Here is a 55,490-nt window from a genome sequence, read left to right as displayed (position 1 = left end):
GTCGCACCGATGTCGAGCCCGATCGGGGACCGCAGCCGGTCGGTGTCCGGCGTCCCGAGCGCCCGCAGCTCCGCCATCCGACGTGCGTTCGTCGTGCGGGAGCCCATCGCCCCGACGTACCCGGCACCCCGTCGGAGCGCCGAGTCGACCACGGCGGCGTCGAACCGGTCGTCGTGCGAGAGCACCACGACGGCGGTGGTCGCGTCCACCGGCAACGCCTCGACCACACGCGTCGGCCAGCCCACGATGCGTTCGTCGGCGGCCGGGAAGCGCTCGTCGGTCAGGAACACCGGCCGCGGGTCGACGACCGTCACGGCGTAGCCGAGCACCGCCGCCGTGTTCGTCAGGGCCACGGCGAACTCCACCGCGCCCACCACGATGCACCGCGGCCGCACGTCGGCCCGCTCCACGAAGAGCCGGCCGCCGCAGCCGTCGGGGACGTGCACGACCGCGCCGAGCGTCGCCGGGTCGAGCGAGAGGCCGAGCGACGTCGGCACCCCGGACGCCGCGCGCCGGAGCGCGTCCACGACGTCGACGTCGTCGGGACTGACGCGACGGACCAGGACCTCGACGCGACCGCCGCAGCGGAGCGCGGGTGCCCACATCGCGTCGACGTCGTCCGGGTCGTCGTCGAACCCGAAGCGTTCGAGCACCGCCTCGCCGGTCTCGAGGACCTGTTCCGCCGTGTCGAACAGCGCCCCCTCGACGCACCCGCCGGAGATGGTGCCGACGACCTGACCGCCGGGCAGGACGGCCATCGACGAGCCGACGCCGGTCGGCGCGCTGCCCGTCATCGCGACGGCTGTCGCGACGACCACGGGGTCCCCCGCGTCGAGGGCGGCCAGGAGGCGCGGTGCCAGTTCGAACATCACGCACCCCCGTCGTCGGTCGCGTCCTGGAGCATCGCCCAGACGCGGTCGCGCGTCATCGGCAGCCGGTGGGGGCGGACGCCGACGGCGTCGCGCACCGCGTTCGCGACGGCCGGCGCGACCGGGTTGTACGGCGCCTCGCTCATCGACTTCGCGCCGAGGGGGCCGAGCGGGTCGTGCGTGTCGGCGAAGCGCACCTCGGTGCGGGGCACGTCGGAGATCTTCGGCACCCGGTACGCCCGGAACGCGTCGGTCGTCACCCGACCGGTCTCGTCCAGCACGACCTCCTCGTACAGCGCCGAGCCGATCGCCTGCGCGGCGCCGCCCTCCACCTGGCCGCGGAGCTGTTCCGGGTTCAGGACGGTGCCAGCGTCCACCGCCTGCACGCTGTGCAGCACGCGGACCTCACCCGTCGGCCGGTGCACCGCCACCCGGGCGCCGTGCACGGTGAACGCGAGCGACCGTGGCGTGCCGTCGTGGCTGCCGTGCGCGACGAGCGGGCCGTCGGCGAGCAACTCGGCGTGCCCGACGAGCTCCTCCCCGACGCGGACGCCGTCCGGCCCGATCGAGACCGCCGGCCCGAGCGGACCCGACGCGGTCCGGGGCGTCCGGGCGGCGACGATCCCGAGGGCGCGCCCGGTCATGTCCTCCCGCAGTGCCTGCGCCGCGGCGTACAGCGCCTTGCCGGCGACCACGACCCCGGCGGACCCGAACGCCCCGGTGTCGTGCCGGGCAGCGTCGGTGTCCGACTGGTGCACGTCGACCCGGTCCGTGGTGGTGCCGAGGGCGGTGGCGACGAGCTGCGTGTGCACCGTCGTCGTCCCGTTGCCGAACTCGGCCGTGCCGACGCCGATGCGGTACCGGCCCTCCGCCGTGGCCTCGACCGACACGTGCGCGTGGTGCCCACGCGGCGGCATCGTGGCGATCGCCGCGAGGGCGACCCCGGTGCCGAACGCCCAGTCGCCCGAGTCGTCCAGCGGCGGACCGTCCATCCGGGGGGCCTCGGGCACCGGTGCGCGGAGGGCGTCCTCCACCAGGTCGATGCACTGGTCGAGTCCGTAGCTGCCCTCCCAGCGCAGGTCGTCCTGCTCGTCCGGGTCCGTGACCACCAGGGGGTCTCCGGGGACCACGACGTTCCGCCGCCGCAGGTCGAGCGGGTCGATGCCGAGCTCCCGGGCGAGCTCGTCCATGGCGGACTCGATCGCGAACACGACCTGGCCGAGCCCGTACCCGCGGAACGCCCCGGACGGCAGGTTGTTCGTGTACACGGACTCCGCGTCCACGCGCTTCGACGGGCACCGGTAGACGGCGACGGACTCGCTGACGGAGTGGAACATGACACCGATCCCGTGGTTGCCGTACGCGCCGGTGTCCATGGTCTGGTCGACGTGCAGTGCCGTCAGGTGCCCCTCGGCGTCGGCACCGAGCCGGACCCGCACGCGCATCGGGTGCCGGGTCGGGGCGATCGTGAACTCGTCTCGCCGACTGAACTCGTACTGCACCGCGCGACCGGTCCGCAGCACCGCGAGGGTGACCAGGTCCTCGGTCAGCAACTCCTGCTTCCCGCCGAACCCACCGCCGACGCGCTTCGCGATGACACGGACTCGGCTCGGGTCGAGGCCGAACACGTGCGCGATCTCGTCCCGCACCAGGAACGGGACCTGCGTCGCGGTCCGGAGCACGAGCCGCCCGTCCCGGTCGACGGACCCGCGGGTCGCGTGGGTCTCGAGCGCGGCGTGCGAGACTCGGCCCGTCGTCCAGGTGCCCTCGACGGTGGCCGCGGCCGTCGCCAGGGCTCCGTCGACGTCGCCCGTCTCGCCGTGCAGGGCGGCGACCACGTTGCGGCCCGGCTCGGCGATCCGGTGCTCCTGGGTCGTCTTGTCGCCGTGCAGGAGCGGAGCGCCGGCGGCACGGGCCGCGTCCGGGTCGTGCACGCTGGGCAGCACCTCGTAGCGCACCCGCACGAGGGCGCAGGCCTGCTCGGCGATCCGGACGCTGTCCGCGACCACTGCGGCCACGCGCTGCCCACGGAAACGGAGCACCCGGTCGAGCACCCGGGTGTCGTCCGGGTCGTCCAGGCGGGACTCGTGCCGACCGGTGGAGAACAGCACGCCGGGGTCGTCGTGGTGGGTGAGGACGGCGTGCACACCCGGGAGGGCTTCGGCCTCCGCCGTGTCGATCGACACGATGCGGGCGTGCGGGTGCGGGCTGCCGAGGACCGCGAGGTGCAGCAGCCCCTCGGTCCGCCGCACGTCGAGCGTGTACTCCTCGCGTCCGGTCACGATCGCCATCGCGGCCGGGGCGGCGACCGACGTGCCGATCGCCTGACCGGCCGCCGCGCACGCCGTGTTCGCGACCCCGTCCAGGGCGTCCTCGATCGCCCGGTACCCGGTGCACCGGCAGAGGTTGCCTTTCAACACGCGGTGCCGGTCAGCAAGCGCGTCCTCGTCGAGCGTGGAGGCCGTGACGACGTACCCGGCGGTGCAGAAGCCGCACTGGAAGCCCGGCGCCTCGGCGAACGCGCGCTGCACGGGGTGCGGGTCCCCCGGCGTGCCGAGCCCGGCCGCCGTGGTGACGGCACGCCCCGCCATCCGGTGCGCCGGCGTGATGCAGGAGTGGACCGGCACACCGTCGACGAGCACCGAGCACGCACCGCAGTCGCCCGCGTCGCAGCCCTTCTTCACGGACGTCACCCCGTGCTCGCGGAGCAGGGTGCGGAGGACCTGACCGGGCTGCGGTTCGGCGTCCACCGTCACGCCGTCGACCTCGAACCTCATGCCGCACCGCCCGTCGTCCCGAGCGCCTCGGCGACGAGCTCCGCCGCGAACCGCCGGCTCACCGCGCGCCGCCAGTCCGGGGATCCGTGCGGGTCGTCGTACCAGGCGTCGTGTGCCTCGAGCCGTGCGTCGACCTCCGCGGCGGTCGGGACCCCGGCGTGACGGAGCACGAGTGGCCGCGGGGTCGCCCCGGTCACGACGAGGACGAAGCCCGACGCCGACCACCGCGCCGTGACGAGTGCACCGGTCCGGCCGTGCGGGCTGAGGGACACCCGGCGGAACCCGGTGCGTGCCACGAGGGCCGCTCGTGGCACGTCGAACGCCCGGATGACCTCACCCGGCGCGAGGTCGGTCGTCCGCGGCCCGGTGACCAGGTCCGCCACCGGGACCCGGCGCTCCCCGCCGTCCGGCGTCCAGACCTCCGCGATCGCGTCGAGCGTCACGAGCAGCGCGGTGATCGCCCCAGCCGGCAGGGCGACCGCGACGTTGCCGCCGACCGTCGCCTGGTTCCACACCTTGAACGACGCCAGCAACGCGTTGGCACACCGGTCGACGAGCGGCCAGGCACGCCAGTCGTCCTCGGGCGCTACGCGCAGCAGCGACGCGATCGTGCACGTCGCGGCGATCCGGAGCCCTCCGGCGCTGCGCTCGGTGTCGCGCCACCCCAGTGCAGTGAGGTCGACGAGCCCGGTCAGGCCCGGCTGCTCCTCCGAGTACAGCCAGGTGCCACCGGCGAGGGGATGCTCACCGGGACCGAAGGAGAGGTCGTCGCGGTGCGACGGTGTCCGCACGGTGCGGACGGAGACGAGGTCCATTGCAGGGTCCGATCGGGATGGTGGGACGGGTGTCGGTGGCGCCGTCGGACCGTCGTCCGTGCGCGATCATCCCGCGGTTCCACGCCGAGGACCGCCGGGGTGCGGATGTGTGCGCCACGGGGCCCTCCTCGATCGGGTGCGTCGTGGCGGCAACGCTATGGAACGGGTGTTTCCGTGTGGTTACGGGCGTTCGACGGCTGCGTCACGACCGGGCCGTGGCCGCTGACGGAGCTCGTGACCTGTTCGACCCACCGCCGAAACACGCGGGTGTCATCGTCGCCTCCATGGAGATCACCGACGTCCAGCCAGTCCCCACCACCACGACCGTCCACCTCGGTGCGAACCAGTACGGCAAGGCCGAGGTCCGGCTCGTCCGGGTGACGCGCGACACCGACCGGCACGAGATCGAGGACCTGACCGTCACGACGCAGTTGCGCGGTACGGCGCTCGCCGACTCGTACACCGAGGGCGACAACGCCAAGGTCGTCGCCACGGACACGCAGAAGAACACGGTCTACGCCTTCGCGAAGGAGCACGGGGTGGGCACGCCGGAGGAGTTCCTCCTGCGACTCGGCCGGCACTTCAGCACCGCCTTCGACTGGTACGACGGCTCCACCCTGTCCGCCGAGCAGCACACGTGGGAGCGGATCGTCGTCGACGGCCGGGAGCACGACCACTCGTTCGTCCGGGCCGGCCGCGGAACCCGCACGGCCGTGGTGCAGGTCGACGGCGACGACGTGCACGTGCTCGCCGGGGTCACCGACCTGACGGTCCTGAAGTCGACGGGCAGCGAGTTCCACGGGTTCCCGCGCGACGGGTACACGACGCTCGCCGAGACCGACGACCGGATCCTCGCGACCTCGGTGACGGCCCGCTGGCGCTACACGCCCGAGGCGGTGGCGGCGGGCATCGACTACGACGCCGTGTACGCGGGCGTCCTCGACCGGATGCTCGCGACCTTCGCCGAGCTGCACTCCCTGGCGCTGCAGCAGACCCTGTTCGCGATGGGCCGCTCGGCGATCGAGGCGTTCCCGGAGATCGCCGAGGTGCGGTTCTCGATGCCGAACAAGCACCACTTCCTGGTCGACCTCGCACCGTTCGGCCTGGACAACCCCGGCGAGGTGTTCTTCGCCGCCGACCGGCCCTACGGCCTCATCTCCGGCACCGTCGTGCGCGACGGCGTCGCCGAGGCCCCAGCCGCGTGGACGTCGGTGCCGGCGTTCGTGTGACGGACGTGGTGGGCGTGCTGCTCGCCGCCGGTGCGGGGACGCGGATGGGGCGGCCGAAGGCGCTGGTCGCCGAGCCGGACGGCACCCCCTGGCTGCACCTCGGCGTCGACGCGCTCCTGGTCGGCGGCTGCGACCGGGTCGTCGTCGTCCTCGGCGCCGCCGCCGCCCGGGCGCGGGCGCTCGTGCCCGCCGTGGACGCGGTCACCGTCGTCGTCGCGGACGACTGGGCAGCGGGGCCGGGCGCCTCGCTCGCCGTCGGGCTCGCGGCCGTCACCGGTCCGGCGACGGCGTGCGTCTCCCTCGTCGACCTGCCCGGCCTCCCCGCGACGGCCGTCCGGCGGGTGATCGGCGACGGTGACCACCCGGCGGCGCTCCGCCGCGCGGTCCACCACGGCGTACCGGGACACCCGGTGGTCGTCGGCTCGGAGCACCGCGCCGCGCTGGTCGCCGCGCTGTCCCACGATCCCGCGCACGGCGCCGGGCCGTGGCTCGCGTCGTCGAGCGCGGAACCCGTCGAGTGCGGCGACCTGTGGGACGGTCACGACCAGGACCACCCCCGCTGCTAGCGGGGGTCGCGGTCGCCCATCGCGTCTCACTGGATCGACCGCGCACGGCGGTCGAGTTCGGTCAGCATCGCGTCCGTCCGGCGGACCGCTCGAGGGGCAACGATCAGGGAGGCGACCAGCATGACGAGGAAGAGGCCGACGAAGATCCAGTAGAGCGGTTGTCCGGACACTGCGAGCCAGACGGAGAGGCCGGTCATCGGAACGTACAGCAGCGGGGCCGCCCATCGCAGCGGGCGGTACTGGTTCCGGTGCTGCTGCACCGCACGTCGCCATCCCTCGATGTCGACGTCGGGCGGGACGACCCCGCGGCGGACTGCGCGACGGAAGCCCGCGTCCTGCAGGACGGTGCCGTACCCGCGCCGCAGCCGGATGAGGAAGATCGCCATGACGATGCCGTACGCGGAACCCGTGATGGCGGAGATCACGGCTCGCTCGACAACGTTGAGCTCCGGCATCACGACGATCGTCACCAGGAACCACAGGCCGCCGAACGCGACGGCGAGCGCCAGCGCAGCCAACCACCACGGCCACCGTCTCATCAACCCCACACGACCAGCTTTCCAGACACGGGCGCACCGCGACCGGCTGACGGACGGGAGGCGCGGTGCCGGTCCGCACCGCGCCTCCCGTCCGTCATGCAGCGCGTCAGCGCGGGATCACCGAGAACAGGAACCGCTTCCGCACCATGTACCAGGCCAGCAGGATGAGCAGGGTGTGGGTCGCGAAGCCGATCCAGCCGTTGCCCCAGTCGACACCCGGGATCGACGCGATCGCCAGCGCGAAGAACACCTGCCAGACGAACACGTAGAGACTCGCCTGCCCGATCGGGATCCACAGCCATCCGATGGCCTTCGCGATCGGCTTCCAGAACACGGTGAGGATCGCGTACGACACGATCGCGAAGAAGGCGATGTCGAGCAGGCGCCCCCACTGCAGGTCGACGCGCTGGTAGGCGGTGTTGTACAGCTGGTCGTACATCGTCGCCGGGAACGGCACGGGAGTGAACCCGAAGTGGTCGCCCGCCCAGACGTAGACCAGGAACATCGCGTACCCGCCGATGCCGACCCCGACGAGGACCTTGCCGAGGCGACCGGTCAGTGCGCCGATGATCTGCCGGCGGTAGTACCCGAGCACGAGTCCGTGGGTGAACACGACCTGCCAGGTGAGGAGCGGGAAGACGGCCTCGAACTGGGAGTTCAACGGCCGGAACTCCGGGTTGAGCGCCTGGTAGACGTAGAGCGCCCAGCTGACGATGAGCAGCGCCCACCAGAACCCGCGGCGGATCACCCACATGAACGCCGGGATGAACAGGCTCAGCACCACGAAGAGGCCCATGATGTTGAACGGCCACGGGCCCATCTCGAGCAGGAGGAACTGCCGGATCGCGTACCAGGGCGGCGGGTACGCCAGCAGCTGCATCGCGTTCGGGTAGAGGTCGTAGACGCGCCCCTCGGCGCCGACTCCCCCGGTGCCGGTCCCCCGGTCGGTGAAGGTGGTGATCGCGTCGGTGTTCAGGAACGGCACGAAGCTCAGCGCGAAGACGACGAGGATCACCCCGAGCGTGACGAGGTACTGCTTCCGCGCACGTTTCCACGCCCCGATGGCAGCCGCCCACTCGCCGAACTTCTTGATGGCGAACGGGTAGGTCATGCCGAGGACCATGCCGGACAGGAACACGAACATCTCCGCGCCGGTGATCGCGCCGACGGCGTGCAGCGTGATGTACGAGTACGGTCCGCCGATCTCGATGTGGGTGATCACCACGGCGAGGATGATGAACCCGCGGAACAGGTCGAGCCGCAGGTCGCGCCCGGGCTTGCCGTCGTCGGGGTAGCGCCAGCTCGGCAGCAGCCGACCGAACAGGCCGCTCAGCAGGAACACGACCGCGAGGCCGACGGCGCACCAGACGATCCAGGCCATCTGGTCGCCGCCGGTGTCGTACTGCTGGTCGGTCGCCGCGGCACCGTCCCGTGGCGTGACCTCGTCCGTCACGGGTCCGAACACGAAGTCGCCCGCGCGCTCGAGGTCGGTGCGGAACGAGCCGGCGATGCCGGGCACGGCGGTGTCGCGCCAGTCGGCCACGCGGTTGCCGGCCTCGGGTTCGCGGCGGTTCGTCTCGAGGAACGTCACGCCGCGGATCAACGGGCGGTCCTGCACGGCGGCGATCACCTGTCGCCACCAGCCCTGCTTCACCGGGAGTTCGTCGGCGCCCCGGAGCGAGTGGTCGTACAGCGCCCCGGTGTCGAGCAGCATCGGCCGGTCGTCGGCCACGGCGAAGCGCTCGTAGAAGCTCCCCTGCTGTCGCTGCTCGTAGCCCCAGGTCTCGTCGAAGCGAGCGGTGACCTCGCCGGCCTCGGGGACGTCGTTCCGGGTGAGCGGGACGTCCCGGCCGGCTGCCTCGGTCGCCTTGCCCTTGCCGAAGTACAGCATCGACAGCCCGACCCAGTCGACCGAGGGGTCCCCGGGCCAGTACGGCTCGTAGGGGTCGTCGGCCGCGGTGAGCTGTCCGTCGCCGTTCGTGTCGAGCTTCGAGACGTCGGTCGCGGAGAGGTCCTGCAGCCGGCCGGCGGACTCGCCGAAGGGGTAGCCCGCACCGTAGGACGGGGACCACACCATGAGCGCGTCCGAGCTGCCGCCGTGGACCGCGGTCGCGAGCGCCCGGAAGGCCGTGACGAACTGCGTCGGCTGCTGCCCCCACCGCACCCACGTGCCGTTCATCTGCGGGGCGAACCGGACGAGCACCTGGGTGTCGTACTGGCGGTGGACCTCTTCCAGCAGGGCGTTCGCCGCGCGGGCGTCGGCCGCGGTGAGGGACCGGAGCGACTGGTCGGGCTCGAGGCTCACCACGAGGACGGCGCCCTGCGTCGCCGCAGCACGGGTGGCCCGGAGGAACTCCTTGCGGGCGCTGCGGTCGAGCGGGTACTGGATCTCCACGCCGTACATCGACGGTGTCGCGCCGAGTCGTCCCGCGTACCCGGCCGGAGCGTCATCGCCCCAGTCGATGTCCGGTCCGAACCACGTCTTCCCGTCGGACGGCGCGATCGACGCACCGCTCGTCGCGGCCGCCTGCACCGCTGACGCCGGCAGCGCGCCACCCAGGGCGAACGTCGCGAGCACCACCAGGAACGCGACGAGCCGCGCAGCGGTCCGGCTCACCGTGCGCACACCAGGGTCCAGACGTTGTGACCGCCCTCGTGTCGGTGCTCGAGCCGGTCGAGCGCGGCGATCGCGAGCGCGAGGCCTCGACCGCTCTCCTCGACGGCGTCGACCATCGTCACGGCAGCGAGGTCGATGTCGACCGGCAGCCCGTTGTCGGTGAGCACGGCGACGAGCTCGTGGTCGGTCGCGTCGAGTTCCACGGTGTAGCGCCGGCCGGCTTCCTGGTCGGCGCGTCGGGTGTGCTCGACGATGTTCGCGGCGATCTCGGCGAGGGCGGTCTCGAGACCGAAGCGGAGCCGGACGTCGTCGATGCCGAGGGTGTCCCACCACGCGGCGAAGCGGTCCTGCACCTCGTCGAGGGACGCCGGCACCGCCGGGACGTCGAACTCGACCCGCGCCGGGCTCACAGGGGCCCCCCAGCCGTGCTCGACTCGTGCTCGGACTGCGCCGTGCCCGGTCCTCGGTAGAGCACGGCCCGGATGACGATGCTGAAGATGAACAGGTCGAACACGACCCACGCGGTGTTCACGAGCGGCGCGATGCCGGACGCCTGGCCGGTCAGGTAGCGGATGCCGATCAGGATCAGCGCCGCCACCAGGGCCCCCATCGCGATGAGCTGGGGCTTCACGAGGTCCCACCGCGGCTTCTGCTCGGACTCGTCACGGACCTTCGGGGTGACCCGGAAGCCCAGCGGCTTGCCCCGGAACACGTTCTCGAACGCACTCGTGACGGACTCGATCCAGACCGGGAACAACGCCAGCGAGTACTGCTGCCCGCGCCACGTCGGTCTGCCGGCCGCCACCACCCAGAAGAGCAGCTGGTTGAGGACGAGGAACGGGATGAGCCGGGCGAAGAAGTCGACGCTGTACGCCTGGACCGGCACCACACCGAAGGACAGGCAGAGCACCGGGGCCGCGATGTAGACGATCGCGGCGAAGCCGGACAGGTAGCTCCACATCGTCGAGAAGTACATGAGCCGCTGCCCCCACGACAAGCCCTTCTGCACGAGCGGGTTCTCGCGGAAGAAGACCTGCATGGTGCCCTGCGCCCAGCGGAGCCGCTGCACGAGCATGGTCGGCAGGTCCTCGGGTGCGAGGCCCTTCGCCAGGATCTCGTCGTGGTAGGCCGACTTCCAGCCGAGGCCGTGCAGGCGCATGGCGGTCGCCATGTCCTCGGTCACCGAGATCGTCGCCAGGGGCATGATCGGCTGGGCTTCGTCGTCACGGTTGACGTCGAGCGCCCGGGTGAGCACGGCGATGGACTCGATCGCGGCGACGGGTGAGGCATCGCGGCGGCCGAGGACGTCGAGCGCCGCGTCGTCGAGCCCCGCGAAGGTGTTCGCGTCGGTCGACATCGCCGCGAGCTCCTGCAGGTCGTTGCGGACCGATTCGAGGTCGGACGCGGCGAACCGGTAGGAGATCGTGTCGATGCCCCGTTGGAAGGCGTAGGTGACGTCGCCGAGCGGCTCGCCCCGCTGGACCTGGTCGCGGGCGCGGTCGACCACGGCCTCGGCCTCGTCGAGCGCCCCGAGCACCCGAGGGTCGGTCTCCGTCTCGCGTGCACGGGCGAGGAGCTTCCGGGAGGTCTTGATCGTCCGCGCGACCGACGCCTCGACCTCGCTCACATACCGGGTGACCCCGAGCTGCATGAGCGCCTCGCGCCGGAGGATCGCGTTCGACCCGCAGAAGAACGCGGCGTTCCACCCGTCCTTCGACTGCTGGATCGGCCCGTAGAACAGGGGCGCCTGGCTGCCGAGCAGGTCGGCTTCGGGGACGTTCTCGAACCACTGCGGCGTCTGGACCAGCGCCATCCGCGAGTCCTTGAAGTAGCCGAGCGTGCGGTCGAGGATCGACGGTTCCGGGACCTGGTCGGCGTCGAGGATGAGGAGGAACTCCCCCTGGGTCGCGAGCAGGGCGTTGTTGAGGTTCCCCGCCTTCGCGTGCCGCGGCCGGTCGATCCAGTCGGCGCCCCGGGTGATCACGCCGATCCCGAGCGACTCGGCGGCGGCGCGCATCTCCGGACGGTTGCCGTCGTCGAGGATCCACGTGGTGTGCGGGTGGGTGATCGCCTTCGCCGCCGTCGCGGTGCGGACGACGAGGTCGACGGGCTCGTTGTACGTCGTGATGAAGACGTCGACGGTCACGGGGTCCTGCGGCGGGGCCGGCGGTTCCCCGCGTTCACGGAGCCGCCAGGCCCCGAACGCGAAGAGCAGCGAGTCGATCACGCTGTACGTCTCGGCGAGGATCAGCGGGACGGCGATCCACCACGAGTGCCAGTTCACCGAGGCGGCCCAGCGCCAGACGATGTAGTTCACGCCGGCGATCGAGGCGAGCAGGGCGACGGTCCGGACGGCGACGAGGCGCTTCCGGGGTGTCCCGGTCGTGAGACGGCGGCGGTCCTGCCGGCTGACGTCGAGCGCGGTCACCGGGTGCCCCCGACGACGGCGTCGCCGAACGTGCTGCGTCGCAAGCGAGCCTCCCTGATCCGTCGGCCCCCGGCCGCGGCGCGCGCCCGAGGGTGGTGGTCCGTCCGGGGAGACTCCAGGTGTGCCGTCCCGAGCGTGGACTCGGTCGTCGGGTACGACCGGGGCCCACGACCTGTCTACCGCAGGAACGGGCCCTCTGTCAGACCGGCACCCCGCTCTGGGGACAACAGGACGCGGCCGACGGACGACGCGACCCGCGACCGACGGACGACGCAGCCCGCAGCGCGACCCCGTCAGTCGAACTCGGCGACGAACCCGAGTCCCTCGGCCAGCCGTGCGACGACCTCGTCGAAGTACGCCGCACCGTCCGACACCGAACCGACGAAGTGCCCGAACAACTCGAACGACACCGTGCCGAACACCGTCGTCCAGGCCATCAGCGTGCGGACGAGGACCTCCTCCGGCAGCTCGGTGCCGAACGCCCGCAGGGACGCCACCCCGTCCGCGACCGCCGCAGCCACGAGCCCCGGACCCGATCCGGCCGGGAGCGGTGCGCGGTACCCCGGGTCCGCCACCGCGTCCGCGACCACCCGCACGATCGTGAGCGTCGTCCGCGACGCCGGGTCCACGGTCGACCGCGGCGCGACGTACCCGGGCACCGGCGAGCCGAACAGGAGCGCGAAGTCCCCCGGGTGCGCGATCGACCACGTCCGGATCGCCCGGCACACCGCGACCCACCGAGCCCCGGGTTGCCGGTCCCGCTGCCGCCTCGGCTGCCTCGACCGCGCCGCCGAGCTCGTCGTAGTCGGCGATGAGGAGCGCCGTGAGCAGGTCGTCGCGGCTCGGGAAGTACCGGTAGACGGCAGACGACACCATCCCGACGTCACGGGCGACGGCGCGGAGGCTCAGTTGCGACGGCCCCTCCTCGGTGAGCCGGACACGGGCAGCGGCGAGGATGCCGGCCCGCACGGTCTCGCGTGCGAGGGATCGTGCGGTGGGCGCCTTGTCCGTCATGCCTCCACCATGACACGAGAGAGCACTGCACACAATCGAGAGCACTGCTCTTGCAATTCGGCGACGGCTCGTGCATGCTGAGAACCGAGAGCGGTGCTCTCGCAAACAGACGAAAGCAGGAAGCCATGTCGCAGCACCACGTCGTCATCGGTGCCGGTCCGGTGGGCCGTCACGTCGCCGCACTCCTCGCGGAACGGGGCGAGCGGGTCACCGTCGCCACCCGATCCGGCCGGGACACGGGTGTCTCCGGCGTCGAGCACCTCGCCCTGGACGCCTCGGACGCCGACGCGCTCACCCGGGCGACCGAGGGGGCCGCTGCCCTCTACAACTGCGCCAACCCCGGCAACTACACGCAGTGGGAGCAGACCTGGCCGCCGCTCGCGACCGCGCTGCTCACCGCCGCCGAGCGGACCGGCGCGGTGTACGCCATCACCGGGAACCTCTACCCCTACGGACCCGTCGACGGACCGATGCGCGAGACCCTGCCGGACGCCGCGACGGACCACAAGGGCATCCTGCGGGCACGGCTCTGGGCCGACGCACGCACGGCGCACGAAGCGGGCCGGGTGCGTGCCGTCGAGGTCCGCGCCTCGGACTACGTCGGCGCCGGCATCGGCGAGAACGGCCACATCACGCGCGTCCTGCCGGCAGCGCTGCAGGGGAAGGCGGTGTCGATGATCGGCCGGACCGACCTGCCGCACACCTTCACGGACGTGCTCGACGTCGCCCGGATGCTCGTCGCGGCCGCGGCGGACGAGACCGCCCACGGACGCACCTGGATGGTGCCGAGCAACGCCCCGCGGTCGCAGGTGCAGGCCCTCACCGAGGTGCTGGCCGCGGCGGGGAAGCCCCCTGTGACCGTCCGGCGTCTCCCCGCCGGCATGCTCCGCGCGATGGGCCTGTTCTCACCGATGATGCGCGAGATCGCCGAGATGAGCTACCAGTGGACGGCCCCGTACGTGGTCGACGACTCGGCGGCCCGAGCCCACTTCGGCATCGAGCCGACCCCGTGGGACGAGGTGTGCCGACGGACCGTCGAGGGCGTCGCCTGACCGGCTGCGCACTGCATGACGGGAGGCGCGGTGCGAGCCCGCACCGCGCCTCCCGTCAGTCACCTGGTCGGGTCCGACCTCAGATCACCAGCAACCGCGAGAACTGTCCGGCGGACAGCCGCTGCGCCACGCCGCCTGCGGCGTCCAGCCGCCAGAGGCCGGTCGTCGGGCCGGCGCTCACGTCGAAGAACAGGTCGCCCGCCTCGTCCGCCGCACCGATCCACACGCCACGGCCCTCGGCGGTCACGCCGCTCGTGGTCTGCTCGGTGGTCGTCCCGTCGGCCGTCCGCGAGGACAGCGAGGTGATCGTCTTGTCGGCGGTGCAGCCGCCGGGGCTACCCTCGCTCGGCGCGGCGCACCACCCGGCGGACTTGGCGGACACCAGCGCGCGGCCGTTCGTCGCCGCGTAGGTGAAGCCGATCCGGGACTCGGCCGACACGAGCTCGCTCGAGCCCTTCGCCAGCAGCACCCAGCCGCTCGCACCGGACGCGCCGGTCGAGAGGTAGTTGACGTAGAGGTTCCCGCCGCCGTCCGCGATGACCGCCGCGAAGATCCGGTAGCCGGTCTCGGGGATCGACCGGGTGGTCCGGACGCCCGTCGGGGACACGGAGACGACCTTCGTCGCGGCGCCCTGGGTCCCGAAGGTCACGGCCGAGACCGTGCCGTCGCGTCCGACCGCCCAGCCGGAGCCGGCCGAGGGGATGATCGCCGTCGGTGCTGCCCCGGACACCGGGAGCTTCGTGATCGCACCGGAGACCGAGTCGACCCAGTACAGGTTGCCGGCGACGTCCGAGCGGAGGTCCGCCGTGAGGTGCAGGCCGGTCGCCACGGTCCGGGCAGCGGCGCCGCCGGCCGGGTACATCACGATCGAGGTGCGGTCCGCCGACGGCACGAACACGTCGCCCACGTCGTCCGCCGTGAAGCCGGCGGCGTTCGGCGCGATCGTGGTCGGGGCGGACGTGCCGGAGGTCGGGAACCGCACGACCGAGCCCGCGCCGTCGAGGGCGAACAGGGACTGCACGGTCTGGACCGACCCGGGCGCGGTGTACCGCACCGAGACGGCCTTGCCCGTGCCCCGGGTCCCGACCGCACGGACCGAGAACGTGTACGCGGTGCTCGCGGTCAGGTTGCCGAACCGATCGGACCGCGCGCTGGCCGGGAGCCGGTCGACGCCGGCGTCAGGCTGCTGCTGCGCGGGCGAGACGGTGACGCGCCAGCTGGTGACCTTCGCGCCGGACTTCGGGAGTCCCCAGGTCACGGTCGCGCTGTCCGCGGCTCCGGTGACGCGGACGGAGGTCGGTGCGCCGGGCACCGACGAGGGTGCGGCCGTCGCCGGCGCGGCTCCCCCGATGACGAGCGCCACCGCGGCTGCGGCGGTCAGTACGGCTCTGAACACGTGCGTTCCCCTGTTCGTCCCGTGGTCCATGCGCCACGGCTACGGACATCAGAGCACCGGTCGGACGTCGCGGACCCGTCGGCGCCGGGATCGTGCGGGCCGTGCAGGCCCTCATGCGTCATCCCGCAACCCGGGAACGACGGGAGGCGCGGTGCCAGCTGGCACCGCGCCTCCCGGAAAAAATACGCGCGTCAGTGACGCGGCTTGCGCTCCGCACGGTCGTCGCGGTCGTACCGACGCGGCCCGCGGTCGTCGCGGTCCCGACCACCGGCACGCGGCCCACGGTCGTCGCGGTCGTACCGGCGCGCCCCGCCGCCGCCACCACGGCGGTCCGGCTTGATCTCGATGAGCTTCCCGCTGATCCGGGTGTCCGTCAGCCGGTCGAGCACCCCGGCGTCCATGTCGGCGGGCAGCTCGACGATCGAGAAGTCCGGGCGGATCTGGATCGCCCCGAAGTCGTCACGGCGCAGACCACCCTCGTTCGCGAGGGCCCCGACGATCTGTCGCGGCTCGACGCGGTGCCGACGCCCGACCTCGATGCGGTAGGCCGTCATCGGCTGCGAGCGGCGCGGGCCACGGTCGGCGCGGTCGCCACGGGCGCCGCGGTCGTCGTCACGGTCGCGGCGGTCGCTGCTCCGGCCGTCGCGGTCGACGCGGTTCCGCAGCTCGTCGGCCTTCGGGTCGAGCAGCAGCGGGTCCTCACCCTGCGCGACGACGGCCAGCGCGGCGGCGACGTCGTCGGCCGGGACGTCGTGGTGCTCGACGTAGTGGGCGATGATGTCGCGGAACGCGGTGATGCGGTCCTGCTGCTCGAGCGCCGCGGTGATCGCGTCGTCGAAGCGGGTGAGGCGCGTCTCGTTGACGTCCTCGATCGTCGGCAGCTGCATCTGCGTGAGCGGCTGCTTGGTGTGCCGCTCGATCGCGGACAGCAGGCGTCGCTCGCGCGGGGTGACGAAGCTGATCGAGTCACCCGAGCGGCCGGCGCGACCCGTGCGGCCGATGCGGTGCACGTAGGACTCGATGTCGACGGGGATGTCGTAGTTCACGACGTGCGTGATGCGGTCGACGTCGAGGCCGCGGGCGGCGACGTCGGTGGCGACGAGGATGTCGAGCTTGCCGGACTTCAGCTGGTTCACCGTGCGCTCGCGCTGGGCCTGGGCGACGTCACCGCTGATGGCCGCTGCGGCGTACCCGCGGGCGCGGAGCTTCTCGGCGAGGGTCTCGGTCTCGCTCTTCGTGCGGACGAAGATGATCATGCCCTCGAAGTCCTCGACCTCGAGGATGCGGGTGAGCGCGTCGACCTTCTGCGGGTACGACACCATCAGGTACCGCTGCGTGATGTTCGCCGCGGTCTTCGTCTTCGTCTTGACCGTGATCTCGGCCGGGTCGGTGAGGTACTGCTGCGAGATGCGGCGGATCTGGGCCGGCATCGTCGCGGAGAACAGCGCGACCTGCTTGTCGTCCGGGGTCTCGGCGAGGATCGTCTCGACGTCCTCGGCGAAGCCCATCTTGAGCATCTCGTCGGCCTCGTCGAGCACGAGGTACTTCAGCTCGGACAGGTCGAGCGTGCCCTTGGCGATGTGGTCCATGATGCGACCGGGCGTGCCGACGACGACGTCCACGCCGCGGCGCAGGGCGGACAGCTGCACGCCGTACGCCTGGCCGCCGTAGACGGGCAGGACGTGCACGTGCTTCATGTGGGAGGCGAACTGCTCGAACGCCTCGCACACCTGCAGGGCGAGCTCGCGGGTCGGCGACAGCACGAGCGCCTGCGGCACCTTGCTGCCCGCCTCCATGCGGGACAGGATCGGCAGCGCGAACGCCGCGGTCTTGCCGGTTCCGGTCTGCGCGAGGCCGACGACGTCGCGCCCCTCGAGCAGGGTCGGGATCGTGGCCTCCTGGATGGCGGAGGGGGTCTCGTAGCCGATGTCCTTGACGGCCTTGAGCACAGCATCGCTCAGGCCGAGGTCGGCGAAGGTCACCACTGGCCCGTCGTCGAGGGTCTCAGTGGTGGTGGCGGTGTCCGTGCTCATGCGGAAACGGTATCTCGAATACGGCGCGAGCAGTGACGGTCTGGAGGATCGGGGCGGGCCCGCACCGCGCCTCCCGTCCGCCTCCTGGTCGCGTCACGGGCGCGTGCCGCGTGGTCAGGACGCGTCGCGCCGGTCCGTGGCGCCGATCCCGAGGACCGCGTCGGCGCGGTCGTTGAGCCGGGCGAGGAGCCCGGCGAGGGTGTGCAGCTCTCCCGTGGCGAACGCCCCCGTGAGGTCGTCGAAGACCTCGGCACCGGCGACGTCGAGCGTGTCGAGCAGCGTCCGGCCGGCCGGGGCGATCGAGACGAGGCTGGCGCGTCCGTCGGCCGGGTCCGGCTCGGTGCCGAGGTACCCGGACTCGACGAGCGACGCCACGCGGCGGCTGATCACCGGGCGCGACAACCCCGTGGCGTCCGCGATCGCCATCGACCGGACGGCTCCGAAGTGGTCGACCGCCCGCAGGATCACGCGCGCCGTGGGGTCCAGTCCCCCGCGCGACTCGATGAGCGACGACCGCAGGGTCTGCCGGACCCACAGCCGGTCGAGCTGCGCGCGCAGCAGTCGCTCGGCGTCGTCCCGGTCCTCGGTCATGCCGGACAGCGTAGCGGCCACATTTAGTTGCTTGTCGGAAGCAATGGATGTATCGTTGCGCGGTCTGCAAACTTTCACAGCAGGAAACACAGCACGAAGCAAGGAGCTCGATGACCGCCACCGCACCCGTCCCGGTGCAGCACGGCCGACGCGCAGCCGGGGTCCCCACGGACTCCGCCGCACCCGGCCAGCAGCCGCTGATGACCCACCGCCAGATCCTCCTCGTGATCTACGGGCTGATGGCGGGCATGTTCCTGTCCTCGCTCGGCCAGACGGTGTTCGGCACGGCGATCCGGACGATCGGTGACGACCTGCACGGGCTCGACCAGCAGGCCTGGGTTACGACCGCGTACCTCATCACCTCGACCATCGCGACGCCGATCTACGGCAAGCTCTCCGACATCTTCGGGCGCCGGCCGCTCTACATCTTCGGCATCGTGGTGTTCATCCTCGGCGCCGTGCTCTCGTCGATGTCGACCTCGATGCTCATGCTCGCCGGCTTCCGCGCCGTGCAGGGCATCGGTGCCGGTGCGCTGATGTCGCTGCCGCTCGCGATCATGGGCGACATCCTCGCTCCGCGCGAACGTGCCAAGTACCAGGGCTACTTCCTCGCCGTGTTCGGCATCTCGTCCGTGATCGGCCCGCTCATCGGCGGCCTGCTCGCCGGTTCCTCCGAGATCCTGTGGATCACCGGCTGGCGCTGGGTGCTCCTCATCAACGTGCCGATCGGCATCGCGGCCCTCGTCATGGTGCTCGTCTTCCTGCACCTGCCGAAGGTGCACGGTGGCGACACCGCGAAGCCGAAGGTCGACTGGTGGGGCGCGACCGCCGTCATCGTCACGCTCGTCCCGCTCCTGCTCGTGGCCGAACAGGGCCGCACCTGGGGCTGGGGCTCGGCCGCCGCGATCGCCTGCTACGTCATCGGCGTCGTCGGCCTCGTCGCGCTGCTGCTCATCGAGTCGAAGATGGGCGACGCCGCGATCATCCCGCTGAAGCTCTTCCGCTCCGGCACGTTCTCGATGGCGACGGTCATCGGGTTCCTGGTCGGCTTCGCGATGTTCGGCGCCATGCTGACCATCCCCCTCTACCTGCAGATCGTCGTCGGCCTGACCCCGACCGAGTCCGGCTTCGCGACGCTCCCCCTCGTGGGCGGGCTCATGATCGCGTCGATCACGAGCGGCCAGATCGTCGCCCGGGTCGGCCGCTACCGGATCTTCCCGGTGATCGGCACGGCGCTGGTGTCCTCGGGCTACGTCGTCCTGACGTTCATGAGCATCGACAAGCCGCTCTGGTTCCTGATGATCGGCATGTTCCTCATCGGGCTCGGGCTCGGGTCGGTCATGCAGTCGCTCACCCTCGCGTCGCAGGGCTCGGTCGAGGCCCGGGACATGGGCGTCGCCACGTCGTCCGCCACGTTCTTCCGCCAGATCGGTGGCACGCTCGGCACGGCCGTGCTGCTGTCGATCCTGTTCTCGGTGATGCCGTCGAACATCCTGCACGCGACCGCGAACCAGAAGGACCTCGGCGCAGCGCTCGACGCGGCGACGAACCCGACAGTGGCGACCGCGCCCGCGAACCGGGGCGTCATGGACGAGATCTGGACGCCGATCGTCACCCCGATCGAGCAGAACGTGCAGGCCTCGCTCGACGACGTCACCGCCCAGGTGCAGCAGTCGACCGCGAGCGCCCCGGCCGCCGTGCAGGCCCAGGCCCTCGCCGCGGCAGCCGACCAGGCCCACGCCTCGGTGCAGGACGGCAAGCTCGTCGTCGACTGGTCGGACGCGGCGCAGCGGTCCTACTGGGTGGGCGAGCTCACCCCGGCCGTGGCGAAGCAGGTCTCCGACGGCAGCGGCTCCGGGTCGAGCACCATGAGCACGAACGACACCTCGTTCCTGACCGGTGCGGACAGCCGGCTCACCCGGCCGTTCATGGCGGGCTTCAACGCCTCGTCCGTGACGATCTACTGGGTCGGTCTCGGTGTGATCCTGCTCGCCTTCGTCCTCACCTGGTTCTTCCGGGTGCCGCCGCTCCGTCAGCGTTCGGCGCTGCAGGAGCGTGCGGACGCCGCGGGTGCGCAGCGCGCCGACGACGACGGGCTCTCGGCGGAGGACGAGCTCGAGACGGCCGCCGGCCTGGCCGCCGCCGAGGCGGGCTCCTTCACCGGCCCGATGACCGGATCCACCCCGACGCAGCCCGCGCAGCGCCGGTGACCGACCGGGGCGCCCGTCCGCTGTCCCCCTTCGTGGACGGGCGCCCCACCCCACCAGCACCAGGAGCCACCGTGACCACCACCCCCGCGACGACGACGGCGACGGAGCCGTGCTCGCTGCGTGAACGGAAGAAGCAGCAGACCCGCTCGGCGCTGCACGACGCCGCACTGACGCTCGTCTCGGCGCACGGCCTCGACGGGGTGACCGTGGAGCAGATCTGCGCCGACGCCGACGTCTCCCCCCGGACCTTCTTCAACTACTTCTCCTCGAAGGCGCACGCCGCGCTCGGGCTCGACACGGTCGAGGTCCCGCCGGCCGCCGCGACCTGGTTCGCCACCGCCGAGGGGCGCTTCATCGACGACCTGTGCGGCCTCGTCGCCGCCACCGTGCCCCTCTCGCAGGACCGGCGCCGGATGAAGGAGCTGCTCGTGCTCCGCCCGGAGATGGCCCCGATGGTCATGCAGTGGATGGCCGAGTCCAGGCAGTCCCTGCTCGCCACGGTCGGCACACGGACCGACGAGCAGACCGCCCGCACCGCGGTGGCCCTCGTCATGTCCGCGCTGTCCGAGGTGGCGCACCGCGAGACCGTCGGCGGCCCGGACGAGCTCGCGGTCCGACTGCGCGCCGTGGTCGGCGAGATGGGTGCGCTCGCGTCCGCCTGACCGGACGTCTGCCTGCGTGGACCCGCAGGCCGTTTTCGGCATCCCGCAGGAGTCCTCCCACCAGGCGCGAAGGCTGCCTACGCTCCTCGCACCGGCCGCACCCGACGGCCGGCCACTCGCCCCGCGGCGCGCAACGGCGCGTGTCGCGGGGCGACCACGCAGGGTGTGTTCTTGTGCTCACCGACAGGGCACGCGCCCACCGGCCCGTGGACTGTCGCCCAGCGCGTGGAGACGGTACCGCTTGTCGGACGGGAGGGACGGCGCAGGCTCGCACCGCGCCTCCCGTCCGTCAGGTGGTCGCGTCTCAGGCGCGTGCCAGCGGGTCCAGCTGCTCCGGCGTCGCGTCGGCCGCCTGCGTCGACCGGCTGAGCGCCTCGTGCCGCTCGTCCTCGGCCAGGAGCGCGCGGCCGGCGGCCGTCCCGTGCTCGAACGCGTCCGGGCCGACGAGCAGGCGGAGCGGCGGCTCGTCCATCGCCACGACCTGCAGGACGAGCTCGGCGACCAGGTCCGGGTCGCTCGCACCGATGCTCGTGCCCCCGTGCATCCGTGCGGACGCCCCGACGGTCGCCTCGTACTCCGGCCGGACCGGCGCGACCGTCATGGACGACCCCGCCCAGTCGGTGCGCATGCCGCCCGGCTCGAGGACGGTGACGCGGATGCCGAGGGGCCCGACCTCCTTCGCGAGCACCGAGGAGAACCCGCCGACGGCCCACTTCGCGGTCTGGTACGCGCCGAGCCCCGGCGTCGACATGCGCCCGCCGACGGACGAGACCTGCACGACGTGCCCGGAGCCCTGCTCACGCATGACGTGCACGGCCTCCTGGCTGAGCGTCACCACGCCGAACAGGTTGGTCTCCACCTGGGCGCGGAAGTCGGCGGGGTCGACGTCCTCGATGCTGGCGAGGTTCGCGTACCCGGCGTTGTTCACGAGCACGTCGAGCCGGCCGAAGCGCTCGACCGCGGTGCGGACGGCTGCACGGGCGGCGTCGGGGTCGGTGACGTCGAGCGCGACGGGGACGAGCTCCGCGCTGGTGAGGTCGTCGAGGGCGTGGAGGTCCCGGACCCCGGCGACCACCTGGTGACCGGCGGCGAGGGCTGCGGTGACGATCGAGCGGCCGAGGCCTCGCGAGGCACCGGTGACGAGGATGACGGACATGGTGTTCCTAACTGACTGGTTGGTTGATAGACCCCATGGAACACCTCCGTCGCTCGCTTGTCAACCGCCCGGTTGATAACGTGGGCGGATGCCGATGCCCCGCGACGCCGACGCCACCCGCGCCCGACTCCTCGTCGCCGCCCGCGACGAGTTCGCCGCGGTCGGGATCGCCGGCGCGCGCGTGGACCGGATCGCCGCCGCCGCCGCGAGCAACAAGGCGCAGATCTACCACTACTTCGGCAGTAAGGACGGCCTGTTCGACGCGGTCTTCGACGCGATGGTCGCCGAGACGCTCGACGAGGTCACGATCGACGCCGACGACCTGCCCGAGTACGCCGGACGCCTGCACGACTCCTACGCACACCGACCCTGGGTGCAGCGCCTGGCGACCTGGTACCGGCTCGAGCGGGGCGACACCTCGCACCCGATCGACGCCGTTGTGCAGAGCAACGCCGCCAAGCTCCGGGCGATCGAGGACGCGCAGCGGGACGGACGGCTGCCGACGACGTTCTCGGCGGCGGAGCTGCTCGGGATCGTCATCCACACCGCTGCGCTGTGGAGCGGTGCGACGCCGGAGTACGCCCGACTGACCGACGCGGTGGCGGCGGCGCGGCGGCGGGAGGTCGTCGTGGCGACGGTGGCGGCGGTCGTGCGGGGCTGAGCGGGCCCTTCGGCGCTCAGCCGCCCGTCGCGGCGAACACGCCGAGCACGATGCCGACGCAGAGCATGGCGATGCCCAGGGCCCGGAAGAGTGCCGTGGGCAACTGGGCGTGACGATCAGCTGCCTTCTTGCCCTGGACGATGCGCATCTGCCGCTGCAGGAAGTCGTGCATCGCCTCCGGCGACACCGCGGTCGCGCAGCCGAGGAGCACGAAGGCGCCGCCGAGGACCCAGAGCGCCAGCGAGTCAGTCAACGACGTTCACCGGAGGAGCAGCGCGCCGGCGACGAGCATGACGAGTGCGATCACGACTGCGATCAGCCGTCCACGGTCGGAGGGCGGGTGGTTGCGGTTCCGCTGCACCACCCATGGGATGCACGCCAATCCGCCGACCACCAGCACGAGCCCGAGGACGAGTGGGAGTGCGTTCAATGCGGCTCCGTTCTCATTGACGCGAACGCCGTCACTTGTTCCTGGCTCGCCACGAGACCACGACCCCGCACAACACGTACACGCCGAACATGCCCGCGAGCGCGCCCCAGATGGCGACGCCGGCGTCGGCGCGACCGGGAGAGAGGAGCGTGACCACACCGAGTGCGATCGCGACCAAGGCGATGATCGTCGGCAGCAGGAGGTTTCCCTTCATCCTGAACATCGGAAGCCCCTCTCCGGGCGAGATGCCCTGCCCCCGGACTGCATCAGATCACCACGGTGAGGACGAAGAACACTCCGACCATCGCGACGAGGATCCCGAAGGTCCGCACCACCCGGACTGAGGAGATCTCGGCGGCGTTCTGCCCGAGCAGCGGACGAAGGGATTCCTTCATCGTGCGCGAGATCGGTCGCGGGATGAGCGCGCACAGCAGCCCACCCGAAGCGGCGAGCAGACCGACGATGAGGATGGACAAGGGCATGTGTTCCCAGGGATGTTCGTGGTGCCTCCTGAACGCTGCATGCCGAGCCACGAGCACAGTGAGGAGACGGCCCTGTGCGCGCATCGTGCACGCTACCGAGCTTCCCTCGCTCATGCTCGCCCCGTGCTGGGGAGGAACGACGGCGCCAGCGCCCCTGTGGTCACGGCTGCGCGTCGACGGCGACCCTCGAGCGCGCCGGCCGGTGCCAGACGAGCGCCGACCGTGCAGCATCCCGCGCGACCCGGAGAACACGGAGCACCACGATGTCGTGGTCGCCCGCACGGTGGACACCCTCGACCGAGCACTCGAACCACGAGTGGGCACCGTCGAGGAAAACCGCACCGGACCCGGCGGTGGCGTACTCGATGCCGTGCAGGCGCCGCGCACGGTCCCGGGACGCCAACTGCGCCGTGTGCGGCCCGTGTCCGTCGCCGAGCACCGAGATGCCGAGCGTCGGCGCTGCTGCGAGGTCGGGCCACGTGGTGGACGAGTGCTGTACGGCGATCGTCGCCAACGGCGGGTCGTAGGAGACACCGACGGTGAAGGACGTCGCCACCATGACCACGGGGGAACCGTCGACGCACGCGGCGATCGCGGCCACGACGGAGGGCACCTCGGCGATGGCCTCACGGATGTCAAGCGGGTCCTCGATGAAGTGGTCGTGCACGGGGTCCTCCTCAGGGAACGAGCGGTCGGGGACGAGCGGTCAGGGACGAACGGTCAGGAGCGGGCGAGCACCGCACGGGCTCGACGCTCGTCGGACCGCATCGCGGCGACGAGCGCGTCCGGCCCGCGGAACGTGCGCTGGCGTCGGATGCGCCGTCCGACGGTGAGCTCGACGACCGAGCCGTACAGGTCGCCGTCGAAGTCGAGCACGTGGATCTCGACCGTGCGCGGTCGGTCGGGGAAGGTGCTGTTGCTGCCGATCGACACGAGGGCCTGCCGTGGCGGAGCGCCGACGGGAGCCGCGAGCCATCCGACGTAGACCCCGTCGACGGGGACGGGAGCAGCAGACTCGTCCTCGGGCCGCAGGTTCGCGGTGGGGAACCCCAGGTCGCGCCCGACCCCCGCACCGTGGACGATCACGCCGGTCAGGACGACCGGGGCACCCGGACGGCCGGACAGCGCACGCGCGGCGACCACGGCGCCGCAAGCCACGAACGCGAGCGCACCGAGCGCGACCGCGTCACCCGCGGTGGCGAGCAGCACGGCCGTCGCGGTGCTGCCGAGCACGGCGCCGAGCTGCTTCACGGTGTTGAAGACGCTCGATGCCGCCCCGACCGTCGCGGGACCCGCACCGAGGACCGCGGCGAGGGAGAACGGCGACCAGACGAACGCGTTCGCGATCCCGAACCCGGTGAAGGCCGCGGCGATCGTCCAGAGGGGCGCCGCGGCACCGACGAGCACCGCGGTCAGTGCCACCGACACGACGAGCAGGACGGCTCCGACCGTCGCGCTTGCCCGGGGCCCGGCGGTGTTCGTCATGCGGCCGACGAACGGCGCTGAGGCGAGGCACGCGACCCCCATCGGCACGAGCACGAGGGCCGCCGATCCCGCACTCAGCCCGCGGGTCTGCTGCAGTTCGAGCATGAGCGGGATCGGGGCGGACCCGACGCAGAACGACGCGGCCGTGGCGCCCCACGACCCGGTGACGAAACCGCGGTCGCGGAAGAGGGCGAGCGGCACGAGGGCGCGGTCGCCGGCTCGCCGCTGCCGGACGAGGACGGCCGCCACCACCGCGGCGCCGAGCAGGACCGCACCGCCACGGGCGACCGGGTCGGCGAGCAGCCCGGTGTCCGTGCCCTGCACGCCGACGACCACGCCGAGGACCCCCACGGTCACGCCGACGACGGCGAACAGGGGCAGCGGGACCGCGATGCGCCGGGAGACGGGCACGAAGCGGAGGACCGCGATCGCCGTGACGATCCCGACGGGCACGTTCACGAGGAACACCGACGGCCACCCCCACGCCTCGACGAGCAGCCCGCCGACGATCGGCCCGGCGACCGTCGCCGCCCCGCCGCCGGCGCTCCAGACGGCGAGCGCGACGGCGAGCCTCGGCGGTTCGAACAGCGACCGGATCACGGTCAGGCACTGCGGGGTGAGCAGCGCAGCGCCGAGGCCCTGGACCGCACGCCAGGCGACGAGGGCGCCGATCCCGGGCGCGGCCACGCACCCGACCGAGGCGATCGTGAAGACCGCGAGCCCGACCAGGTACACGCGCCGGTGTCCGAACCGGTCGCCGAGCCGGCCCGCCACGAGCAGCGGGACGGCGAACGCGAAGAGGTAGGCGCTGTTCACCCACACCGACGTCGACGCGTCGGCGCCGAGGTCACGCCCGAGGTCGGGCAGGGCGACCGACACGATCGTGCTGTCGAGCAGCAGCATGAAGAAGCCGAGGCAGAGCCCGCCGAGCGCGAGCCACCGACGGGCCGGGGTCACCTCACACCGCCAGGTTCTCCCGGAGCGTGGCCCCCGGGTACCGCGGCGCGAGGGCCCCGCGGCAGCGGAGCTCCGGCACGAGCAGCTCGCTGAGGTCGGCGAACCCGGACGGCATCCCGAGCGGACTGGACAGCATGTAGCCGCCCCGCCCACCGGTCGCGGCGAAGTTCTCCTGGAGCGCGTCGGCCACCCCCGCGGCGTCGCCGACGAGCATGTGGTCGAGGCCGGTCGCCGCGCGCCACCCGTGCTCGAAGAAGTCGTCGCGGTCCATCGTGTGGTCCTCCCCGAACTCGGCGACCAGGCTGCCGACGAGTCCGGCCGGGCTCGCCTGGGCGGCGACGATCTCGTCGCGCAGGTCCCCGAGCCGGAAGGAGGCCGGCAGCGTCGAGAAGTCGTACCCGGCGTTGTGCGAGATGAAGGTCCCGACGGCCTCACGGTTCCAGAACGACAGGAGCGAGTCCCGTCGGGCCTGGGCTTCGGCGAGCGTCGCGCCGACGATCACCTGGGTCGCCCAGAGGATCCCGACCGCGGCGGGGTCCCGTCCGGCGTCCGTGAGTGCCGCGTCCAGTGCGTTCCGGTGTCGGAGCTGCCCGGCGACGCTCGCCCCGAACCCGAACACGAGGTCGGCGAACGACGCGCTCGCGGCGATGCCCCGCGGCGAGTTGCCCGCCTGCACGACGACCGGGTGGCGCTGCGGACTCGGGACGCTGGCGAGCGGCCCCCGCACCTTGAAGAACCGGCCGTCGTGGTCGATGGGGTGCACACGGGAGGGGTCGGCGAAGCGCCCGGTCGCCCGGTCGCGGACGATCGCGTCGGGGGCGACGGAGTCCCAGAGCGCACGGCAGACGCCGATGAACTCCTCCATCCGTTCGTACCGGAGGTCGTGGTCGACCAGGTGGTCGGAGCCGTAGTTCGCGGCGTCCGCACCCCGCGAGGACGCGACGACGTTGAACGCCATCCGGCCGCCCGTGACGTGGTCGAGCGAGTTGAGCAGCCGTGCGGTGGAGAACGGGTGCGTGAAGGTCGACGAGTAGGTGAGTCCGAACCCGATGTGCTCGGTCACCGTCGACATCGCCGCGATGACCGGCGACATGTCCTGCCGGGGCCACTGGATCCCCCACTCGACCGCCGGGTCGATGCTGCCGCGCCACGTGCTCGGGACGCCGGAGCCGTCGCCGAAGAACAGCATGTCGACGCCGGCGCGCTCGGCCGTCCGGGCCACCTCCATGTACATGCGGACGTCGGGGAAGTCCTGGCCGACCCAGCTGCCGGGTGCCGCCCAGCGCCCCTCGGTGTGGGTGAAGGACAGGTCGTAGGCGATGTGCATGCCGCTCACGAGGCAGCCACCGGCGACGCCGCCCACGCCTGCCACAGCGCGGTGGTCTCGGCAGCGTCCGTGACGACACCGACGTTGAGCTCGATCATCGTGAGTGCGGCGTCGTGCACGTCGATGTCGTAGGCGGCGGTGGCGTCCGACGGCACCACGACGGGCCAGCCGAGCTGCATCGCGTCCTGCGCCGTCGCGAAGACGCAGCACTCGGACGTGAGTCCCACGACGGTCAGCCAGCCGATCCCGGCGGTGGTGAGCCGCGCCTCCAGGTCCGTGCCGAGGAACCCGCTGTAGCCGCGCTTGACGACGCGGGTCTCACCGGGCGCCGGCGCCGTGCGGTACCACTCGGCGCCGGCGGTGCCGATGCGGCAGGGCTCGTCCTCCGGCATCGGCCCGTCGAGCGCACCGCCGCGCAGCCACGTGCTGCTGTGCCACGGGGCGGACGGGTCGCTGCCGAGCTCGACCCAGACGACGGGGACGCCGGTGGCTCGCGCCTCGTCGACGAGGGCGCCGATCCGGACGATCGCGGCGTCCACGGCAGCGAACGCACGGTCGTCGAGCCCGTAGCCGGCGATGCGCGCGGGTTCACCGAAGTCGCGCTGCACGTCGACGACGACGAGCGCCGGCGTGCGGCCACCAGCGTCCAGCAACCGGGCGAGTCGCGGGTCGAGCCCGCCGCTCCCGCCGGTCACCGGACGACCGCCGCGTCGTGCTGGCGGAGTGCCGGCAGGACGGTCTCGCCGAAGCGCACCATGTCCTGGTCGTACTCGGGGAAGATCAGCATGAGGCCGTCGAGCTCGCCCCGGTCGACGATGTACTCGATGTGCTCCGTGACGGTCTCGGCGGAACCGGCGACGTACGCGGTCTGGAACGCGTCCTCACCCGCGGCACCGTCCGCCCACGCACGGGCCTGCTCGGCGGGGACGCCCCACGACGCCCGCATCGAGGCCAGTGCCTCGCGGTCGACGCCGGCACCCCACTCGCGCACCTTCCGCTGCGCGGCCTCGTCGGTCTCGTCCTGCACGACGGTGAGCATCGAGTAGGTCCGGCACACCCGACCCTCGTCGGCCGCGCGGTCGTGGACGTCGCGGGACAGGTCGCGCATCTCGTCGAGGCTGTCCGCCGCGAGGAACGCACCGTCGGCGTACTTCGCCTGGAACGCGCGAGCGGCCTCGGACTTGCCGGCGCTGATGATCGTCGGCCTGCTGGCCGGGTGCGGGCGGGACTCGCAGGCGTCGAGGTCGAAGTACGGCGTGTGCATCGTGACGCTGTCCTCGGTCCAGAGGCGGGTGGACCGCTTCGGTCCAGAGCTCGGTCATCCGGTAGCGGTCGGCGTGGCTGAGGCCGGCGTCCCAGATCCCGAACTGCTCGAACTCGGCCGCGTAGGCCCCGTTGACGATGTTCATGCCCGCCCGACCCCCGGAGAGGTCCTGCAGCGTGGTGTACATCTTCGCCGCGACCGCCGGGTTGTGGACGTTCGCGTGCATGGTCGCCCAGATCTTCACGCGCTCGGTCGCCTCAGCGATCCCGGCCATCATCGTCATCGACTCGAGGGAGCGCCCCCAGTGGTCGGTGCTCCCGCCGAAGCCGCGCCACTTCGCCATCGACATCACGAAGTCGAGGCCGATCGCTTCGGCGTGCAGGGCTGCGCGCTTGTTCCAGGCGTAGGTCGCCTCGGGGTGGGGGGCGGTGTCGGACAGCATCCATCCGCCGTTGCCGATCGGGAGGAAGATCCCGTACTCCTTCGCGGGCATGGTGCGCCGCCTCTCTGGTCGTTGCTCGGTGCGTGTCACGTCGTGCCGGGTGGGTCGCGCGTCCGCGCGACCCACCGTGGTCACGGCGCGGGCCAGACGGTCTCGCCGTCCTTCGTGATCGCGTCGATGTACTCGTTCGTGAACCAGCTCTTCGCGTCGTCCGCGGTCACCGAGCTCTTCACGATGTCGAACTGGTGCAGCATGTCGACGAGCTTCGACACGTTCTCGGGGTCGATGCCCCCGAGCGGCTGGCCCGGCGTCGGGTTGTCCGCGATGACCTTCGTCTCGGTCGTCCAGATCTTCGCGTTCTGCGCCTCGTCGTAGGTCGCGCCGGAGAGCTTCGCGGCGTACCCGACGCACTGCTTCGTCTTCGCGGCGCTCGACGAGCAGAAGTCGTAGGCGTGCAGGGCGGCGCGCAGGACGTCCTCGACGGCGGTCGGGTGGGCCTTCGCGAACGCGGGGTTCACGGCCATCGCGCCGATCGACGAGGGGATCCCGTAGTCGACGGGCTGCCACACGGTGACGTCGTCGCCGGCGGCCTCGAGCAGGTTCGGCTCGTTCGACACGAAGCCGGTGAGGGCCTCGAGACCGTTCTGCTTGCGCGGCAGGACCGAGGGGTCGTAGCCCTCCTTCACGAGGGTGAGCGAGTCCCAGTCCACACCGGCCTTCTCCATCATCGCCCGGACGGAGGCGGGGACGTAGCCCTTGTGGCCGACGACCTTCCCGTCGAGCTGCGGGAGCTTCGTGATGTCCTTGTTCGTCATCAGGATGTCGAGCCCGGCGTTCGAGTACGACGAGATGCCGGTGATGTCGATGCCGTTCGCCCGGGCCTGGATGAGGTCCTGCTCCGCGACGGCCGACACGGTCGCCTGGCCGCTCGCGAGGAGCTTGGTGTTCTGCGCGGTGTCGCCCGACCCGGGCTTGAGGGTGACGTCGAGGCAGAGGTCCTTGAAGTAGCCCAGTTCGTCGGCCGCGATGTACTCGAGGATCGACGCCGAGGACTGGTACTGGTAGCCGGACAGGTAGGTGATGGGGCCGGCGGCCTTGTTCTCCTTGCACCGTTCGGCGGAGATGGCACTGCCCTCGGACGAGCCGGTGCCCGCGCTCGAGCCGGTGCTGCAGCCGGTGAGGGCGAGGGCCACGGCGGCGGTGGCGGCGAGGGCCGCGAGCGCGGCCGTGGTGCGGTGCGGGCGGGTGCGGTGCGGGTGGGTGCGGTGCTGCATGGTCACTCCTGTGGGAAGGGATGGGTGGTGCAGGGCGGGGGCGGGGCGGGGTGTGGGTCGGGTGGTCGGGGTGGTCGCCGGGTGTCGGCCTGGAGGCGCGGCTGGCGTCGCGCGGGCAGGCTCGCGCCGACGGGTGGTGCTGCTGGGCCGCGGGGCGGCGTGCGGTGGCCGGGCGGTGCGGCGGGTGGCGGGGCGGCGGGGCGGCGGGCGTCGGTCGCCGTCAGTCGTTCGCGGTGCGGTGCCAGCGGAGGACCCGCCGCTCGACGAGCGAGATGAGTCCGAGCAGGACCACGCCCATCACCGCGAGGATCGCGATCGCGGCGTACACCACGGCGAGCTGGTTCATCGACGACGCCGTGCTGATCACCGTGCCGAGCCCGCCCGTCGACCCGGAGGCGGAGAGTTCCGCCACGACCGCGCCGATGATCGACAGCGGGAACACGATGCGGAGCGCCGCGAAGACGAACGGCAGGGCGTTCGGGATCCGCAGGTGCACGAGCATCTCGAGGCGGGACGCGTCGATCGTCCGGTACACCTGCAGCACGGGCTGCGGGACGGAGCGGAGCCCGGCCGCGGTGTTGATGAGGATCGGGAAGAAGCAGATGAGCGCCGTGATCACGAGCTTCGGCAGCGGGCCGAACCCGAACGCCACCACCAGGGCCGGGGCGATCGCGACGAGCGGCGTCACGTTGAGGACGATCGCGATCGGCATCACCGCGCGGCGGACGATCGGCAGCTCGCTCGTCAGCACGGCGAGGACGAACGCGGCCACGAACCCGATGCCGAGGCCGACGAGCGACTCGACGAGGGTGATCCCGGCGTTCTGCAGGTAGTAGGGCAGCTGCGTGGCGAGGGTCTCCCCCACCGCGGGCAACGGCGGCAGCAGGTACGGCATCGTCGTCGCGCCGATCTGCCAGAGCACGGCGAGGACGGCGAGCATCACGACGAGGGGCGCCCAGACCGTCGGGCGGATCCACCCGGGGAGCGGCCGACGGGTCGCTGCGGCCTCGGACTCGGCGGTGGTGGTCGTGGCGGAGGCGGTGGAGGTCGTGCTGGTGGTGGTCATCGTGTCGTCTCCCTCAGGCCGCGTCCGTCGCACGCCACGCGCTGTGCAACCGCGTGCGGACGAGGTCCTCGTACTCGTGGAAGCGCCGTTCCTCGAACAGTCGCTGGTTCCGCGGTCGCGGCAGGTCGATGTCGATGACGTCGACGATGCGCCCGGGACGCGGTGCCATCACGACCACGGTGTCCGACATCCGGACCGCCTCGGACACCGAGTGCGTGACGAAGAGCACCGTCGTCCGCAGCTCGTCCCAGAGGTCGAGCAGCTGGTCCTGCAGGGCCTCGCGGGTGAACTCGTCGAGGGCCGAGAACGGCTCGTCCATGAGCAGCACGTCGGGGCGCAGGCCGAACGCCCGGACGATCGCCGCACGCTGCTGCATGCCACCGGAGAGCTGGGCGGGCAGCTTGTCCTCCGCCTCGCCGAGCCCGGCCATCCGGAGCAGCTGTCGCATGTCCGGGCCACTGTCCGCACCCCGCTCCGCGAGGTCCTCGATCGCGGCGCGCCGACGCCCGGCACCGGGGTTGACCCGTCCGGCGAGGGAGACGTTCTGCAGCACGGTGAGCCAGGGCAGCAGCGCCGGCGTCTGGGGCACGAGGCCGATGAGCTTCGCCGCGCACGCCTGCGCCGGGGTGACGCCGTGGACCTGCACGTCGCCGCGGTCGGCGGGCTCGAGGCCGGCGACGAGCCGCAGCAGCGTCGACTTCCCGCAGCCGCTCGGGCCGATGAGCGACACGAACTTCCCGGGCTCGATCGTCAGCTCGACGTCGTCGAGGGCCACCATGGCGCTCGGACCGCTGCCGTACACCTTGCGCACCGCGTCCACCCGGACCGCTGCTGTGGTCATCCGTTCCTCCATACCGTCGGCGAGCACGCAGGCTCGGTCTCGTATGGCGGAGAGCGTGCGTCGCGAGCTCGGGTTCGTCTGCGACGCGGAAATCCGCTGCTGGTGATGAGGTTAGGACGCTCGTGTTACGGAGTCTGGCCACATGTGTTGCGAACGTGTGAACGACTGCACGGGGTCAGCGCTGCGAGGGCGCCGCCGTCCGCCCGTCCCAGACGAGCACCTCGATCCCGAGGTCCTCGGCGGCCACCGAGACCCACCCGGCGAGCGCCCGCGCAGCCGGTTCGGCGACGACGAGGACGGCCCGCTCGGCCCCGGGGACGGACTGCCGCAGCCACAGCAGCTTGAACAGGTCGGCCATCACCTTGTTGCGCCAGGCCGGCTTGTAGGCGCCCTGGTTCGCCACGAGCTGCACCACCACGCGGTCGTCGGCGTCGATGCCCTCGACCTCGACCCGGGCACGGTCGAGCACGACGGTGCGGGGACGGAGGACGAGCCCGAGTGCGGTCCCGGTGTCGTCGAGCATCCGCCGCTCGACGGAGTCGGGGGCGAACCGGCCCCAGTCGGAGCGGGCGTCGGGGACCTCGGTCATGTCGGCAGTGTAGGCGGCCGCTCAGTCCGAGCGCGCCGCCGACTCCAGTGCCTCCGCCGCCGCCCCCGCGCGCACGATGTCCGTGTCACTCACGGACTTCGCGTTGTACTCGGCCTTGTTCTTCACGGCGAGGAGTACCTCGAGGTGCTTCACGACCGCCTGCCCGGCCGCGGCTCGGAGCACCGGAACGGCCTCGTCGTGGGCACCGGTCCGCGAGTACCTGCCGGTCCTCGCGACGCAGATCGCGTCCGCCGCAGCGATCCCGCTCAGCACGCACTGCACGACGAAGGCGTTCGCGAACGGCGACGTCGAGGTGAGCACCCCCGACTCTCCCCCGAGCTCGCGCAGCGTGTCGGCAGCGTCGAGGAGCTCGGTGGCCTTCGCGAGTCGGCCCCGGCGGAACGACTCGTCGCCCTGCGCGGTGGTGCCGGTACGCGGTGTCACCCGGCCAGCGTACGGAGCTTCCGGGACAGCCAACGACCATCACCTGCGATGGGAACACCGTCCCTGGCGACGGACGCGAGGAGCGGATCCGCAGCGTCGATCTCGCTCTCGTCGAAGACCACGGGACGCACGACGTTCCCGGTCCACCCCTGCGCGCGTTCGCACAGCGCGTGGACGGCGTCCTCCGCCTCGGGACGACGCCCGGCGATGACGACGAAGCAGAGGTCGAGGTCACTGTCCGGCCGCATCTCACCCCGGGCACCGGAGCCGAACACGGCCGCGTACCGGAGTGGGAGGCCGTCGCACCCGACGGTGAGCCGCTCGAGGAGCTCGCGCCGCATGTCCGCCAGCGCTCGGACCGCACCAGCGGCGAGGTGGTCGGGGTTCAGCGCGAACGCCTTCGTCCGTCCGGTCCGGAACCCGTTGACGATGCCCTGCTCCGTCAGCCGGTCGGCGCTGTTCCGCACACCGGCGTACGAGCGATCGGGCACGAGCCGACTGATGTCCGCGATCGTCATCGGTCCGGCCGCTCGGGAGAGCACCATCAGCACGTCGCCGTCGACCGCAGTGGTCACGGAGGCGAACGGGCGCTGGAGCTGCATAGTGGTAGAAAACTACCGCAATCGGTAGTTTTCTACCACTCCCCCGCGTGTTGGTAGATCACCTGAGCATCCGTCGTTCGCGGAGTCGAGATCGAACCGGCCCAATCCGGAGCCAACGTCGGGGACCTCGGTCATGTCGGCAATGTAGGCGGCGTCGCCCGCGCCGATACACTGTTATGAAAGAGCAGTTTCATAACAATCGATCGAGGATTGATGCAGCCGAGTCCGTACACGCCCGGAGAAGTCGCACGGATCGTGCCCGGTCGCGCCCGGCAGCTCGCCGAGGTCGACGAACGCCTCTCGACGCTCATCGACCTCGGGCGGCTCGTCGGACGGATCCGCGTCGACCACGCCGCCCGAGGATTCGGGAAGACGTCGCTGCTCCGCGAGTACCAGCGACGCGCGTCGGCCCGCGGCGCGGCGACGGTGTGGGTGACCGCGGGCGAGGAGCAAGGACTCATCGCGCAGATCGCAGCGAGTGTCCACACCATCACGGACGGCTTGGCCGAGCACGTCAGGACCGGGCTGCGGGAACGGATCGAGACACTGCAGCTCTCGGTCGGGGTCCCCGGCATCGCGACCGCGACCAGCACGTTCCGACCACCGACCGACGGTGACCGTCCGGACCAGTCCGGAGCGCGCGCTCTCGAGGCAGTGATCCGGGCGGCCGTCGCGGAACGACCACTGGTGATCCTGATCGACGAGATCCAGTCCGCAGATCCCTCGGGACTCCGGACACTGGTGTACGCCTGGCAGCATCTCCAAGCCGAAGGCGCGGACGTCCCGGCAGCCGTGTTCGCTGCAGGGCTCCCGAACGCACCCGAGACCATCGCCGGGATCGTCATGTTCAGCGAACGGCTTGCGTACCGCCCGCTCGGGCCGCTCCACCGCGAGGCCGAGGAGATCGCACTCATCGGACCCGCTCGCGCACTCGGGGTCCACTGGACGCAGCCCGCGGTCGACCGTGCGCTCGCGATCGCGCAGGGATACCCCTACTTCGTGCAACTCATCGCGGACGCGGCCTGGACGGCTGCCGGACGGCCCGATCCGGGAAGCGCCATCGAGCTCAGCGCGGTCGAGCACGGACGCGACGCGATGCAGGCGGACCTCGATGCCTTGTTCCGAGCACGATGGTCTGCGTGCTCTCCGTCGGAACGACGCATGCTCGCAGCCATCGCTGAACACGGGGACGGGCCGGTGTCGCGCGCTGCGATCGCGGCGTCGCTGAACACGGGCAGCAACCAGCTCTCCACGCCCCGTGCACGATTGATCGACAAGGGACTCATCCAGCCCGCCGACCGCGGCACGCTCGAGTTCACGATCCCGGGCTTCGCAGCGTTCGTCCGCGACAGCGAGACGTAGCCACCGCCCTCGACGCCGACCGCGCCGCTCAGACCACCGACCACCCGCCGTCGCTCGGCAGCACCGCGCCGTTCACGTTGGCCGAGTCGTCGCTGAGCAACCACGTGATCGCCGCCGCGAGCTGCTCGGGCTGCGCCACCGGCGGGATCGTCGTCTGCATGATCGGCCCCACCCGCCCGGCCGCGTACTCGCTGCGCATCGGCGCCTCGATGTTCGTCGCCACCGCACCGGGCGCGACGGCGTTGGCGCGGATGCCCTGCGGCCCGTGGAAGAACGCGACGCTCTTCGTGAACCCGGCGATCGCGTGCTTCGACGCGGTGTACGCAGCACCCGCGGCCGACGCCCGGAGCGCCGCCTCGGACGCCACGTTCACGACCGCACCGCGTCCGGCGGCGATCATCAACGGCAGGACCGCTCGGGTGAGCCGCATCGGCCCGGTGACGTTCACGCTGAAGACGCGGTCCCAGGTGGCGTCGTCGACCTCGCTCGGCGGGAGGAACGCGTCCATGATGCCGGCGACGTTCGCGAGCCCGTCGACCCGGTCGCCCACGGCGGCGAGGAGCGTATCGATCGTCTCCGGCGCGGCGACGTCACCGATGACGGTCTCGACGTCGAGGCCGGCGGCGCCGACGAGTTCGGCGCGCAGCACATCGAGCCGTTCGGCGACGACGTCGGTGGCGATCACCCGCCCGCCCTCGTTCGCGATGCGCGTCGCCGTGGCGCGTCCGATGCCGGAACCCGCTCCGGTGACGATGATGGTCCTGCCGGTGAACCGTCCGGCGGTGGTGTCGGTCATGTCGTCTCCTCACTGAGAGGCGCTCGCTGCGCCACCACAGTTGTAGCACTCAGTGCCGAAAGGAATCCATGAGCTCGACGAGCGACCGGCCGACCGGACGCCCGCGGACGATCGACCCTGCCGCGGTGTCGCTCGTGGCCCTGCGGCTCTTCGACGACCAGGGCTTCGACGCCGTCTCGATGGACGACGTCGCGACGGCCGCCGGGGTCAGCCGCCGCTCGTTGTTCCGGCTCTTCCCGAGCAAGGCCTCGCTCGTGTGGGGCGGCCTCGACGAGTTCGCGGTGCGCTTCACCGACGAGCTCCGCCTCCGGCCGGCGTCCGAGTCCGCGTGGGTCGCGCTCCGCGCCGCGTACCGGGTCGGTGCCACGTTCCCGGACGACACGATCGAGATCACCCGCCACCGCCTGCGGGTCATCCGCGCGAACCCCTCCCTCGAGCGCGGTGGGGAGGCCGCGTCCACGGCCCTGACCGGGGTGATCGAGCGGTTCGTGGCCGAGCGGGACGGCGGCTCGGTCGACGACCTCGCGACGCGGGTCCGCTCACACGCCCTCGCAGCTGCGGCGAGCACGGCGCTCACGTGGTGGGCGACGCACGGCGAGGGCCGCCCCGAGGACGTCGTCGACGAAGCACTCGCGCTGTTCGGCTGACGGACGGGAGGCGCGATGCGGGCCCGCACCGCGCCTCCCGTCCGTCACCGGTCGCGCCCACTGCCCACCGACGCCCGTCAGACCCGGCTCTCGATGCGCTTGCCGCGCACGTCGCGCGAGAGCGCGTCGATGCGCGTCAGGTCGTCGGCCGTGAGGACGACACCGGCCGCCGCGACGTTCTGCGCGACCCGGTCGGGGTTCTTCGATCCCGGGATCGGGACGACGTCGTCCCGCTGCGCCAAGATCCACGCGAGGGACAGCTGCGAGAGCGAGACGCCGTGCTCGTCGGCGATCGCGGTCAGCGCCCGGACGACCGCGACGTTCTGGTCGAAGTGCTCCGGCGCCCACCACTCGAGCATGTGCCGGATGTCGTCCTCGGGGTAGGCGGACCGCGGCTGGACGGCCCCGCCCAGGAACCCGCGTGCGAGCGGTGAGTAGGCCACGAGCCCGATGCCGAGCTCGTCGACGAGCGGGAAGAGTTCCTCGGACTCCCGGGCGAACACGGAGTACTCGGTCTGGAACGCCGAGATCGGGTGCACGGCGTGGGCCCGACGGAGCTGGTCGCCGTCGGTGTTCGAGAGCCCGAGGTACTTGACCTTGCCGGCCTGCACGTACTCCGCCATCACGCCGACGACGTCCTCGATCGGCACCGCCGGGTCGTGGACGTGCTGGTAGAGGAGGTCGATCGAGTCGGTGCCGAGGTTCCGCAGGCTCTGGTCGACGACCTCGCGGATGTGCTCGGGGCGAGAGTCGGGCGCCCAGTCGTCCGCGGTGAAGCCGAACTTGGTGGCGATGGTGACCTCGTCGCGGACGGGTGCCAGGGCCGCACCGAGGAGTCGTTCCCCGGCACCCCACCCGTACATCTCGGCGGTGTCGAAGTGGGTGACGCCGAGGTCGTGCGCGCGACGGATCGCCGCGATGGACTCGGTGTCGTCGGCGGGCCCGTACGCGAAGACCGTCCCCATCGCGCCGTAGCCGATGGATCCGACCGTGAGGCCCTGGGTCCCGAGAGTGCGTTGCTGCATGTGCCGTCCTTCCGTCGTGTCTGGCGATGCAGATGACACTGTACGCCCACTCTGTCAGTCTCTGACAACTTGGTCAAGTTCCGCCTCCCTCGGTACGATGCCGTCGTGGGTGAGACGAGCGCGCGGACCGGACTGCGGGACATCACGCGTGAAGCCGTGCGCGCGCGGATCGCAGCGGTCGCCGTCGCCCGGTTCGACCGCGACGGGTTCGACGCCGTCACCGTCGAGCAGATCGCGGCCGAGGTCGGCATCTCGGCGCGGAGCTTCCACCGGTACTTCCCGGCGAAGGAGGACGCCGTCATCGGCGATCCACTACGACACCGGGGTGCGCTCGCGGAGGCGCTCCGGGAGCGTCCGGACGACGAACCGGCGTGGACAGCGCTGCGCGAGGCGTTCGTCGGCATGATGGTCCGCGCCGGCGAGGACCCCGAGTCCGGTCGGCGGTCGGTCCGCGTCATGATGTCGACTCCGTCGCTCCGCGCCCGCAACCTCGAGAAGCACCTCGCCTGGGCGGACGTCCTGACGCCGATCCTGACCGAGCGGCTGCGCGCCGGGGACCCCGACGGCGCCGAGCTCGGTGCGGCCGTCCTCGTGCAGGCCGCGCTCGGGTGCTTCGACGTCGCGATCGCCACCTGGTCCGTCACCGACGAGGACGCTCCGGCCCTGCTGCGCCGGACGTTCGACACGCTCGCCGCGGCGGTCTGAGCGGTAGGGTCCGGGCATGAACGTGAACGGGCCCTCGCCCTACTTCCAGTTCGACGGCACCGCGCTCCAGGCACTCGGGCGCTGGCAGGACGTCTTCGGCGGCGAGCTCAGCATCGCCACCTTCGCGGACTTCTCGCGCACCGACGGCCCCGCCGACGCGGTCGCGCACGGGCAGCTCACCGGCGGCGGCATCACGCTGTTCGCCGCCGACGCCCCGACCGGCGAGACCTCGTTCTCGGCGACCGGGCTGCTCTTCTCCCTGCTCGGCGCCGCCGAACCCGACGTGCTCCGCGGCTGGTTCGACGACCTCGCCTCGGACGGCACCGTCGTGGACCCACTGCAGGAACGTCCGTGGGGCGACTCGGACGGCACCGTGCGGGACGTCTTCGGCGTCACCTGGCTGATCGGCTTCGAGGCGGCGGCACTCGCGTGACCGACCGCCCCACCGTGCTCTTCGTGTGCGTGCACAACGCCGGCCGGTCCCAGATGGCCGCCGGCTACCTGCAGCACCTCGCGGGCGACCGCGTCCGGGTGTTCTCGGCCGGCAGCGAACCGGCCGACCGCGTCAACGCCGTCGCGGTCGAGGCCATGGCGGAGGAGGGCATCGACATCGCGACTGCCGTCCCCGCCGTGCTCGACACCGACACCGTGCGGGAGTCCGACGTCGTCATCACGATGGGCTGCGGCGACGCGTGCCCGGTGTTCCCCGGGAAGCGCTACGAGGACTGGGAGCTCGACGACCCGGCCGGGCAGCCGATCGACCGCGTCCGCCCCGTCCGGGACGCCGTCCGCGCGCGGGTCGAGCAGCTGATCGCGACCCTCTGAGCAGGGACCCCGACGCTACCGCTCGTCGAGCGCCAGCAGCGGTGCCCAGTACGCATCGGGCCCGTCGGCGACCACGGCGTCCGGTTCGAAGCGGAAGCCGTAGCCGCGGACGAAGTCGAGGGCCGCTGCCTGCTCCCCCGCCGCGTCGTCGTCCGCCTCGTCGAAGAGGTACTCGCCGTGTCCCATGCGGACGCCCGAGTCGCTGATCACCGTGAGGTCCCAGCGGCCCTCCTCGGCTCGTTCGATCCGCACGACGGCGGCCTGCTCAGCGGTGAAGTCAGCCATGCGGCGAGCATACGGACGTCACGCGTCAGGCGCTCAGCTTCGCGAACGACGACCGGTGCCAGACCAGCGGGCTGTGCGCGAAGTCGGACATCAGGCCGTTCACGCGGAGCACGACGATGTCGTGGTCGCCCGCCGGGTACGTGTGCTCCACCGAGCACTCCATCCAGATCGGTGCCCCCTCGAGGAACACCGCGCCCGTGTCGGACACCGTCGTGTCCACGCCGACGAAGCGCACGGACTTGTCGCGTGAGGCGAGCTGCCGCGTGACGTTCTCGTGCCGTTCGCCGAGCACCGAGACGCCGATCGACTCCGCTCCGGCCAGCGCCGGCCACGTGGACGACGAGTGCTGCACGGCGAACATCACGAGCGGTGGGTCCTGCGAGACGCCGACGGTGAAGGACGACGCGACGAGCACGGTGGGGGCGTCGTCGACGATCGCGGAGAGTGCGGCGACGCCGCAGGGGAACCCGGAGAACGCCTGCCGGAGGAGCGTCGGGTCCGCGGACTCGGCGGTGTAGGGCTTGATCATGCGCTGGTGCCTTCCTTGGTCGGTGCGGATGCGGCGGCGAGGACGACGTCCCGCCAGCGGGCGAGCCAGCCCTCGGTCGACGACTCGTCGGTGTAGTGCTTGTCGTTCAGGTACAGGCCCTGCACGGGCACGGTGGCGCCGAGCTCGACGAGCACGGGCTTGAGGAACACCTCGGGGGCCATGTGGTGCGCGGGACCGGCGCCGAGCATGAGCGGGACGGCGGTCACCCCGGCGAGCCCGTCGGCCGTCGCGAACTGGTCGAGGAACAGCTTCAGGACGCCCGTGTAGGTGGCCTTGAACGTGGGCGAGGCGACCACGACGAGGTCGGACGCGGCGACGGTCGCGACCGCGGCCTGCACGCCGGGGTCGCCCCAGCCGAGGATCCCCGGGCCGAGGGCGATGACGTCGACGACGTGGTCGGGCGCGGACCCGGTGAGTCGTTCGGCGACGATCGTCGCGGCCTCGAGCGTGTGCGAGCCGGGCTTGGGGTTGCCGGCGACGACGGTGGTGATCATGGCGACCGTTCCTCTCTCTCGGATCTCATCCAACGCCGTGGCGGTTACCCCGTCGTGAAGGTGCCGTTACCGTTCATTGCGCGAGCCGCCCTGGTGGCGACCACACGGAAACCGCAGGTCAGGGGCGGAGTCGAGCCGCGCCTCCCGGTAACTCGCGTGTCAGAACGCGAGCAGGTTCTCGCGGAACGTCTCGTGCTCGTAGCCGTCCCTGACCAGACCGCGGCGCCGGAGCACCGGCGCGAGTCCGTCGCAGACCTCCGTGAGGTTCTTCCGGGTCACCGGGAGCCCGACCAGGAAGCCGTCGGCGCCCGAGGCGGCGATCGCCTCCTCCATCTGGTCGGCGACCGTCTCGGGGCTGCCGACGAGCCGGACCGATCCCGTGGTGTCGCGCTGCGCGGGGAGGGCCTCGCGGAGCGTCTTGCCGTCGGCCTTCGCCAGGAACGCCTCGATGACGCTCTGGTGCCCGTTGCTCTTGCCCTTGAGGTCCGCCGGCAGCGGTTCGTCGAGGTCGAACTGCGCGAAGTCGAACCCGGACGTGTACGACAGGTTCGCCAGCTGCGCGTCGATGTTCTCCCGGGTGGCGGCGAGCTGTCGGGCCTGTTTCGCCTCGGCCTCGTCGTCGGTGTCGGCGAGCACGGGCTCAACGAGGAACAGGATCTTCGCGTCCGTCTCCTCGCGGCCGAACCCGACCATCCGTCGGTGCATGTCGTCGACGTACTCGCGCATGGCGTCGACGCCCGGTGCCGAGGCGATGAGCGTGTCGGCGTTGCGCGCGCCGAGGTCGCGACCCGCCGGGGAGCCGCCGGCCTGGCAGACCACGGGGTGTCCCTGGGGGCTGGCGACCGTGTTGAGCGGCCCACGGGTGCGGTAGTACTTCCCCGCGAAGTCGGCGTACCGCACCTTCGTGTGGTCGGCGAAGACGCCGGTCGCCTCGTCGAGCACGAGGGCGTCGGCGTCCCACGTGTCCCAGAGCGCCCGGACCGCGTCGATCCACTCGTCGGCCATCGCGTACCGCTCGTCGTGCTCGAAGTGCTGGTCGTAGCCGTAGTTCTGCGCGGCCGCGTGGGGTGAGGCCGTGACGAGGTTGATGCCGACGCGGCCGTGCGTCAGGTGGTCGAGCGTGGACATCAGCCGGGCCGCGAGGAACGGCGGGTAGAAGGGCGTCGCGGCGGTCGCGATGATGCCGAGGTGCTTCGTCGCGGCGGCGAGCAGCGGGACCAGCGGCATGGGGTCGTGCCGCACGATCGCGGAGCGCAGCGAGTGCTCGAACGAGGAGCCGAACACGTCGGGGAGGACGGACGAGTCCTCGAGCATCATGAAGTCGAACCCGGCCCGCTCGAGCGAGGTGGCGGCGTCGACGAAGAGCTGCGGGTTGGCGACGTCGTGGCGGACGTTGCCGGACCACTGCCCGTTCCAGCCGTAGACGCCGAAGCCGTAGCCGAGGAACCAACCGAGGTGGAACATGGGTGTGCCTTCCGTGGGAGGTGGTGTGGTGCCGGACGGTGCTGCGCCCGGTGGTACGGCAGCGGGTGGTAGTCGATGGAGGCGCCGAGCTCGGCGGCGGCGCGGAGTCCGAAGCGCGGGTCGCGCAGGAACTCACGGCCGACGAACACGACGTCCGCCCGGCCCTCGGCGACGACCGCCTCGGCCTGGTCGGCGGTGGTGACCAGCCCCACCGCGCCGACCGGTGCACCGGTGGCGGCCCGCAGCCGTTCCGCGTGCCCGATCTGGTAGCCCGGGAACACCGGGATCTCGGCGTCCGGGACCATCCCGCCGGTGGACACGTCGAACAGGTCCGCGCCGGCCGCCACCGCCCAGGAGGCCGTGGTCGCCGTGTCCTGCTCGGTCCAGCCCCCGGGGACCCAGTCGGTCGCCGAGAAGCGCACCAGGATCGGGAACCCGTCGCCGAGCGCGGCGCGCAGGTCGCGGACGACGTCGAGCAGGAGGCGGGCCCGTCCGTGGAGCGAGCCGCCGTACTCGTCGTCGCGCGTGTTGGCGAGCGGCGACAGGAACTGGTGCAGCAGGAACCCGTGCGCGGCGTGCAGCTCGACGAACTCGAACCCCGCGTCGCGCGCCCGGACGCCCGCCGCGACGAACGCCCGGTGGATCCCGCGGACCTCGTCGGTGCTGAGTTCCCGCGGGGCCGCGTACCCGGTGTACGGCACGGTGGACGGTCCCACGACGGGCCACCCGCCGTCCGCCACGGGCACGGTGCCGCGGACCCGGTCCCAGCTCCGCCCGGTGGACGACTTGCGACCGCCGTGGCTCAGCTGGATGCCGATGCGGACGCCCTGGTCGCGGACGAACGCGGTGGTCGGGCGCCAGGCGTCGCGCTGCGCGTCGTCCCAGAGCCCGAGGTCGTACGGCGTGACCCGGCCCTCCGGGGTGACGGCGGTGCACTCCGCGACGATCGCCCCGGCGCCGCCGAGCGCGAGCCCGCCGAGGTGCACGTGGTGGAACGGGGTCGGCATGCCGTCCCGGGCCTCCACCGTGAACATCGTCAGCGCGGGCACCCAGAGCCGGTTGCGGAACCGGGTGCCGCGCAGCTCGATCGCCTCGAACAGCGCCGGGGCGCCCGGCATCAGAACGCCCGCAGGTTCTCGCGGAGCGTCGTGCCGGTGTACTCGTCGCGGATGAGCCCCCGGCGGCGCAGGGCCGGGGAGAGGCCGTCGGCCACCATGGCCATGTTGAGGCGGGTCGTCGGCATGTAGACGAGGAAGCCGTCGCCGCCGACGTGCTCCATGAACTCGCCCATCTTCGCCGCGACGGTGTCCGGCGAGCCGACGAACCCGAGGTCGTTCACCTGGTGCGACGAGGCGACGACCTCGCGCAGCGTGCGGCCCTGCTGGCCCTCGAAGAGCTTCTCGATCGAGGTGTACTCGCCGTTCTGCTTCGAGATGTCGATGTCCTCGACCCGGGTGTCCGGGTCGATCGCCCCGAAGTCGATGCGACCACCGGACGTGTACGACATGTTCCAGAGGTTGTACTCGATCGCCTTGTCCGACGACATCGCGAGCCGGGCGGCCTCCGAGGCGGCCTGCGCCTCGGCGTCGGTGGCGGCGATGGTCGGCGTGACGATGAACAGGAACTTCACGTCGTCCGGGTTCCGGCCGGCGGCGGCGACCCGGGCGCGCATGTCGTCGCGGTACGCCTTCGCGCTCTCGGGCGTCTTCGACAGGGCGATCATCGTGTCGTCGTGGAGCGCGGCGAGCTGCCGGCCCATCTCCGATCCACCGGCCGAGCAGATCGGGACGACGCCCTGCGGCCCCGGGATCGTGTTGAGCGGCCCGCGCGAGCGGAAGAACTCGCCGCGGTGGTCGATCGGGTGCACCTTCGTGTGGTCGGCGTAGACGCCCGCGACCGGGTCGGCGACCACGGCCCCCGGTTCCCAGGACCCCTGCAGGGCCTTCACGACGTCGGCCCACTCGATCGCCATCCGGTAGCGCTCGTCGTGGTCGAGGTGCTGCTCGTAGCCGTAGTTCTGGGCGACGCGGTCGGTGACGCTCGTCACGACGTTCATGCCGATGCGCCCCTCGGTGAGGTGGTCGAGCGTCGTGCCGAGGCGTGCGGCGAGGTACGGCGGGTACTGGATCGTCGAGAACGTCGGGACGATGCCGATGTGCTTCGTGGCCTGCGTCATGAGCGGGACGAGCGGCATGGGGTCGTTCTTCGGCGCCATGAAACCGCGCCGCAGCGAGGTGTCGGCGGTGCCGCGGTACGAGTCCTCGACCATCGCGGTGTCCTCGATGAGGATGTAGTCGAAGCCGCCGCGCTCGAGGTTCTTCGCGAGGTCGATGTAGATGTCGGGCTTCATCCAGTCGGTCACGTTCGTGCCGGTCCAGGGACCGTCGCCGTTCGTGTCGGACCAGGCCTGGATGCCGAAGCCGTTGCCGAGGAACCATCCGAGGTGGAACATGTGGAGCCTTTCGTGTGGGAGGGCGGGCGCGTCCGGGAGGGACTACGCCACGGGCTCCTCGACGGCCAGGTGGGCGTCGACGAGCTTCTGCGTGTACGGGTGTCTGGGGTGTTCGAGGACTTCGAGCGTGCGGCCGGACTCGACCACCTCGCCCTGGTTCATGACGACGAGCTCGCCCGTGATGAACGCGGTCGCCGGCAGCCCGTGCGACACGAACATGAGGCCGGCGCCGTGGTCGTTCGAGTAGCGCTTGAGCAGGTTGAGGACGACGCCCTGCACCGAGACGTCGAGCGCCGAGACGGCCTCGTCGCACACGAGCAGGTCGGGTCGGACGACCAGCGCCCGGGCGATCGACATGCGCTGCCGCTGGCCGCCGGAGAGTTCGGACGGGTACCGGTCGACCCAGCTCGGGTCGATGCCGAGCTCCGTGGTGATCTCGCCGATCGCGGCGTCCGCACCGGCGACGTCGTGCCCGCCGAGGATCTGCGCCGGCGTCCGGAGCGACTCGCGGATGCGGTGTCGCGGGTCGAACGTCGAGGTGGTGTCCTGGGCGACGAGCTGCACCCGTCGTCGGTACTCGAGCCGACCGGCACGCGTCGACATGATCGACCGGAGGTCCCGGTCGTCCACGGTGATCGTGCCGGCGGAGGCCCGCTCGAGTCCGGTGACGATCTTCGCCATCGTGGACTTGCCCGAGCCGGACTCCCCCACGATGCCGACGCGCTGGCTCGCGCCGAGGACGAACGAGACGTCCCGGACGGCGGTCTTGCGGCCGTAGCGCCGGGCGACCCCGGTGGCCTCGATGCGGATGCCGGTCATGCCGCCGTTCCTTCCAGTCGGGCGCGGACCGACTCGAGCGTCGGCAGTTCGTCGAGCCGTGCGGACGCCAGGGTCGGCACGCACTCGAGCAGTCCACGGGTGTACGGGTGGGTGGCCTCGTCGAGTCGCGAGGACGGCAGCTGCTCGACGATCTCGCCCTGGTACATGACGACGACGAAGTCGGTGAAGCGCCGGCAGAGCTCGATGTCGTGCGTGATCACGAGCACCGCCGTCCCCTCCTGCTCGGCGAGGTCGACCATGAGCTGCATCGCACCGACGGCGAGCGATGCGTCGAGCGCGCTCGTGGGTTCGTCGGCGATGAGCAGTGCGGGCTTCGAGGCGAGCGCGATGGCCATCATCACGCGCTGCCGCATCCCCCCGGAGAGCTCGTGAGGCTCGGCACCCATGACCCGGTCCGGGTCGGTGATGCCCACGGCACGGAGCCGTTCGAGGGCATCGGCGGTGGCGCGTCGCTTCGACACCCGCTCGGTGGCCCGGAGCACGGCGACCAGCTGGCTGCCGATCGTCCACACCGGGTCGAGGGACGACATCGCGTCCTGGAAGATCATCGACAGCCCGGGGGTCCGGACCGGGATCCGACCGGCCGGCCCGGTCCGCTCGATCGAGCTGCCGTCGAGCTCGAGGGTCTCGACCTCGACGGTCCCGGCGTCGAGGAACCCGGCGATGGCGCCCGCGAGGCTCGTCTTGCCGGAGCCCGACTCACCCACGACGGCGACGCGTTCCCCGCGCCGGACCACGAGGTCGGCGTGGCGGACGGCGTGGTTCGTGCCGTAGGTGACGTTGAGGTCCGTGACCCGGAGGACCGGGGCCGACTGGTCGTTCATGGTGTTCTCCCTGTCGTCGCTCAGCTCGAGGCGAGCTGCAGCTGCGAGTAGTCGATGACGTTGTCGGAGCGGAACACGTACCCGTCGACGTCCTTCGCGAAGGCGTTGAGCGGCTGCACGTAGTTGATGTAGATCGTCGGCATCTGGTCCTGCAGGACCTTCTGCGCGGCGTTCCAGTACTTGCCCGCCTCGGCCCCGGTCGGGTCGCCCGCGGCGTTGCCGTCCGCGATGGCCTGGTTGAGCTCGGCGTTGTCGAAGTCCGGCCAGTTGATGGCGGAGCCCGGCGTGTAGAAGAGCGACAGGACGTAGGGCGGCGACTGCACGACCGCGTAGTCGCGACCGAGGGACGCCTCGAACGTCTTCGCGGCGAGTCCGGCCTGGAAGGTCGACGAGTTGACCGTGTCGATGGTCATGTCGAAGCCGGCGTCCTTCACCGCGGTCTGGATCTGGACGGCGGTCTCCTGCAGGTCCGGGACGGAGTTGTTCACGGTGAGGGTGAACTTCACCGGGTCGGTGTACCCGGCGTCGGCCAGGATCTTCTTCGCCTCGGCCGGGTCGGTCTCGTTGGCCGTGAGCCCGCTGCCGTCGAAGCCCGGGTCGGCGTCGGAGAGGATGCTCGAGATGGAGTCGGCCCGACCGTGGTAGACGTTCTCGTTGATCTTGTCGTAGGGGATCGCCGCGGCGAGTGCGCGGCGGACGGCGACGTCCTCGAACGTGCCCTTCGTGGTGAGGAGGGGCATGTACACGTACGCGTTCGTCGGCACGTCGAACACCTGCGCGGCGTCGGCGTCCTTGAGCTCGACCTGGTCGGCCGGACGGAGCTGGGCCGCGATCTGCGCGTCGCCGGACTTCACCAGGTTGGCGCGCTGGCCGGCGTCCGCGACCACGCGCTGGACGATCCGGGCGATCGACGGCTTGCCTTCGGCGTACCCGGCGTTCGCGGTGTAGATCGTCTGCTCACCGGGCGTGTAGGTGTCCACCTTGTAGGCCCCGAAGCCGAAGTTCGGGTGCGTGCCCGACCACTTCACGGCCCACGGGTCGCTCGACGTGGTGTGCTCCTTGAGGACCTTCGCGTCGTAGATGTTGTAGCCGACGTTCGCGAGCAGGGACAGGGCCGTGTAGCCGTAGCTCGCCTTGTCGAGCGTGAGGGTGACGGTCTCGTCGTCGACCTTCGCGAACTGGTCCGGCTTCGTGATGAACGGGGCGCTGATGAACGGCACGATGCTCGTCTCGACGGCGAACTTGCGCTGGATGCTCCAGATCACGTCGTCGGCGGTGAGTGCGTTGCCCGCCGTCGACTTCGCGTCCGTGTCGAGGTGGAACGTGTAGGTGAGGCCGTCGTCCGAGACGTCGTAGCTCTTCGCGAGGACCGGGGCGAACTTGTTGTAGTCCTCGTGCTCGGCCTGACCGCCGGTGCCGTCGACGTACTCGTTGCGGATGAGCGAGGCTCCGGTGTTCTTGAAGAACTCGGCGGCCTCGTACCCGGTGGCGCTGGTCTCGTACGAGAAGCTCTGCGGCTGGGCCGCGGTGACGATGACGAAGGCGCTGGAGGCGGCGTTCCCGCCGGCGCTGCAGGCCGCGAGACCGAGGGCGCCGACGACCGCGATCGCGGCGGCGGCGATGGTGCGTTTCATGTTCAGCATGGGCAGGGGTCTCCTGGGGAAGGGGATGGGACGGGAGGGACGGTGTGGGTGGGGAGGAGGGGGCGCGTGGGGCGGGTGGTCGCCGTCAGACCCGCGATCGGCCGACGAAGGCCGCGACCAGGACCGAGGCGGACCAGACGGAGAGGCCGAGGGCGGCTGCCGGGAAGAGCACCGGCCACCACCGCCCCACCGCGGCGTCCGGGGCACCGGCGGCGAGCATGGTGCCCCACTCCGCGGTCGGTGTCGGGATGCCGACGCCGAGGAAGCCGAGGGCGGCGCAGAAGATGATCGCCATCCCGAAGATCGTCGAGGTGTTCTCGATCGTCGTCCGGGCGGAGTTCGGCAGCACGTGGCCCAGGAGCAGGCGCAGTTCGGACTCGCCGGACATCCGGGCGGCGTCGACGTAGCCGTCCGACCGCGTGCGGAGGACCTCGGTGCGCATCAGCCGCGCCTGGAACGGGATGAGGACGATCGCGAGGGCGAGCGTGATCACCACGGCGTTGCGTCCGAAGAACGACACGATCACGAGTCCGGCGATCATCACCGGGATCGACTGCACGAGGTCGACGGCGCGCCCCAGCAGTCGGGCCACGAACCCGAGCACGGTGCGGTCGCCCTGGTACATGCCCGAGACGAGCCCGATCACGATGGCGACGACGGTGGCGATGACCGTGATGCAGATCGCGATCACGATGTCGAGGCGGAACGCGGTCATCACCCGGGAGTAGACGTCGAGGCCGTTCGCGTCCGTGCCGAACCAGAACTCCCCCGACGGGGCCTCCGACTGCCCGCCGACCACCGACGTGGCCGGGTGGTTCACCAGGAACGGCCCGACGACCGCGAGCACGACGAGCACGACGAAGGGGACGAGCCGCAGGACGAAGCCGGTGCGCCCGGCCGGTCGACCGACGCGACCGTCCTGCGTCGAGCGGGTGCTCCCCGCTCCGGTGGTCGTCGGCTCGGGCAGCGCGGTGGGGGTGTCGAGCGCCATCAGGCGTCCTTCCCGGCGACGCCGGCGCGCCGCCTCGAGTCGAGGAGCATCGTGACGATGTCCGTGACGAGGTAGATGACGAGGCACATCGCCGCGGTGACGAGGAGGAACGACCGCAGCGCGAAGACGTCGGAGGCGTTCACCGCGTCCACGGCGTACTGCCCGAGTCCGCCGAGACCGAAGAGCGACTCGAGGACCACCGCGCCGCCGAGGAACAGGCCGAACAGCATGCCGAGCGTGGCGACCGCCGAGGGGAGCGCCCGGCGGTAGATGCTCGCGAGGACCGTCCGGCGGGACGCTCCGGACGCCACACGGAACCGGGTGGCGGGGTCGTCGATCGCCTGGTCCAGGTTGACGATGAGCATCTTGATGAGCAGCGGGGAGTGCGCGACGACCATCACGACGACGGGCAGCACGAGGTGCTGCGCGTACGACGCGAAGGCTGCCGGGTCCCCGGTGATGAGCGCGTCCACCATCGGGAAGTTCGTGACGGTGGGCGGCGCGATGAGCAGCGGGTCGAGGCGGCCGCTCGGCGCCGGGGCCCAGTGCAGCTCGGCGTAGAAGACGAAGAGGAACGCGATGCCGATGACGTATTCGGGCAGCGCACCCGCCGACCGGGCGTAGGCGGTGAGCAGCTTCGCGAAGCGGTTGCGGCGGTGCGTCACGATGAAGTGCGCGGTCACGAGCGACACCGCCGAGGCGAGGAGCAGCCCCCAGAACACGAGCTCGAGCGTCGCCGGGACCCGGGTCGCGAGGTCCTGCGCGACCGGTCGGCCGGTGGCGATCGACGTGCCGAAGTCGAGGTGGGCGAGCTGCGTCAGGTAGGTACCGAGCTGCTGGATCCACGAGCCGGTCAGCCCGTAGGACTCCCGCGCCTGCTCGAGCTCGGCGCCGGACAGGCGTCCGCCGGTGGCCGACACGACCGGGTCACCGGGGATGAGCTGCACGAGGAAGAACGAGACGAGGACGAACACCAGGACGTTGGCGACGGTCAGTCCGGCCGGGCGCAGGAACCAGAGGCGCTCCCGGACGCTTCGTCGCCTCGCCGTCAACGAGGTGTCGAGGGCGGCGAGACGTTCGGCCTCCGCACGGGTCGCATCGTCGACGATGTCGGGCTCTCTCACGGTCATGTGCCGGCCTTCCGTCGCATCGGGTGGTGGTCAGCAATGCTCGCGATCGTTCGTTTCCGACGACCGCTCCGGGTGTAACCGGATCATTAAGCGACCAGCGGCGAAAGGAAAGCCCAGGTGAGAGGGACTTCCCCCGACCGTTCACGCCGTTCGCGCGGTTCGGAGGAATCCGTTGCCCTGCGCGACGAGCGTCGTATACTCACTGCACCCGAGCCGCATCGTGGCGGTGAGATCCTGCGACGATCGGAGTCACGATGAGCGACACGCTGTCCGACCACCCGCGCGCGAAGGGCGGGTCCTCACGCGGCCGACAGATCTCGGCGAGACGGGTCCGCGACCTCATCACCGCCTCGATCCGCGAGGGGCACATCGCACCCGACGCTCCCCTCGCCGAAGAGGACCTCGTCACGCTGTTCGACACGAGCCGCGGGTCCGTCCGCGCCGCACTCGCGCAGCTCCGGGACACCGGGTTCCTCGAGCGCCGGCCGCGCGTCGGGACGAAGGTCACGCACCGCGGGGTCGTCGTGCCCCTCACCGACATCGACGCCGACAGCGAGCACGTCTACGTCGAGCGCTTCGAGGACCGCATCGTGCCGAGCTTCCCGCTCGTGCGCGAACGGCTCCGCATCGACGAGGACCACGTCCGGATGATCGAGAACCTGCTCGTCACCGACGACGACGTGATCGGGCTCCGCGCCGCCTACTTCTCGGTGCGCTACACGCACTCCCCCGAGAGCCTGTCCGGGCCGATCAACATGACGACGGTGCTCCGCGACTTCTTCGACGCGTCGCGCGGCGAGGTGCTCGTCACCATCGGCAGCGAGGCGGCCGACGCCCACACGGCGAAGATGCTCGGTACCGAGGTCGGCGCGCCGCTCATCGTGCGCGAGGTCACGTACCACGACCTCGACGGCGTGCCGGTCCAGACCGTCTTCGACCGGTACCGCGGCGACCGCGTGCGGCTCGAGGGTTCCACCCTCTGACCCAGGAGGCGCGGTGCGCCTCCCGACGGCGGTGGCGGCCCGGCGCGTGGTGGCGCCCACGACGTACAGTGGCGCCATGACGGCGACGGTGCGGCAGGTGCAGGTGACGTTCGACTGCGCGGACCCCGAGCGGGTGGCGCGCTTCTGGTGCGAGGTCCTCGGCTACGTGGTGCCGCCGCCACCGGAGGGGTTCGACTCGTGGGACGCCTTCGACCGGGCGCTGCCCCTGGAGCACCGCGGCTCGGCGTTCGCGTGCGTGGACCCGACCGGAGTCGGCCCGCGGCTGTTCTTCCAGCGCGTGCCGGAGGGCAAGGTCGTGAAGAACCGCGTGCACCTCGACGTCCGGGTCGGCAGCGGGCTCGTCGGCGCCGAACGGCTCGCCGCCCTCGACGCCGAGAGCGACCGGCTCGTCGCCCTCGGCGCCACGCAGTTCCGCCGCATGCTCGCCGACGAGGTCAACGAGTCGTGCATCGTCATGCAGGACGTCGAGGGCAACGAGTTCTGCCTCGACTGAGACCGGTCAGGCGACGGGGCCGTACACCGGCGTCTCGGCCTGGTCGAGCTCGAGCTCCGCGGTCTGCTGGATGAGTGCGAGCAGATCGGCGTCGAGCCCCGGCGCGAACTCCTCGAGCCGCTCCGGCGCGATGAACGACGGCACCCCGGCGGGTGCCTGCTCGGACGCGTCGAGATCGGTGCCGTCGTTCGACGGGGAAGCGCCGCGGAAGATCTTCGCGGCCTCGGACGCACCGTCGAGGTCGAAGCTGTACTGCTTGCTCTGCAGCCCCAGGTCGACGAGCGCCTTGACCTCGGGGAACGCCTCGGCGTTGGTCTTCGGGATCGGCAGGAGCTTCCCCCAGTCGACGCCGAGGGCCTCGAGCGCCTTCGCGTAGGCGTTCTCGTGCGCCTGGTCGCGCACGATCAGGTACGCGATGGTGCTGCGAGCGGTGGGGTTGTCGGTCATCTCGTAGATCCGGCACTTCTGCAGGCGGCCGGTCGACTCGAGCATGAGGTTGTACAGCAGGTCGAGCGGCAGGTTGCCGGAGTTGTACACGTAGCTGCCGCTCCACGGGTTCCCGGCGGCGTCGACCGGCAGGGCTCCCTGGGCACCGACGAGGTAGTGGTGGATGTTGCCCGTGTCGAGCGCGATGTGCAGCGGGGTCGCCCCCTTCGCCCCGGGGGTGTCGAGCGGGTCGGTGGGCGTGCCGGAGTACTCGGGAGCACCGTCGAGCAGCCGTGAGATCGTGGTGCCGATGAGCTCGACGTGACTGATCTCCTCGGTCCCGACGCCCTGGATGAGGTCGCGGAACGGCTTCGCGGCCGGACCCCGGAAGTTCATCGCCTGGAACAGGTACTGCATCATCGTGCGCATCTCGCCGAACTGCCCGCCGAGTCCCTCCTGCAGGGCGTTGGCGGCCGCGGGGTCCGGTTCGCCGTCGGCGATCTCGTTGATCCAGGTCTGTGCGTGGAAGTACATGTGGTCCTCCGTCCGAGCGACGGATCCGCCGCTGTCCTCACCGTCCTCGGCGGCGTCTGGCAGCCCGTACGGAACAGCCGCCGAACGCAGTCGCGTCCGTGGTCGGGTGCGCGAACTGCGTCGCGATGTGACCGATCGCCGACGACATGCGCGACACTGGTCGGACATGGTCCACGATGTCGCGCCGATCCACGTCGATCGCCGGGGGTCCTCCCTCGACGACGCCGTGGCGCTGTACGAGCGGGTGTACGACAGCCGTGACATCCACATCGGCGATGCTGCCCGCGACGGGTTCGCCTTCCGCTTCCGGGCCGTCGGCGACCCGGACGTGGTGGTGGGCACCTCGGACGTGGCGGCACGACGGTGGGGCACGATCGTCCCCGGTCACGACTACGTCCTCGCGTGGGCGACCGGCCCCGGCATGACGATCGACACCGGGACCCGCGACCCGGTGCAGCTGCTGCCCGGCATCCCGGTGATGTACCCGGTCGGTCGCGACTTCACGTTCGAGGGGCTCCCATCCGGACAGCACTCGGTCCGGTTCGGTGGCGCGTTCCTCGAGTCGATCGCCGCCGCGCGCCGCGGCGACGACGAGCCGCGGCAGCTCGCGTTCCGCCGCACGCTGGGGGTGGACGCGCTGCGGCTGCTCCGCAGCCGGATCGGCGAGGCCGCACCGCGCCTCCTGGACCCGAACGCGCCGGAGACGGTCCGCGCACGCTGGAACCAGTCGATCGCGGACGCCGTGGCGGCGGCGTTCGACGCGACGCCGTCGTCGGCGCCCACGGTGGCGGTCGGGTCGTCGACGATCCGGTTCGCCAAGGAGTGGATGGTCGCGAACGCCCGCCGGCCGCTCACGGTCGCCCAGGTGAGCGCTGCTGCCGGGGTGAGCGCACGGGGACTGCAGGCCGCCTTCCAGCGGAACGTCGGCGTCCGGCCGATGCAGTTCCTCCGCGAGGCCCGGCTGCACGGGGTCCGCGCCGAACTGCTCGCGGGCGACCCCGAGCGCGTGACGGTCGCCGAGGTCGCGCTGTCGTGGGGGTTCAACCACCTCGGGCGGTTCTCCGGGTACTACGCCGAGGTGTACGGGGAGTCCCCCTCGCAGACCCTGCGCCGACGGGACGCGCCGAGGCCCTAGTCTGAGCGCATGTCAGTCGGTCTGCTCGCCATCGTCGACGACGTGCTCTCCGCGGCCCTCAAGGCCAGCGCCAAGACCGCTGGCGTCGTGATCGACGACGCCGCAGTGACTCCGCAGTACGTGCAGGGGCTCTCGCCCGCGCGCGAGCTGCCGGTCGTGGGGCGGATCGCGCTCGGCAGCCTCTTCAACAAGTTCGTCATCATCATCCCGCTCGCGCTGCTGCTCACCGCGTTCGCGCCGTGGGTGCTGCCGTGGTTGCTGCTGCTCGGCGGCACCTACCTGTGCTTCGAGGGGGCCGAGAAGGTCACCGAGTGGTTCGGCGCGCACCACGTCAGCGAGTCCGAGGAGACCGTCGCCGAGCCGAAGCTCGTGTTCGGGGCGATCCGCACGGACCTGATCCTCAGCACCGAGATCATGCTCATCGCCCTCGCCGGACTCGACCCCGACCTCGGACTCTGGCCGACGCTCGGCGCGCTCATCGTCATCGGGCTCGTCATGACCGGGGCGGTCTACGGCGCCGTGGCCCTGCTCGTGAAGATCGACGACATCGGGCTGCAGATGATGAAGAACAGCGTCCGTCGCACGAGGCGGACGGGCGCGCGGATCGTCCGCGCCATGCCGACCGTGTTCCGTGTGATCGGCATCGTCGGCACGGTGGCCATGCTCTGGGTGGGCGGACACCTCGTGATCGCGAACCTAGCGGAGACGTTCTGGCACGGCCCGTACGACCTGCTGCACGCGATCGAGCACGGCATCGAGGCGACCGGGCCGGTCGTCACGTGGATCGTGGACACCGCGGTGTCGGCGGTGGTCGGGCTCCTGCTCGGCCTGGTGGTCGTCGCCGTCGTGCTGGGCATCGGACGGCTGCGCGGCCGCACCCACTGAGCGGGCACGGCCGCCCCGGCTCCCGCGTCGGTCAGCGGGGCCGGCGCCCGGTCAGTTCCAGATCGCGATCCAGTCGACGCTGACGTGCCCGACCGCGCTCGCCGGGATCGCCCCGCCGTTCGTGGTGGTCTCCGCCTGCATGGTCACGCGGAAGGCCGTCGTCGGCACCGCCTTGGTGGTCGACGAGACGAGCTTGCCGTCCCAGTAGAACCGGACGATGCCCTTGTCCCACTCGGTCGTCGCGACGTGCCAGCCGGTGCTGTCCGAGGGCGCGAAGGTCTCCTTGCCCGGTTCGAACCGCATGCCGAGCGGCGTCCAGCTGCCGGGCACCGCTGAGGCCGGGCGGGGGCGGGCACCGAGGTCGGCCTCGGGCCAGTCGATCTCGCCCTCGTTCCAGTCGTCGCTCGACGGCCAGAGGATCGTCGAGAACTTGTAGCCCTGGGTCTTCGTCGTCTTGTACCGGATCGACACCCGACCCGTCTTGTGCGGGGCGTACCCGTCGGGCATGATCGCAGCGACGAGGGGCTGGCCCTTCTCGGTGTGCAGCGCGAAGTCGAGCACGCCGCCCTTCACGCTCAGGACCTTCGACGGCGCGTACTTCCCCTTGCCGGTCGTGTCCGTGAAGCCGTCGTAGAGACCGATCCGCGGGTACGTCGTCGCGAACTTGCCGACCGGCGCCGCACTGTCGAACCCGGCGCGGAACGTCTGCTTCCAGGTCCGGCCGTTCGTCGTGACGTTCGTCTTCGGGATCGTCCGGCCGTCCGGCACGGTCGAGGTCGCCTTCGACGAGGCGGGGAGGGCCGCTGCTCCGGCGGGCGCGCCGGCAGCGAGGCTGGTCGCGGCGACGAGTGCGATCGAGAGCGCGGCGACGAGGACGGACGGGGACCGCATGCTGACTGCCTCCTGCGTGGGGGTGTGCGTGTGTTGCGATGGCCGTGGTGCTTGTGCGATGGAGTATCGGGCGTCGCTGCTCGTCGGTTAGTCGATTCCCGGCCTGGATCCCCCGGCGTCCAGGTTCGCTGTACCCGACGTACCCGTCTACCCCCGATCGGTACAGTCCTCGCTGTACTGTTGGTACATGCTGCTCGTCGCACCACGCCTCGAGGTGATGAACCGCCTCGGCCGCGCCCTCGCCGATCCGACCCGCGCGCGGATCCTCCTC

General features: G+C 71.5%; 57 protein-coding genes and 3 pseudogenes (2 of these 60 running past the window's edge). 16 read left to right on the top strand and 44 right to left on the bottom strand.

Annotated features, from left to right (window positions below; all coding sequences use genetic code 11):
• The 3 genes in view from QE359_RS08020 to QE359_RS08010 are tightly spaced (each overlapping or abutting the next) and all read right to left on the bottom strand, a layout consistent with a single transcriptional unit that may run on beyond the window.
• Positions 1-869, bottom strand: the 5' portion of a protein-coding gene (locus QE359_RS08020; protein ID WP_309780409.1) for an XdhC family protein. The gene continues 124 nt to the left of window position 1, outside the view; the window shows 869 of its 993 coding nt (coding positions 1-869); the start codon lies at positions 867-869; its stop codon lies off the left edge, out of view.
• Positions 869-3,646: a molybdopterin cofactor-binding domain-containing protein gene (locus QE359_RS08015; RefSeq protein ID WP_309778762.1), complete on the bottom strand. Its 2,778-nt coding sequence runs from the start codon at positions 3,644-3,646 to the stop codon at positions 869-871. The genes QE359_RS08020 and QE359_RS08015 overlap by 1 nt, the downstream gene beginning before the upstream one ends.
• Complete coding sequence (locus QE359_RS08010) at positions 3,643-4,461, bottom strand: FAD binding domain-containing protein (RefSeq protein ID WP_309778761.1); 819 nt, start codon at positions 4,459-4,461, stop codon at positions 3,643-3,645. Before QE359_RS08010 ends, QE359_RS08015 begins: the two co-directional genes overlap by 4 nt.
• 284 nt (positions 4,462-4,745) lie before the next feature.
• On the opposite strand from QE359_RS08010, the gene pucL reads away from it, so the two are divergent.
• Both pucL and QE359_RS08000 read left to right on the top strand, forming a co-directional pair.
• Positions 4,746-5,690 carry a factor-independent urate hydroxylase gene (pucL, locus tag QE359_RS08005; protein ID WP_309778760.1) on the top strand — a complete coding sequence of 315 codons (945 nt, stop codon included), beginning with the start codon at positions 4,746-4,748 and terminating at the stop codon, positions 5,688-5,690.
• Positions 5,687-6,256 carry an NTP transferase domain-containing protein gene (locus QE359_RS08000; RefSeq protein WP_309778759.1) on the top strand — a complete coding sequence of 190 codons (570 nt, stop codon included), beginning with the start codon at positions 5,687-5,689 and terminating at the stop codon, positions 6,254-6,256. Before pucL ends, QE359_RS08000 begins: the two co-directional genes overlap by 4 nt.
• A 26-nt stretch (positions 6,257-6,282) precedes the next feature.
• Here QE359_RS08000 and QE359_RS07995 read toward each other — a convergent pair whose 3' ends face one another.
• From QE359_RS07995 to QE359_RS07970, 6 genes and pseudogenes are all read right to left on the bottom strand, one after another.
• Positions 6,283-6,795 (bottom strand): hypothetical protein, encoded by a 513-nt coding sequence (locus tag QE359_RS07995; RefSeq protein ID WP_309778758.1) that lies wholly within the window; start codon positions 6,793-6,795, stop codon positions 6,283-6,285.
• Between the two features lie 106 nt (positions 6,796-6,901).
• Entirely contained in the window at positions 6,902-9,412 is a 2,511-nt protein-coding gene (gene opgC / locus QE359_RS07990; protein ID WP_309778757.1) for an OpgC domain-containing protein, read from the bottom strand.
• On the bottom strand, positions 9,409-9,822 hold the full coding sequence (locus QE359_RS07985) for an ATP-binding protein (protein ID WP_309778756.1): 414 nt from the start codon (positions 9,820-9,822) through the stop codon (positions 9,409-9,411). Before QE359_RS07985 ends, opgC begins: the two co-directional genes overlap by 4 nt.
• Positions 9,819-11,840, bottom strand: a complete 2,022-nt coding sequence (locus QE359_RS07980) for a glycosyltransferase (protein ID WP_396127754.1) — start codon at positions 11,838-11,840, stop codon at positions 9,819-9,821. Before QE359_RS07980 ends, QE359_RS07985 begins: the two co-directional genes overlap by 4 nt.
• A 293-nt stretch (positions 11,841-12,133) precedes the next feature.
• Positions 12,134-12,568: a TetR-like C-terminal domain-containing protein gene (locus tag QE359_RS07975; RefSeq protein WP_309780407.1), complete on the bottom strand. Its 435-nt coding sequence runs from the start codon at positions 12,566-12,568 to the stop codon at positions 12,134-12,136.
• A gap of 148 nt (positions 12,569-12,716) precedes the next feature.
• Positions 12,717-12,854 (bottom strand): annotated as a pseudogene (locus QE359_RS07970) (TetR/AcrR family transcriptional regulator); the annotation flags it as partial.
• A gap of 125 nt (positions 12,855-12,979) precedes the next feature.
• Here QE359_RS07970 and QE359_RS07965 point away from each other — a divergent pair.
• Positions 12,980-13,906, top strand: a complete 927-nt coding sequence (locus QE359_RS07965) for an NAD-dependent epimerase/dehydratase family protein (RefSeq protein WP_309778755.1) — start codon at positions 12,980-12,982, stop codon at positions 13,904-13,906.
• A 79-nt stretch (positions 13,907-13,985) separates the two neighbouring features.
• Here QE359_RS07965 and QE359_RS07960 read toward each other — a convergent pair whose 3' ends face one another.
• The 3 genes from QE359_RS07960 to QE359_RS07950 form a co-directional block, all read right to left on the bottom strand.
• The gene (locus QE359_RS07960; protein WP_309778754.1) at positions 13,986-15,302 is read right to left on the bottom strand and encodes a fibronectin type III domain-containing protein; all 1,317 of its coding nucleotides are present in this window, start codon (positions 15,300-15,302) and stop codon (positions 13,986-13,988) included.
• Positions 15,303-15,493: 191 nt separating this feature from the next.
• Entirely contained in the window at positions 15,494-17,335 is a 1,842-nt protein-coding gene (locus tag QE359_RS07955) for a DEAD/DEAH box helicase (RefSeq protein ID WP_071303103.1), read from the bottom strand.
• 114 nt (positions 17,336-17,449) lie between these two features.
• Positions 17,450-17,926 carry a MarR family transcriptional regulator gene (locus tag QE359_RS07950; RefSeq protein ID WP_309778753.1) on the bottom strand — a complete coding sequence of 159 codons (477 nt, stop codon included), beginning with the start codon at positions 17,924-17,926 and terminating at the stop codon, positions 17,450-17,452.
• A gap of 110 nt (positions 17,927-18,036) precedes the next feature.
• On the opposite strand from QE359_RS07950, the gene QE359_RS07945 reads away from it, so the two are divergent.
• Together QE359_RS07945 and QE359_RS07940 are read left to right on the top strand one after the other, a co-directional pair.
• A complete protein-coding gene (locus QE359_RS07945) occupies positions 18,037-20,136 on the top strand; it encodes an MDR family MFS transporter (protein ID WP_309778752.1) in 2,100 nt (699 codons plus the stop codon).
• A 71-nt stretch (positions 20,137-20,207) separates the two neighbouring features.
• Entirely contained in the window at positions 20,208-20,798 is a 591-nt protein-coding gene (locus tag QE359_RS07940) for a TetR/AcrR family transcriptional regulator (protein WP_070416852.1), read from the top strand.
• Between the two features lie 304 nt (positions 20,799-21,102).
• On the opposite strand, the gene QE359_RS07935 is transcribed toward QE359_RS07940, so the two are convergent.
• Positions 21,103-21,954 carry an SDR family NAD(P)-dependent oxidoreductase gene (locus QE359_RS07935; protein ID WP_309778751.1) on the bottom strand — a complete coding sequence of 284 codons (852 nt, stop codon included), beginning with the start codon at positions 21,952-21,954 and terminating at the stop codon, positions 21,103-21,105.
• An 88-nt stretch (positions 21,955-22,042) separates the two neighbouring features.
• Here QE359_RS07935 and QE359_RS07930 point away from each other — a divergent pair, with 88 nt between their 5' ends.
• Positions 22,043-22,615 carry a TetR family transcriptional regulator gene (locus QE359_RS07930; protein ID WP_309778750.1) on the top strand — a complete coding sequence of 191 codons (573 nt, stop codon included), beginning with the start codon at positions 22,043-22,045 and terminating at the stop codon, positions 22,613-22,615.
• Positions 22,616-22,631: 16 nt separating this feature from the next.
• On the opposite strand, the gene QE359_RS07925 is transcribed toward QE359_RS07930, so the two are convergent.
• The 16 genes and pseudogenes from QE359_RS07925 to QE359_RS07850 form a co-directional block, all read right to left on the bottom strand.
• Positions 22,632-22,868, bottom strand: a complete 237-nt coding sequence (locus QE359_RS07925; protein ID WP_070416854.1) for a hypothetical protein — start codon at positions 22,866-22,868, stop codon at positions 22,632-22,634.
• 6 nt (positions 22,869-22,874) lie between these two features.
• On the bottom strand, positions 22,875-23,045 hold the full coding sequence (locus QE359_RS07920; protein ID WP_309778749.1) for a hypothetical protein: 171 nt from the start codon (positions 23,043-23,045) through the stop codon (positions 22,875-22,877).
• 31 nt (positions 23,046-23,076) lie between these two features.
• Entirely contained in the window at positions 23,077-23,259 is a 183-nt protein-coding gene (locus QE359_RS07915) for a hypothetical protein (protein WP_309778748.1), read from the bottom strand.
• A gap of 52 nt (positions 23,260-23,311) precedes the next feature.
• Positions 23,312-23,527, bottom strand: coding sequence for a hypothetical protein (locus QE359_RS07910; protein ID WP_309778747.1), 216 nt, complete (start codon positions 23,525-23,527; stop codon positions 23,312-23,314).
• 160 nt (positions 23,528-23,687) lie between these two features.
• Positions 23,688-24,194 (bottom strand): flavin reductase family protein, encoded by a 507-nt coding sequence (locus tag QE359_RS07905; protein ID WP_070416856.1) that lies wholly within the window; start codon positions 24,192-24,194, stop codon positions 23,688-23,690.
• 53 nt (positions 24,195-24,247) lie between these two features.
• Positions 24,248-25,969: an MFS transporter gene (locus QE359_RS07900; protein WP_309778746.1), complete on the bottom strand. Its 1,722-nt coding sequence runs from the start codon at positions 25,967-25,969 to the stop codon at positions 24,248-24,250.
• A 1-nt stretch (position 25,970) separates the two neighbouring features.
• On the bottom strand, positions 25,971-27,341 hold the full coding sequence (locus QE359_RS07895) for an NtaA/DmoA family FMN-dependent monooxygenase (RefSeq protein WP_309778745.1): 1,371 nt from the start codon (positions 27,339-27,341) through the stop codon (positions 25,971-25,973).
• Positions 27,302-27,991 (bottom strand): isochorismatase family cysteine hydrolase, encoded by a 690-nt coding sequence (locus QE359_RS07890; protein ID WP_309778744.1) that lies wholly within the window; start codon positions 27,989-27,991, stop codon positions 27,302-27,304. Before QE359_RS07890 ends, QE359_RS07895 begins: the two co-directional genes overlap by 40 nt.
• Positions 27,988-28,560, bottom strand: a complete 573-nt coding sequence (locus QE359_RS07885) for an LLM class flavin-dependent oxidoreductase (protein WP_309778743.1) — start codon at positions 28,558-28,560, stop codon at positions 27,988-27,990. The genes QE359_RS07890 and QE359_RS07885 overlap by 4 nt, the downstream gene beginning before the upstream one ends.
• 88 nt (positions 28,561-28,648) lie before the next feature.
• A pseudogene (locus QE359_RS07880) lies at positions 28,649-29,002 on the bottom strand (LLM class flavin-dependent oxidoreductase); the annotation flags it as partial.
• A 131-nt stretch (positions 29,003-29,133) separates the two neighbouring features.
• On the bottom strand, positions 29,134-30,276 hold the full coding sequence (locus tag QE359_RS07875; protein ID WP_261645730.1) for an ABC transporter substrate-binding protein: 1,143 nt from the start codon (positions 30,274-30,276) through the stop codon (positions 29,134-29,136).
• Positions 30,277-30,496: 220 nt separating this feature from the next.
• Entirely contained in the window at positions 30,497-31,342 is an 846-nt protein-coding gene (locus tag QE359_RS07870) for an ABC transporter permease (protein ID WP_083295048.1), read from the bottom strand.
• Between the two features lie 13 nt (positions 31,343-31,355).
• Positions 31,356-32,183 (bottom strand): ABC transporter ATP-binding protein, encoded by an 828-nt coding sequence (locus tag QE359_RS07865; RefSeq protein ID WP_261645731.1) that lies wholly within the window; start codon positions 32,181-32,183, stop codon positions 31,356-31,358.
• 175 nt (positions 32,184-32,358) lie between these two features.
• On the bottom strand, positions 32,359-32,772 hold the full coding sequence (locus QE359_RS07860) for a hypothetical protein (protein WP_070416859.1): 414 nt from the start codon (positions 32,770-32,772) through the stop codon (positions 32,359-32,361).
• A 21-nt stretch (positions 32,773-32,793) separates the two neighbouring features.
• Positions 32,794-33,216, bottom strand: a complete 423-nt coding sequence (locus tag QE359_RS07855; RefSeq protein WP_309778742.1) for a hypothetical protein — start codon at positions 33,214-33,216, stop codon at positions 32,794-32,796.
• Entirely contained in the window at positions 33,213-33,818 is a 606-nt protein-coding gene (locus tag QE359_RS07850; protein WP_071295313.1) for a nucleotidyltransferase domain-containing protein, read from the bottom strand. The genes QE359_RS07855 and QE359_RS07850 overlap by 4 nt, the downstream gene beginning before the upstream one ends.
• Before the next feature lie 213 nt (positions 33,819-34,031).
• On the opposite strand from QE359_RS07850, the gene QE359_RS07845 reads away from it, so the two are divergent.
• Positions 34,032-35,180: an ATP-binding protein gene (locus tag QE359_RS07845; RefSeq protein WP_309778741.1), complete on the top strand. Its 1,149-nt coding sequence runs from the start codon at positions 34,032-34,034 to the stop codon at positions 35,178-35,180.
• A gap of 28 nt (positions 35,181-35,208) precedes the next feature.
• On the opposite strand, the gene QE359_RS07840 is transcribed toward QE359_RS07845, so the two are convergent.
• Positions 35,209-35,976 (bottom strand): SDR family NAD(P)-dependent oxidoreductase, encoded by a 768-nt coding sequence (locus QE359_RS07840; protein WP_309778740.1) that lies wholly within the window; start codon positions 35,974-35,976, stop codon positions 35,209-35,211.
• 68 nt (positions 35,977-36,044) lie between these two features.
• Between QE359_RS07840 and QE359_RS07835 the strand changes: the two genes are divergently transcribed.
• A complete protein-coding gene (locus tag QE359_RS07835; protein WP_309778739.1) occupies positions 36,045-36,623 on the top strand; it encodes a TetR family transcriptional regulator in 579 nt (192 codons plus the stop codon).
• A gap of 77 nt (positions 36,624-36,700) precedes the next feature.
• Here the strand turns inward: QE359_RS07835 and QE359_RS07830 are convergent, their stop codons facing one another.
• Positions 36,701-37,648, bottom strand: coding sequence for an aldo/keto reductase (locus tag QE359_RS07830; protein WP_309778738.1), 948 nt, complete (start codon positions 37,646-37,648; stop codon positions 36,701-36,703).
• Positions 37,649-37,753: 105 nt separating this feature from the next.
• On the opposite strand from QE359_RS07830, the gene QE359_RS07825 reads away from it, so the two are divergent.
• Genes QE359_RS07825 through QE359_RS07815 form a run of 3 tightly spaced genes read left to right on the top strand, consistent with a single transcriptional unit; the run spans position 37,754 to position 39,178 of the window.
• Positions 37,754-38,353, top strand: a complete 600-nt coding sequence (locus QE359_RS07825) for a TetR family transcriptional regulator (protein WP_309778737.1) — start codon at positions 37,754-37,756, stop codon at positions 38,351-38,353.
• A 16-nt stretch (positions 38,354-38,369) separates the two neighbouring features.
• On the top strand, positions 38,370-38,786 hold the full coding sequence (locus QE359_RS07820; RefSeq protein WP_309778736.1) for a VOC family protein: 417 nt from the start codon (positions 38,370-38,372) through the stop codon (positions 38,784-38,786).
• A complete protein-coding gene (locus tag QE359_RS07815; RefSeq protein ID WP_309778735.1) occupies positions 38,783-39,178 on the top strand; it encodes an arsenate reductase ArsC in 396 nt (131 codons plus the stop codon). Before QE359_RS07820 ends, QE359_RS07815 begins: the two co-directional genes overlap by 4 nt.
• Before the next feature lie 15 nt (positions 39,179-39,193).
• Here the strand turns inward: QE359_RS07815 and QE359_RS07810 are convergent, their stop codons facing one another.
• From QE359_RS07810 to QE359_RS07760, 11 genes and pseudogenes are all read right to left on the bottom strand, one after another.
• Positions 39,194-39,463 (bottom strand): hypothetical protein, encoded by a 270-nt coding sequence (locus QE359_RS07810; RefSeq protein WP_070416867.1) that lies wholly within the window; start codon positions 39,461-39,463, stop codon positions 39,194-39,196.
• Positions 39,464-39,488: 25 nt separating this feature from the next.
• The gene (locus tag QE359_RS07805) at positions 39,489-39,992 is read right to left on the bottom strand and encodes a flavin reductase family protein (RefSeq protein ID WP_070416868.1); all 504 of its coding nucleotides are present in this window, start codon (positions 39,990-39,992) and stop codon (positions 39,489-39,491) included.
• Positions 39,989-40,507: an NADPH-dependent FMN reductase gene (locus QE359_RS07800; protein ID WP_092384449.1), complete on the bottom strand. Its 519-nt coding sequence runs from the start codon at positions 40,505-40,507 to the stop codon at positions 39,989-39,991. Before QE359_RS07800 ends, QE359_RS07805 begins: the two co-directional genes overlap by 4 nt.
• A gap of 159 nt (positions 40,508-40,666) precedes the next feature.
• Positions 40,667-41,842: pseudogene (locus tag QE359_RS07795) on the bottom strand (NtaA/DmoA family FMN-dependent monooxygenase); the annotation flags it as partial.
• Positions 41,821-43,089, bottom strand: a complete 1,269-nt coding sequence (locus tag QE359_RS07790; RefSeq protein ID WP_309778734.1) for an NADH:flavin oxidoreductase/NADH oxidase — start codon at positions 43,087-43,089, stop codon at positions 41,821-41,823. The pseudogene QE359_RS07795 and the gene QE359_RS07790, both read right to left, overlap by 22 nt.
• On the bottom strand, positions 43,089-44,423 hold the full coding sequence (locus QE359_RS07785) for an NtaA/DmoA family FMN-dependent monooxygenase (protein ID WP_022907949.1): 1,335 nt from the start codon (positions 44,421-44,423) through the stop codon (positions 43,089-43,091). The genes QE359_RS07790 and QE359_RS07785 overlap by 1 nt, the downstream gene beginning before the upstream one ends.
• 42 nt (positions 44,424-44,465) lie before the next feature.
• Positions 44,466-45,242 (bottom strand): ABC transporter ATP-binding protein, encoded by a 777-nt coding sequence (locus QE359_RS07780; protein WP_092384453.1) that lies wholly within the window; start codon positions 45,240-45,242, stop codon positions 44,466-44,468.
• The gene (locus QE359_RS07775) at positions 45,239-46,087 is read right to left on the bottom strand and encodes an ABC transporter ATP-binding protein (RefSeq protein ID WP_092384455.1); all 849 of its coding nucleotides are present in this window, start codon (positions 46,085-46,087) and stop codon (positions 45,239-45,241) included. Before QE359_RS07775 ends, QE359_RS07780 begins: the two co-directional genes overlap by 4 nt.
• A gap of 20 nt (positions 46,088-46,107) precedes the next feature.
• On the bottom strand, positions 46,108-47,721 hold the full coding sequence (locus QE359_RS07770; protein ID WP_309778733.1) for an ABC transporter substrate-binding protein: 1,614 nt from the start codon (positions 47,719-47,721) through the stop codon (positions 46,108-46,110).
• 94 nt (positions 47,722-47,815) lie between these two features.
• Positions 47,816-48,721, bottom strand: a complete 906-nt coding sequence (locus QE359_RS07765) for an ABC transporter permease (RefSeq protein ID WP_309778732.1) — start codon at positions 48,719-48,721, stop codon at positions 47,816-47,818.
• Positions 48,721-49,851, bottom strand: a complete 1,131-nt coding sequence (locus QE359_RS07760; protein ID WP_309778731.1) for an ABC transporter permease — start codon at positions 49,849-49,851, stop codon at positions 48,721-48,723. The genes QE359_RS07765 and QE359_RS07760 overlap by 1 nt, the downstream gene beginning before the upstream one ends.
• Positions 49,852-50,105: 254 nt before the next feature.
• Here QE359_RS07760 and QE359_RS07755 point away from each other — a divergent pair, with 254 nt between their 5' ends.
• A complete protein-coding gene (locus QE359_RS07755; protein WP_022907943.1) occupies positions 50,106-50,834 on the top strand; it encodes a GntR family transcriptional regulator in 729 nt (242 codons plus the stop codon).
• A gap of 76 nt (positions 50,835-50,910) precedes the next feature.
• On the top strand, positions 50,911-51,348 hold the full coding sequence (locus tag QE359_RS07750) for a VOC family protein (RefSeq protein WP_309778730.1): 438 nt from the start codon (positions 50,911-50,913) through the stop codon (positions 51,346-51,348).
• Between the two features lie 6 nt (positions 51,349-51,354).
• Here the strand turns inward: QE359_RS07750 and QE359_RS07745 are convergent, their stop codons facing one another.
• Complete coding sequence (locus QE359_RS07745; protein WP_092384462.1) at positions 51,355-52,308, bottom strand: manganese catalase family protein; 954 nt, start codon at positions 52,306-52,308, stop codon at positions 51,355-51,357.
• Positions 52,309-52,474: 166 nt separating this feature from the next.
• Between QE359_RS07745 and QE359_RS07740 the strand changes: the two genes are divergently transcribed.
• Together QE359_RS07740 and QE359_RS07735 are read left to right on the top strand one after the other, a co-directional pair.
• On the top strand, positions 52,475-53,443 hold the full coding sequence (locus tag QE359_RS07740) for a helix-turn-helix transcriptional regulator (protein ID WP_309778729.1): 969 nt from the start codon (positions 52,475-52,477) through the stop codon (positions 53,441-53,443).
• A gap of 9 nt (positions 53,444-53,452) precedes the next feature.
• Entirely contained in the window at positions 53,453-54,328 is an 876-nt protein-coding gene (locus tag QE359_RS07735) for a DUF808 family protein (RefSeq protein ID WP_071295327.1), read from the top strand.
• A 51-nt stretch (positions 54,329-54,379) separates the two neighbouring features.
• Here the strand turns inward: QE359_RS07735 and QE359_RS07730 are convergent, their stop codons facing one another.
• A complete protein-coding gene (locus tag QE359_RS07730; RefSeq protein ID WP_309778728.1) occupies positions 54,380-55,219 on the bottom strand; it encodes a glycoside hydrolase family 16 protein in 840 nt (279 codons plus the stop codon).
• Between the two features lie 187 nt (positions 55,220-55,406).
• Between QE359_RS07730 and QE359_RS07725 the strand changes: the two genes are divergently transcribed.
• Positions 55,407-55,490 carry the 5' end (the start) of a helix-turn-helix transcriptional regulator gene (locus QE359_RS07725; RefSeq protein WP_071295328.1) on the top strand. It continues 270 nt past the right edge of the window, so only the first 84 of its 354 coding nucleotides appear in the window; its start codon is at positions 55,407-55,409; its stop codon lies beyond the right edge, outside the window.

Source organism: Curtobacterium sp. SORGH_AS_0776, from assembly GCF_031453355.1.
Classification (GTDB): domain Bacteria; phylum Actinomycetota; class Actinomycetes; order Actinomycetales; family Microbacteriaceae; genus Curtobacterium.
The sequence above is the reverse complement of the archived record's forward strand: the minus strand, read 5'-3'. Positions and strand labels throughout refer to the sequence as shown.

Excerpts from the sequence above, each read along its gene's own strand:
- QE359_RS07965 (WP_309778755.1), top strand. The coding sequence starts at position 12,980 with ATGTCGCAGCACCACGTCGTCATCGGTGCCGGTCCGGTGGGCCGTCAC.
- QE359_RS07755 (WP_022907943.1), top strand. The coding sequence starts at position 50,106 with ATGAGCGACACGCTGTCCGACCACCCGCGCGCGAAGGGCGGGTCCTCA.
- QE359_RS07735 (WP_071295327.1), top strand. The coding sequence starts at position 53,453 with ATGTCAGTCGGTCTGCTCGCCATCGTCGACGACGTGCTCTCCGCGGCC.
- QE359_RS07800 (WP_092384449.1), bottom strand. The coding sequence starts at position 40,507 with ATGATCACCACCGTCGTCGCCGGCAACCCCAAGCCCGGCTCGCACACG.
- QE359_RS07915 (WP_309778748.1), bottom strand. The coding sequence starts at position 23,259 with ATGAAGGGAAACCTCCTGCTGCCGACGATCATCGCCTTGGTCGCGATC.
- QE359_RS07760 (WP_309778731.1), bottom strand. The coding sequence starts at position 49,851 with ATGACCGTGAGAGAGCCCGACATCGTCGACGATGCGACCCGTGCGGAG.
- QE359_RS07775 (WP_092384455.1), bottom strand. The coding sequence starts at position 46,087 with ATGAACGACCAGTCGGCCCCGGTCCTCCGGGTCACGGACCTCAACGTC.
- pucL (WP_309778760.1), top strand. The coding sequence starts at position 4,746 with ATGGAGATCACCGACGTCCAGCCAGTCCCCACCACCACGACCGTCCAC.
- QE359_RS07830 (WP_309778738.1), bottom strand. The coding sequence starts at position 37,648 with ATGCAGCAACGCACTCTCGGGACCCAGGGCCTCACGGTCGGATCCATC.
- QE359_RS07845 (WP_309778741.1), top strand. The coding sequence starts at position 34,032 with ATGCAGCCGAGTCCGTACACGCCCGGAGAAGTCGCACGGATCGTGCCC.
- QE359_RS07810 (WP_070416867.1), bottom strand. The coding sequence starts at position 39,463 with ATGGCTGACTTCACCGCTGAGCAGGCCGCCGTCGTGCGGATCGAACGA.
- QE359_RS07950 (WP_309778753.1), bottom strand. The coding sequence starts at position 17,926 with ATGACCGAGGACCGGGACGACGCCGAGCGACTGCTGCGCGCGCAGCTC.
- QE359_RS08010 (WP_309778761.1), bottom strand. The coding sequence starts at position 4,461 with ATGGACCTCGTCTCCGTCCGCACCGTGCGGACACCGTCGCACCGCGAC.
- QE359_RS07805 (WP_070416868.1), bottom strand. The coding sequence starts at position 39,992 with ATGATCAAGCCCTACACCGCCGAGTCCGCGGACCCGACGCTCCTCCGG.
- QE359_RS07935 (WP_309778751.1), bottom strand. The coding sequence starts at position 21,954 with ATGTCCGTCATCCTCGTCACCGGTGCCTCGCGAGGCCTCGGCCGCTCG.
- QE359_RS07910 (WP_309778747.1), bottom strand. The coding sequence starts at position 23,527 with ATGCCCTTGTCCATCCTCATCGTCGGTCTGCTCGCCGCTTCGGGTGGG.
- QE359_RS07740 (WP_309778729.1), top strand. The coding sequence starts at position 52,475 with ATGGTCCACGATGTCGCGCCGATCCACGTCGATCGCCGGGGGTCCTCC.
- QE359_RS07770 (WP_309778733.1), bottom strand. The coding sequence starts at position 47,721 with ATGAAACGCACCATCGCCGCCGCCGCGATCGCGGTCGTCGGCGCCCTC.
- QE359_RS07785 (WP_022907949.1), bottom strand. The coding sequence starts at position 44,423 with ATGTTCCACCTCGGATGGTTCCTCGGCAACGGCTTCGGCATCCAGGCC.
- QE359_RS07875 (WP_261645730.1), bottom strand. The coding sequence starts at position 30,276 with ATGCAGCACCGCACCCACCCGCACCGCACCCGCCCGCACCGCACCACG.
- QE359_RS07750 (WP_309778730.1), top strand. The coding sequence starts at position 50,911 with ATGACGGCGACGGTGCGGCAGGTGCAGGTGACGTTCGACTGCGCGGAC.
- QE359_RS07865 (WP_261645731.1), bottom strand. The coding sequence starts at position 32,183 with ATGACCACAGCAGCGGTCCGGGTGGACGCGGTGCGCAAGGTGTACGGC.
- QE359_RS07780 (WP_092384453.1), bottom strand. The coding sequence starts at position 45,242 with ATGACCGGCATCCGCATCGAGGCCACCGGGGTCGCCCGGCGCTACGGC.
- QE359_RS07765 (WP_309778732.1), bottom strand. The coding sequence starts at position 48,721 with ATGGCGCTCGACACCCCCACCGCGCTGCCCGAGCCGACGACCACCGGA.
- QE359_RS07840 (WP_309778740.1), bottom strand. The coding sequence starts at position 35,976 with ATGACCGACACCACCGCCGGACGGTTCACCGGCAGGACCATCATCGTC.
- QE359_RS07860 (WP_070416859.1), bottom strand. The coding sequence starts at position 32,772 with ATGACCGAGGTCCCCGACGCCCGCTCCGACTGGGGCCGGTTCGCCCCC.
- QE359_RS07930 (WP_309778750.1), top strand. The coding sequence starts at position 22,043 with ATGCCGATGCCCCGCGACGCCGACGCCACCCGCGCCCGACTCCTCGTC.
- QE359_RS07850 (WP_071295313.1), bottom strand. The coding sequence starts at position 33,818 with ATGCAGCTCCAGCGCCCGTTCGCCTCCGTGACCACTGCGGTCGACGGC.
- QE359_RS07995 (WP_309778758.1), bottom strand. The coding sequence starts at position 6,795 with ATGAGACGGTGGCCGTGGTGGTTGGCTGCGCTGGCGCTCGCCGTCGCG.
- QE359_RS07790 (WP_309778734.1), bottom strand. The coding sequence starts at position 43,089 with ATGCCGGGCGCCCCGGCGCTGTTCGAGGCGATCGAGCTGCGCGGCACC.
- QE359_RS07870 (WP_083295048.1), bottom strand. The coding sequence starts at position 31,342 with ATGACCACCACCAGCACGACCTCCACCGCCTCCGCCACGACCACCACC.
- QE359_RS08015 (WP_309778762.1), bottom strand. The coding sequence starts at position 3,646 with ATGAGGTTCGAGGTCGACGGCGTGACGGTGGACGCCGAACCGCAGCCC.
- QE359_RS07820 (WP_309778736.1), top strand. The coding sequence starts at position 38,370 with ATGAACGTGAACGGGCCCTCGCCCTACTTCCAGTTCGACGGCACCGCG.
- QE359_RS07945 (WP_309778752.1), top strand. The coding sequence starts at position 18,037 with ATGACCGCCACCGCACCCGTCCCGGTGCAGCACGGCCGACGCGCAGCC.
- QE359_RS07730 (WP_309778728.1), bottom strand. The coding sequence starts at position 55,219 with ATGCGGTCCCCGTCCGTCCTCGTCGCCGCGCTCTCGATCGCACTCGTC.
- QE359_RS07955 (WP_071303103.1), bottom strand. The coding sequence starts at position 17,335 with ATGAGCACGGACACCGCCACCACCACTGAGACCCTCGACGACGGGCCA.
- QE359_RS07835 (WP_309778739.1), top strand. The coding sequence starts at position 36,045 with ATGAGCTCGACGAGCGACCGGCCGACCGGACGCCCGCGGACGATCGAC.
- QE359_RS07885 (WP_309778743.1), bottom strand. The coding sequence starts at position 28,560 with ATGCACACGCCGTACTTCGACCTCGACGCCTGCGAGTCCCGCCCGCAC.
- QE359_RS07745 (WP_092384462.1), bottom strand. The coding sequence starts at position 52,308 with ATGTACTTCCACGCACAGACCTGGATCAACGAGATCGCCGACGGCGAA.